We start from the raw sequence: 57671 nt of genomic DNA, 5'->3' as shown, positions 1-57671 counted from the left end.
CTCTCCGCCGCTGAAATTCTCGCGGTGTTACGCACGGCGGACCAACTGAAGACGATGACCGAAGGTTGCCGTCGCAAAGTCCCGCTGTTGACGGGGAAAACGTGTGCCAACCTGTTCTTTGAGAACAGCACACGAACCAGGAACAGTTTCTCGTTGGCCGCCAAACGGCTCGGCGCCGACACGGTGGAATTCAGCAGCAGCGGCAGTAGCGTTGCTAAAGGCGAAACCTTCGTCGACACGGCCAAGACCATCGAAGCGATGGGCGTCGACTGGGTCGTCACTCGGCACTCCACGCCGGGCACGCCTCACTTGCTGGCCCGCGAACTGGATTGCTGTGTGCTCAACGCCGGCGACGGTCCCCACGAGCATCCCACGCAGGGTTTGCTCGACATGCTGACGATCCTTCAACACCGGATTGGCTCGGACTGGAAAAACGAGGCCGCCGATCCTGAGAAAGTATTCGCGGGAATGACGGTGGCTTTGGTTGGTGACATCGCGCACAGTCGCACCGCCCGCAGCAATTTGTGGGGGCTTCGCAAGCTCGGTGCCCACGTCATCATCTGCGGTCCACCAACGCTGGTGAGTCATCGCTGGGAAGAGCTCGGTTTCGAAGTCGCTCACCGTCTCGATGAGATCGTTCATCGTTGCGATGTGTTGAACCTGCTTCGCATTCAATTCGAACGGCAAAAGGCGAGACCATTCCCAAGCGTTTACGAATATGCGGCGTTGTACGCCATGAACGGTGAGCGGCTGCGGCATGCCAAAGATGACATCTTGATCATGGCCCCCGGGCCAATCAATCGCGGCGTTGAGATCACCCCCGAAGTCGCCGACGGGCCGCATTCGGTCATCCTCGAACAAGTGACCAATGGGATCGCAGTCCGCATGGCATCGCTGTGGTTGTTGGCCAACGCGAAAGAAAACGCAGACGCATCCGCGGAGAACCTCTCATGAATGATTCCACTTGGGTTCTCGACGGCGGACGATTGATCGACCCCGCCAACGGCATCGACCGAATCGCACGTTTGGTTCTGCACGAGGGCAAAGTTCATTCGATCGACACGCCCGACGGTGACTTGCCTCCGGACGCTGGTCGGCTGGATGTCAGCGGCAAAATTGTTGCTCCTGGCTTGGTCGATTTGGCAACGGAACTGCGCGAACCGGGTAGTGAAGAAGACGAAACCATTCAAACAGGCAGCAATGCCGCGTTGGCAGGCGGCTACACGACCGTGCTGTGCTGCAGCAGCACAAAACCGTTGATGGATTCCGCCGCTTCGGTGCAATTGGTTCGCCAGATTGCACAACGTGTTGATGGAGTCCGTGTGTTGCCGATCGCTTGTCTAAGCAAAGGTCGACAAGCCGAACAAATGGCCGAGCTCGGGATCTTGGCCGCCGCCGGTGCGGCTGGTTTCAGCGACACGCCGCGACCGATGCCCAACGATGCATTGCTCAAGCGAGCGCTCGACTACTGCCGCATGTTCGACTTGCCAATCTTTGATCGTCCGGAAGTTCCCGAACTTGCTGACGGTGGCGTCATGCATGACGGTCAAATCGGCTTGATCCTCGGACTCAAAGGGCTGCCCACCGAGGCGGAGGATTTAGCCGTCGCACGAGACGTCCGGCTAGCCGAGGCCACCAAGGGTCGATTGCACGTGGGTCCGGTCAGCACCATGGGTTCGATCGACATGATCGGCCGCGTGAAATCTCGAGGCATCCGCATCTCCGCGTCGGTCTGCCCGCACAACCTGTTTGGCAGTGACGAATTGCTGCGGTCCTACGATTCGCGATACAAGGTTCACCCGCCGATGCGAAGCCCATCCCACGTGGAGGCACTTCGCAATGCGGTTGCCGAAGGCGTGATCGATGCGATCGAATCCGGACACATGCCTCGGGCTCAAGAGAAGAAAGCGAACGACCTGGACCTGGCTCCGTTTGGTGCCTCCGCGTTGGAAACCACGCTCGCGGCCATCGCAACGGACTTGGTCGAAACCAAGATTCTAAATTGGTCACGCGCTATCGAGTGCCTCTCAACCGCGCCCGCCAGAATTGCTGGTGTGGAAGGCGGTACTTTGTCGGTCGGTGCCAATGCCGACGTGACCGTCATCGATCCGTCGAATGCTTGGTCGGTCGAGGCGAAAGAGTTCCGTTCGCGATGTCATTCCAGTCCCATGACCGGACGCACGCTCTCGGCACGCGTCACCCACACGCTGGTAGGCGGACGCTTGAAATTCGAGCTTCATCCGACCGCTGCTGGCGCCGCTTCGTAATGTCGCGAACCGGTGGAAAACGACCGTTCGAATTCCCAAAATCATCTCGCGTTGTTCGCAGTGTCGAATTCACCAAAGCACTTCGACGTGGTGGTGTCGCCGCGAACGATTGCTTGGTCGTTTTCGCGTTGCCTCACGACGATCCGTCTGCAGATGCTCCAACGCCTTCAGATGAATCCAAAACGCCCAAATGCCGACTGGGCGTAACGATCCCCAAGAAGACCGGCAACGCGGTTATTCGGAACCGATGGAAGCGTCTGATTCGGGAAGCGTTCCGACTGCATCAATCGGAATTGCCAAGCGGATTTGACTATGTGGTCCGCCCCAAGAAGGACGTCACTGCCGACTGGAAAATGATTGAACGAGGATTCGTCAAACTGGTCGGCCGAGCCGTGCGCCGTATTGAATCCTCCGGTGATCGATCAAGCCTCGGACGCTGAAGACTGCATCCGAAGAGTGAAGCGATCCGCGGTGACGACAACCGCAGCGGCGATGATCGCGAGCACCACGAGCATCAACACGCTGCCGTCATATTCGATTGGCGAAACCCATTCGAATTCTTGGTACTTCAATTCCAAATCGGCGGTCTCCGCAGTCACACGTTGAAGCGGCCAAAGTCGGCCGACGGAGCCAATCATCAAACCGATCAATGCGGCCATCGTCGCGTCTCGAAAATGCTTCAGCAGGTAATTCAGCAATCGACTGAACGCCAGCAAACCGAACAGACAGCCCGCGGCAAACACGGCCAGCCGTCCCAGGATGTCCAAATCGATCTGGCCTTTGACCACACCCTTGATCATGCCGATCACAGGCTCGTAGACCCCCAGCAGCAGCAGAATGAATGCACCGCTGATCCCGGGCAGAATCATCGCGCAAATCGCGATCGATGCGCTGAAAAACAAAAAAACATGATCGGCATCGCCGGTTGTTGCCGGGATTTGTGAAATCCCGAGAGCCACCAACACACCCACACCCAAAAGGATCCATCGCGGGATGGTCCACTGAGTCACGTTGCGTCGAACAACCCAAACACTTGCGAGCACGAGCCCAAAGAACACCGCCATCGTTTCGTTGACTCGGTGCTGCAGTAGCCAGTGCATCAGTCCGGCGAGAGAACCGATCCCAACGACGATTCCAATTCCCAGAGCGATCAAGAACCGCAGGTCCAATCTGCGGATCAAGTCTGCCCATTTGCCCGATCGAAGCATGCCAAGAGATTCGGTATCCACATGACTGATCGCGGCAATCAAGCGGTCGTAGTGACCGAGAATCAACGCCACCGTTCCACCGCTGACTCCAGGGACGGTGTCTGCCGCCCCCATGCAAAATCCACGAAAGACATTTAGCATCATCATTCCGATGCTGTCGGGACGTGTTGAGCCATGAGAAAGCCGTGACTCGTGGCCGTCAGAATCGATACCTTCGGAAGAAGTGTCGGAGCCGGTGGATGCGTTCACAAGAGTCATTCAGGCGGAGGAAACGGATTGGATTTGCGACGACGAATGCCGAATTTTGTCGCGACAAAGTAACCTAGGACATCATCTGTCCTGACGCACACCCCACACACTTTAGTCGAGACCTCGAATCGTGCAGGAACTCATTCGCGTCGTCATTTTGGCAATCGTGCAAGGGATCGCTGAGTTCCTTCCCATCAGCTCGTCGGGCCATTTGGTGATCCTCGGATCGATGCTGGGCGAACTTGGCGAATCAGTCACGCTGGAAATCATCCTTCACGCCGGAACCCTAGGTTCGATCCTCGTCGTTTTTTGGCAACGGATCTGGGCGCTGCTGTTGAAGGACCGTCGCGTCATCGGATTGTTGGTGATTGGGACGCTTCCGGCGGTCGTGATTGGACTGACGATCAAAACCCAGTTTCCCGAAATTTTGCGTAGCCCGCTTCTCGCCGGAGCGATGCTGATTGTTACCGGTGCGATGCTAATCGTCCTCGGGCGACTCAATCCCAAATCGGGAACCTACGATCGTCTGGGTTTCGGCGCGGCGTTCCTCGTCGGCTGTTTCCAAGCGTTCGCCATCTTGCCGGGAATCAGCCGCAGCGGGTCGACGATCCTGGGTGGCCGACTGATGGGACTGGACCGCGACGATTCAGTCACCTTCTCCTTTTTGCTCGCAATTCCCGCGATTCTGGGGGCGACTGTGTTGGCAATCAAAGACTTGATAGAAGACGGCTCCTCGGGGGATACCTCTATCGGCATCCTCTTGATTGGTGCAACTGTCGCCTTCGCAGTCGGAATCGTGGCTCTGAAATGGCTGATACGATGGAGCCGCGAAGACCGACTGCACTGGTTCGCGTATTGGTGCATCCCCGCCGGACTGCTGGTAGTCATTTTGAATCTTCGGTAGTCGCAGAGTGCTACCACCGGACCGGAGATCATCCGAGCAAGAGGATAAAAAAAGCTATCAAACTGCAACATCGCCAGTTCGATATTGGCTATGTTCCAACGCGTCACTTTGACGACGCTTCGCGATCTTCACGTACGTTCAACGCCAACAATGTTCGGATTGAAGCGCTGAACACCGCCCTGTGGGGTGTCTCAGTCAAAATACTGGTCCGAAACATTTGCGTGTTCGCGCAATCTGGTACAGAGTTAGGTTGTCGCAGTCGATGTGAAAATCAGCCGAAAGACGACGTCATCAAAGTGATTCGCATGCTAGGCTTGACTCACAGTGATCGGATCACTTCTTTGCCCCCTCCGCCCACCCCACTTCCCTCCACGAAGCCCATGGCCAAAGCTCAACTGACCGAGAGACAACGAGAAGTCTATGAGCTTGTCCGGTCTTTGATTCGAGAACGAGGCTATGGTCCGACGGTTCGCGAGATTGGCGAACACTTCGGCATACGCAGTCCAAATGGTGTCATGTGCCATCTTCGGGCCCTGGAGCGCAAAGGACTGATCACCCGCAAGGCTAACAAGTCACGTGCGATTGAATTGACGGGCGAGGATGCTCGTTCACCGACCGGGTTGCCTTTGGCAGGAATCGTTCGCAGCCAGCCCACCGACATCGACATGAACGCAACGGACGTCGTTGATCTAGGCAAAATACTTGCCGACGGTGACCGGTTCGTCGTTCAATTATCTGGCGATTCGCTGGCGAGTCGTGGAATTCACGATGGTGACTACATCGTCATCAATAAACAGGACAACGTCCAAGCTGGACAACTCGCTGCGATTGAAACCTCACCAGGCAACATCTCTCTGAGATACTGGTACCCAACCAATGGCCACGTTGAACTGCGAGACGGTGACCGGAATTCGCCACCCGTCACGGTCCTGAATCCCAAAGTGGTCGGCGTCGCGGTCGCTACCGTTCGCACCGCACTCTAGACCACAGCTCGAACGAGATTCAATCGAGTCGTCGCATCACCGGCGCGACCAAACCGTGGTCAACAAAGAACGACGATCTACCGCAAAATCAGTCGCTCAATTTCGTTTTCACGCTGCGATCATTCGGCTGGCATACCCCGACGATCTGATCGGTTTGCACGGGCCCCCATGTTCGGCTGTCCACTGACACCGGAACGTTGTCGCCTGCCGCGAACCACTCATCGGTCTGCAATTCCCAACGTGATTGAGCAGGTGCACGCCAAGCAATCGAACGCCAAAGCTGTAGGCGTTGTGCGTTCATCACTGCTCGTGGGTTCAGTCCAATTGCGATGGGTGATGTTGGAGACAAGGCTGGCATCGCTTCAGTCGCCAAATCGCTCTCCGTGATGGTCTCGCCTTCACGAACATCCTGCGGGGTGAATTCGATGGTGACACCACCTTCATCCGATTGGTCAGGAATTGAACTGGAAACAATCCGGATTCCGGATTCCGTCCAAACCATCACATGAACAAGATTGTCCGCTTGCACGACTTCAGCGTCTGCACCGCCTCGATGTTGAATGACAAAGGTGAGACCGATCTCATCGACCGGATTCATCCTCCGATTCAACCCTAGGTTGGCGGGGCAATCATCCAGCACTCGGCTAACAACGTTGCCTCGATAGACGTTGCGATGTTCATAGACGAGCCAAGCGATTCCTTGGACGGGGTCCGCGTTGTCATCCGCGCCGGACCAAATTCCGCGCTGATCCCGCCACCAAGAATTGTCGACACTGCTCCATCGGCTCGTGATCTTTCCCAACCGGTTGTCATCCAGATCGATTGGCACGTGAGGCGAATCTGAAATCGCGATTGCATTCCCATTGACGAGCATCCGCCCATCGCTATCGGCGGTAACGATTTGCCCGGGACCAGCAAGAAGCCTCTTGATATGCACGCTTCCTTCACGCTTCACCACAACCAGCGGCTTCTCACCTCTGTCCAACCGAGATTGGATCTGGCGAGCCGACGTTGCCACAACGGTGACAACGTCCGGATTGATTCGCGTGAGCGAGCTGGCGGATTCTAGATCGACCAACTTTCCGCAATGCCAGCATCTTGGTGCGGAACGAGTGGGCTTTCCCGAAGTCGCTATTCGCGACTGGACGGACCGCCAATGTTCGGCATCCACTCGAAGGCGAACCTCACATGAGGCGCACGAAAACTGAACCGAGGGGCCCCACAGGGTCGGCGCCATCGACGGACCGGCCACCTGATACGAGGCGTTTGTTTCACGCCGGGTTTCACACCCTGCGACGCTCATCGCCAAACATCCTGCCCCCGTCAGCCACCGACGGCGAGAAATTCGCGAAGCGATGTCAGCCGGATCTTTGGGCTGAAATGAAATGGACATGAAAACCGAGCACCGGAAAAGATTGACCTTGCGATGAACGTCTCCCGAAAGCTAACAGCAAATGGGAACGCACGGACGCGTCCAAAAATGAACGTCATCGGGAACCTATCATGTCACATCATTTCATCGGCCAGGACAACGATCCACCTTTAGCCATTTTGGTGGAAACGCTCGCATCGCCCATGCTGATCGCTCACCCGGCACCCGTTTGCCTGGAAGTGGACATGGACGACGCACTTCGACTGCCCGTCGACCAAGCGTCATTCTGCCAATTGTTGGAAAGCCTGATCCGTCAGGCCCTGATCGAAATGCCCGAAGGCGGCGAGCTGACGATCACCGGATGCCAAACCAACACCGGCATCGAAATCGAAATTGCCGACACCGGTGCAGAGGTGGAGCAACGAGCTTGCAAGCTGCCCATGATCGCCGCCGCCCTGTCGGCTGAATTGAACTGGCAGGACTGCCCCCAAGGCGGCAGCGCTGTGACCGTCAAATTCCCACATTACCAAGCCGCTAAACGCCGGGCCGCTTGAAAATGTTCAATCCAGTCGCTTCGACAACCATCGGTGCACTCGAACAGACGTTGGCGTTCACAGAACGACGCCACGAGCTGTTGGCTGGCAACATTGCCAACCTGAGCACGCCCGATTACCGAAGTCGCGATCTGGACCAAGGACAATTTCAAACCGCGTTGGCAGAGTCGATTCGCGACCGAGGAAAGGGACCATCACCTTCACCCGAGATCGCTCAACCTGATTTGAGCCAAGGCCACATTCCTTCGTGGGTTCACGATCCATTTGGCACCGCCATCCGAGGCGGCACGGTTGGGATGCCCAATCCGTCCAGCGACCAAATGAGCCCAGAACAATTGTCGGCTCTCACACCATCGCACACCGCCGAATCGATCACGCGTGACGATCAGTTCAGTGGACCGCGAGCCGCAATGGAACAAGTCGTCTTCCACGACAACAGCGACGTTTCGCTGGAACAACAAGTCACCGAAATTTCCAAGAACCAACACCTGCACGACCTCGCCGTGACCACGCTCCGCAGCCAGTTTGAACTGTTGCGTGCCGCGATCACCGAGCGTGCCTGATACGCCTTCCGTTTTCGATTCATTTTCCTCTTTGCTTGGAGATCGCCATGATCAGTGCACTCGATATCAGCACCTCCGCTTTGGTCGCTCAACGCACGCGACTCAATGCAATCTCGGGCAACATCGCAAACATTTCCTCGCTCGTCGACGAGAACGGAAACCCAAGTCCCTACCAAGCACGACAAGTCGTCTTTCAAACCGACGAAACCGCCAGCCCCGGTGAGGCAGCTGGCGTGAAAGTTTCGGAAGTCATGCTGGACGAATCCGAACCGCTCTATCGCTATCAACCCGATCACCCGTTGGCCATCAACGAAGGCAAGTGGGAAGGCTATGTCGCTTACCCCAACATCGACCTGACAACCCAAATGGTCGACGCCTTGGAAAGCACGCGTGCCTACGAAGCCAACGTCGGTGTGATTGAGATCAGCAAAGGAATGAGTCGACAACGACTCGCGATCTTGGCCTGATTGTTTCTATTTAAGACGAATCGCTCGCGACACGTTTGCCCGTCCTTTCTGCATCGCCCCCCAACTCCATGCGTCCCGTTGCCTCCTTCCGTCCGCCGCCAACGTTCAGTGCGTTGCAGGGCGGTGCGTCGTCACAGGCGACCAAGACGGCAGGCGTTGATCAACGAGGCACAAATCAAGCGTTCTCGCTACTGGACCCAAAATCAACTCAGTCCACTTCGACCGATTCTTCATTCGGTGAGATGGGCAATCTGTTGATGAACCAGGTCAAGGGCGTCAACTCGATGCAGAACCAAGCCGACTCCATGGTTCACTCCATGTTGACCGGTGGCGATGTCAACGAAGCCGAAGTCCTCACCTCGGTCCAAAAAGCGGACTTGGCATTCCGGATGCTGATGCAAATTCGCAACAAGCTGATGGACGCCTACAGAGAAATCCAACAAGTTCAGATCTAGCTAAACTTCTATGCTTCAAACCGCTCTCGATCAATTTCGAAGCATCTATTCCACGATGCCCGTTCCTTCGCGAATCATCGCGGGGTTGTTGCTGACTGCCATCATCGTGGCAATGGGCTTTTTGGTGCGTGGCAACTCGACGCCATCGTCGGAGTACTTGCTGGGCGGTCGCAGCTTTAGCGAACGAGACCTGGACGCGGCCGAGGTCGCATTTGGAAACGCGGACCTTCGCGGATGGACTCGAGAAGGTCGCCGCATCAAGATTCCGATCGAATCACGCAGCGATTTTCTGAAGGCGTTGGAAAGCTCTGCCTCCCTGCCTCTGTCTTTGCGTACCAGCGTTCAAGCCGCGATCGAAAAGTCCAGTCCGTTTGAATCGAACGAACAACGCATGGCTCGTGAGCGAAATGCCAAATTGCTCGATATCGCTCGCAGCATCATGATGTTCGACGAGGTGCGTACCGCGAGAGTGGAATATGACCAGGGCGAACGCATGGGCCTGTCACGCACCCGACCGCAATCAGCCAGTGTCACCGTCGAACCCGAAGGCATCGCTCCTCTATCACGCGATCGCATCTTTCAAATCAAAGACCTCGTTCGAGCAGCCTTTGCGGGTATGTCGCCGGATGACGTCGTTGTGACGGATACCAATGGCTCATCCGCATTCGCCTTGGCCGAAGATGATGACCCACTTTCTCGAAAGCGTCGCGAAGAAGAAGAGCGGTTCGAGATGAAGATCCGCAATCACTTGATGGGTTACGGAAAAATTCACGTGGCGACCCACGTCGAAATCGATCCGACGATGAGCACCGAGACAGCTAGTTTGAGCTACGCCGACCAACCAACCACGCTGAACGAAACATCTCGCAAACGGGAAACCGAATCATCGCGACCAGCGCCCGGCGGAGTACCCGGCGCCCAAACAAACGCACTCAGCAGCAACCGGCCGGTCAAACTGGACGCGTCCGCCCAAACATCCAAGACCAAAGAAGACGAACGGACCAGCAATCGAGTCGCCGGTCAGGAATACTCCACGACTCGCATGGCTGGGCTGCCGGTCAAAAGAGTGAAGGTCTCAATCGGACTGCCCCGAAGCTATTACAAAAAGGTTTGGACCAAACAGCAGCTTGAGACGAATCCCGATCAAACCGTGGATGACATCAAGCAGATGGAGACAGCAGATCTCGTCACGCTCAAAGAACAAACCGAAACTGAAATCCAACAAGCCGTCACCGCTCTTCTCCCCGATGTGGCGGCTGGCGAAGATCGATTCCCATTGGTTCAAGTCTGGGACTACATCGATTTGCCCGAACCCGAAATGGATTCACCCGCTACCTCCGCAATTGCTCTGTCCTGGTTGTCGGACTCGTGGCAGACCTTGGCGATGCTCGGCTTAGCCGCCGCGGCGCTCTTGATCGCTCGAAGCAGCGTCAAATCTCTTAGCGGTAACGCCGACCCAACCGACTTCAAAGAAGGGTTTGGATTGGAACTCCCCTCACCACCTATCGCGGTAGAAGAACAAACCGAGAAAGTCGAGGCGATGGAGATCACCGGTGGTTCATTGCAGGATGAACTGGTCGCCTTGGTCGAAGGCAACCCAGAAGTTGCCGCCAACGTGATTCGCAGTTGGGTCGGCGAAGCTGCCTAGACTTTGTCTGAGCTCAGAATCAAATCAATGTCCGCACGAAGCACAGCCTGATTGGCATCCGCCTGCCGTTGGGGAAGCGGTCCCGCAGTTGCCCGACTGGCAGCCACCAGTTTGACATCCCAAGCAATCGCAAGTTCCCAAAACGTGTGGGCTCTTATTGCGGCAACGGTTGCGAGTTTCTTCCGCATACCCAGCCCAAATCCCCGAGTAGGACGGTCGGCTGCGGAAGTATTCCAGCATCGAGCTTGGTGGTGGCAACGCTGGTGCGCGGTGAGGACGGCACTCGCTCAACCCAAGATTGCAACCAGCTTGGCAACCTTCGACGATCTCGCCGCAGGTGTTACACCCCTTGGATCCCAAACCCTTGAGCTTGCCTTTCAAGCCGCTTGTCTTGCACGCTTGGCAAGATGGATCGACCAACTCGCCACATGTGCTGCAGCCGCTACCGAGTCGCTTGGCCCAGTTGAACTTTGGACCGCAAGATTTGCAGCCTGGGTTCTGACAAGGACCAGCGGAATCGCAGCCACCGCAATCGATTGTTCCCGGCGTCACCACATAAGGGTTCACTGTCGCAACGGGCTGATGAGGAAACGCGGTCGCCGGTGCGGGCATGTGTTGGACCTGAGCAGGTTGCTCCGACGCATGATTGAGCACCAACGATTCTTCTGCTGCGTGCTCCGCCGACGCAGCTTCCGTCCAGCTCCCCAACAGCGAATCCAAGTCCGCGTGAACATTGGTGGTGACCAAAGACAAGGTCATCACACAAAAGAAAGTGAAGAGCGAACGTGACATGGAAGATCCCTTGGAACTGGAAACCAATCAAATTGGATGGCTTCGGTTTGATCGACGCTTCCCCCCGCTGCACATCGAACGTTTTTTTCGATCACGCGCAGCCCTCACATTCGTTTCAAACCAATTAGGATCGGCACTCCCAAGATCGGGCGTGAAATTTCGCCCGTTTGCTCGTTGACGGTCCGCTTCGGTTTCGCAAAGCTTGGTAAAATCCGTCCATGGTCTCCATCTCATCTTTCTTCATAAAACCGAATGACCGCACTGGATAAACAACGTCGCAAAAAGCTCCAAGCTGTTGTGGACAAGGACTATTCCTACCGTTCGTATTACGACGACGACATCGAAGTCAAAAGCACCGGGCGATGCGGCTTTGGCGTATACGCTGCCCGGCAGTTCCAACCCGGTGAGTTGGTGTTCGAAGTCACCGGCCAACTAATCAACAAAAAACACTACGAAGGTAGTGAATACGTCATGGACCTGGATGAAGACTGGTACCTCGAACCCAGTACTCCAGGCGCTTTCATGAACCATTCGTGCAGCCCCAACTGCGAATTGGTCCAACTGACCGAGTTCTCACTGGGTGTTGTCGCGATCTGCAACATCGAAGCCGAAACCGAAATCTCGTTCGACTATGCGTGGGAAGCTTTTGACTGGAATCCCAAATGCCAGTGCGGTGCTCGCAACTGTCGCGGATGGGTCGTCTCCCAAGACGAGGTCAAGAAGATGAAGCGTTTGGCCAAAGGACGCAAAAAAAAGCCTCGTTGAGCTGAGCCATGGTGGAACAACCGCCCGCAGCGTTTCCCACCCGCGGTGAGAATCGCTGCGTTGGCGGCTAGATTCATAGGGCAAAGGGGTTAATCTGGGGAACCCGCTTCCCTTGCTTTGCCACCTTAGTCTCACTCGCCGTGTCGCTGATTTACCTCGATTTCAATCGCACAACACCGATGGCTCCTTCGGTGATCGAGGCAATGCAGCCGTATTGGTCGACGCACTTCATGCTGCCGACACAATCCCATGTTCACGCATCGGCGGTCAGCGAAGCAATCGAAGGGGCTCGTGAATCAGTCGCCTTTCTCATCGGATGTGAACCCTTCGAACTGGTTTTCACCAGTGGGGGAACAGAGGCCAACAACCTTGGCATCCTCGGAGCGGCTGAATTCGACAACACAATGGATCCGCTGGACGGGCCTCCCCATGTGTTGATCAGCAACATTGAACACGACGCGGTCATGCAGGCCGGTTTGCAGCTTGGGCGTCTCGGTTGGGATGTCGAACTCGTCCCGTGCGATGCCGATGGATTGGTCAGCGCAGACGAGTTTGAAAAACGTTTTCGCGAATCGACACAGATGGTCTGCCTTCAATTGGCCAACCACGTGCTCGGCACCCTTCAACCCGTTCGAGAACTGGCGGATCGATGCCACAACCGAGGCATCCGTCTTCACTGCGACGCGACCACATCAGTTGGAAAAATTCCCGTCGATGTCACTCAGCTTCGCGTTGATTCGCTGGCCTTGAGCGCTCACAAGATGTACGGTCCCAAAGGCAACGGAGCCCTCTTTGTTCGCCGCGGGTTGGAACTCAAACCCATCTTGTTCGGCGAGAGTCGCGAAATGGGCTTGAGAGCAGGCAGCGAGAACGTACCCGGCATTGTTGGATTTGGTTCAGCCGCTTCCATGGCGGGACGATGTGTCGACGAAGCCTACGAGACGCTCGCGGAACTGCGTCAGAGATTGATTGACGGCTTGCGAAGCAACCTCGGCGAACAGGTCATTATCCACGCCGAACATGTCGACGGTTTGCCCAACACGGTCACCGTGCAAATGCCCGCGGAAGCCAAACGCATTCAAAAGGCAGCACGTCACTTGGTCGTCGGCTTGGCCCAATCTGAATCTCCACCCGATGAGATGACTCGAGTGCTTCGAGCGATTGGCTGCAGCGAAAAAGAGATCGGTCGCGCGATTCGCGTTTCAGTCGGCTGGACGACCAGCCGAGAACAAATCGACCGGGCCGTGAATCTGCTGGCGGAAGCCGCGGACTACCCGTCGCCGTAACCAACCGGCCATCCACTCTGGTGCATCGCCGCACGAGGCAGCCCGGCGCAGGTTCTGATTCAACAAAAAAAACGGCCCGCATTCGAAAAGAACGCGAGCCGTTTGTGATTTCAGAATTCACCGGATGGTGAACCACCATCCGGCGAACAATCGTTAGCAATTACTGACCACAGTTGGTGCAACCAGCACCAGTTTGCATGACAGGTGCTGCAGGAGCAGCTTGCATGACAGGTGCAGCTTCGTAGCTGACAGGAGCAGCCGAACCGCAGTCCGTGCAACCAGCACCGGTCGAAACGCCTGCAGCGGACGAGCCGTAGACAGGAACTTGAACGGTGGTTGGAACTTGCTTGCAAACCTGAACTTGAACGGCCTTCATTGTTTGCACAGGAACGCAAACGCTGTAGGTTTCTGGCACTTCTTCGGTGACAGTGTCATAGACAGTCACGTTGTAAGTACGAGTACGAGTTTCAGGAGTGTTCACGGTGTAAGCAACTTCGCGAGTGCGTTGTTGCGTTTCCATGCGGGTCTTGTTGACCGTACGGGTACGTTCTTCGGTCGTCATGGTCGTTTGAGGAACCATGCGAGTGCGAGTTTCCATGCGAGTCTTGGTCACAGGAATCGAACGAGTACGAGTTTCCAAACGAGTCTTCGTCACTGGAATCGACTTGGTGCGAGTTTCAGTGCGATAGTTCGTCACGGTGTACTCACGAGTACGCTCTTCTTGACGGCACTTTTGAACAGTGATCGTACGAGTGCGTTCTTCGGTCGTCATCGTGGTGTAAGGAACCGTACGAGTACGGGTTTCCAGACGAGTCTTGGTGACAGGAACCGTACGAGTACGAGTTTCGGTCTTCATTGTCGTCACAGGAATTTCGCGGGTGCGAGTTTCCAAACGAGTCTTTTGAACAGGCACTTCGCGAGTTTTCGTTTCGGTGCGGTACTTGGTGACGGTGTAGTCACGAGTACGTTGTTCTTGACGGCACTTTTGAACCTGAACGGTACGAGTACGCGTTTCAGTTTGGTACTTGGTCACGTTGACCATACGCTCACGAGTTTCGGTGCGAACCTTGGTAACAGGAACGGTACGAGTTTGCGTTTGCGTGGTGTACGAAGTCGTCGTGTAGGTGTAAGGAACCTGTTGAGTTTGACGCTGGTACGAGGTGGTTGGAACTTGTTCCGTCACCAAGTTAGGAACGTAAACTTGACGATACGAGACGGTTTGTCCGCATGCCGATCCAGCCGAAGCTGCACCGCCACCGCCACCGACAACTCCACCGCATCCGCCGCCACAAGCCGACGAACCACATCCATCGCCACAGCTGCTGGTGCAAGCCGAGCAAGAGCCGCAACTGCTTGCACATCCGCCACCACAAGCCGACGAACCACAACCTGAACCAGCTGCGTAGACGCCTGCGCCGCTACCGTAGGAAGCTGCACCGCCGGAAACGACGGCTTGGCACTGGTAGCTGCCCATGTCTTTCGTGACGGTACGCATGGTGGTCACGGGGACGCACTTGGTAACGGTACGATAAGCAGTCTTGGTTTCTTGAACAGGAACGCGAACGGTGTAGGTTTGCTCGACGTTCTCGGTGTAAGGCACGTTGACCGTGTAGGTCTGAGCAACTTGCTCAGTCACAGGAACGCTAACCGTGTAAGGCTGCTCAACGGTTTCAGTGTAGGGAACGTTGACCGTGTAGGTCTGCGTTTTGGTTTCGGTGTAAGGAACTTGAACCGAGTAAGTTTGAGTCAAAGTTTCGGTGTAAGGAACGCAAACTTGGTAAGTCTGAGTTTGCGTGCTCGTGACAGGAACTTGAACGGTGTAGCTTTGCTCGACTTCTTCTGTGTAAGGAACCGACACTTGGTAGGTTTCTTCGCGTGTTTGCTGAACAGGAACTTGAACCGTGTAGGTTTGCTCTTGTTGCTCGGTGTAAGGAACGTTGACGGTGTAGGTTTGCGTCTTGGTCTCGGTGTAAGGGACCTGAACCGTGTAGCTTTGCTCAAGCTGCTCAGTGTATGGGACGCAAACTTGGTACGACTGTTCTACGTTTTCGGTGTAAGGAACCGACACTTGGTAAGACTGCTCGACTTCGGTCGTGACAGGAACTTGAACCGAGTAGGTTTCTTCTTCGGTGTATGGAACCGCGACTTGAACGTCGTAGGTTTCAGTACGAGTTTGAGTTTGCGGCACGTTGACCGTGTACTCTTGTTCGCGTGTTTCAACACGAGCAACTTGCTTGGTTACGCTACGCATGCGAGTTTGCGTTTGGCGTTGGTAAGTGGTGGTTGGCACCATTTGAGTCTCAGTGACGTACTGAGAACGCATTACCGTTTGCGTTTGATAGGAAACGGTTGGGCCACATGCACCCCCATAGCTCGCGCCGGCAACGCCGCCGCCCATGACCGTGGCACCACCACCATCGGAGACACAACCGTCGCCGCTAGCGCATCCACCACAATCTCCGCATCCTGCGTAGACATTGACAGCGAACAACATCGCCGCTGTCAGTCCAAGAAACATCCGTAATACGTTCGATCTCATCAAAAAACCTCCAAAACGCTCACAGCCAGTGAGGCAACAGAAGAAACACGGGTAAGCTTTAACGGCTGCGTACTCTGGGCGAACAACGCCCGTTCCCCAGAATGTAGGTACAAGGTAGGCAGTGTCAACAATGAGCCGATTGATTCGGCCCGATAAAGCTTAGTTTTTGTTCAGTCGTCCCAGAAAACCTATTCTTCCAGGATCGGTGCAGTGAGATTAAGCGTGAAACTGACATCAAACGCGCACCGCTTCGCAAAATTTCATCAGATTCTTTTTCTGCGAAGCTCGGAGGCCGGACATCACCAGCACGCGTATAAATCGCATTCAACCCGGACGAGTGATTCATGCGTAGAATGAGAAGCCGGAACGAATCTCACAGGAATTCTGCAAAAATTTCTATGATGTGGTTCCCAAACCGGGCGTGAAAGACGACGTTACTAAGACACTGTTCGCACGACCCGGCCAACGGTCAAGATTGAAACGGGGGGGAGGTAAGATCCATGCCAAAGGTCATCTGCGTCGGCGGCCCAAATTCGCCTCCGGATCGATCCTCGCTGCCAGAAGCGTTGCTGCAAGGCGACAGCTCGGCTGAGGGAACACAATCACCCGACATCGAATGGGTGTTTTGCGAGTCAATTGTGGACGCGTTCCCTTTGCTCGAAGAAGAGGACGTGGCCGGCATCTGGATGAGCCGCACCAGCCTTCCACAAACCTCCGAAATTCGCGGAATGATGCAAAGCGGGCTGATGCTCCGCGATATGCCCGAAGGTGTCGCGTTGCTCGACGCGGATCTTCGTGTGATCTGGGCAAACCATCGTCTGCTGCATTGGGCGGGCCGTCCGTCGGGAACACCGCTCGGAATGACGTTCTACGAGTTATTGCACAATCCCGAGATTATGGGACCGGATTTCTGCCCGTTCCATACCGCGCTGGCGACAGGCGACGAAAGCAGTTCCACGCTTCACAGCATGGACAACCAATATTTCCAGGTTCACGCCGCCCCGGTCCGCTCGGCCGAGTCGCCGCGAAACCTGATTGTCACCGTCGGCGAGATCACCGACGAGATCCTCCAACAACAGAAACTGGCGGCAATCCACCAGGCCGGTCGTGAATTGGCGGATTTGCGTCCCAACGAGATCTTCATGATGGAGGTCGACGACCGGATCGATCTTTTGAAGGACAACATCCAGCACTACCTCAGTGACTTGCTCAATTTTGAAGTCATCGAGATTCGTGTGTTGGAGCAAACCACCGGCGATCTCATTCCGCTGCTCAGCGTCGGCATCGACGAAGAAGCCTCGGACCGCCGACTATCTGCTCACCCTCGTGAGAACGGCATCACAGGCTATGTCGCCGCCAGCGGAGTCAGCTACGTTTGTCACGACGTTCAGAACGACCCGCTGTTCATCCCCGGCGTCGCGGACGCTCGCAGTTCCCTGACGGTTCCTCTGGTCCTCCATGACCAGGTGCTCGGGACAATCAACGTCGAAAGCCCCGACGTGGCGGCGTTCAGCGATAGCGATCTGCAATTCCTAGAAATCTTCGCCCGCGACATTGCCTTCGCACTCAACACGCTGGAACTGCTGGTGGCTCAAAAGGCCAACACCGCCCAGCAAAGCTGTGACGCGATTCACAGTGCGGTTGCCCTGCCAGTCGATGCGATTCTGAACGACGCCGTCCATGTGATGGAAGGCTACATCGGACACAGCCCCGAAGTGATGGACCGCCTTCGCCGGATCCTGCAAAATTCTCGAGACATCAAACGAACGATCCAGCAGATCGGTCAGAAAATGACTCCGCTGGAAGCCGTTCCCGCGGACGAAAAGCTGGATCAAAACGCGATCCTTCGTGGCCGTCGAATTCTGGTGGTCGATCACGACGAACAAGTTCGCGAAGACGCTCACCAGTTGCTTGAACGCTACGGATGTGTCGTTGAAACCGCCCATGAAGGTGACGAAGCAGTTTTGATGGTTCGCCGGAGCGCGGGCGACGACAGCTACGACGCGATCATCAGCGACATCAAACTGCCCGATTACAGCGGGTACCAACTGATGCTGCGATTGGAAAAAGTCATGGCTCATGTGCCAATGATTCTGATGACTGGGTTCGGATACGACCCAGGTCACTCCATCGTGAAAGCCAAGCAAAATGGCTTGCATCCTAAAGCGGTGCTCTTCAAACCATTCCGGCTGGACCAGCTGATCGACGTTTTGAAAACGGTGATTGAGGCCAACCCAAATGTGCAGAATCCTCCGGGCTCGTCGCCGGACGACACTCCTCCCAGCGATGAGGATCCCGATGCTGCACGGACCGCATCCGGCGGAACAAAGAACTCCATCTGCTGAGTCATCCGGTGCGACTCGCGATCACCGCATCGCGGCGTGATCGCAATCACCACCATCAATCAAAAAGTAAACGGCTTAGTGAATTCACCAAGCCGTTTGTCGTTTCAAGATTCGTTGGGTCGAGCGTGATCTTTCAAAGCCCGCCCGTCATCGGATCAGGCGGGAAGTGGAGCAGCTTCGGCCAATTCAGCCAACTTTTCAGCCCCCACGCGATCGCAGAACGTTCCCAGCGATTCGCCTTCTTCGCGGTTGGCTTTGAACGCGGCGAAGATTCCCGTCAGCTCCGCGGTCACGTCTTCGTCTTTGACCTGATCTTTGTAGATGTAGGCCAATCGGTTGCCCAACCATCCGCCACCGGCGAACAGTGTGTACTTTCCGACCGCGCGACCGACCAGAGCCAAGTCCGCGTTGTAGGGACGAGCACAGCCATTGGGGCAGCCAGTCATTCGAATGGTGAATCGTTCGTTGCTGAGGCCCAACTTGGCCAAAGGCTCTTCGATCGAATCAATGATGCTTGGCAAACGACGCTCGGATTCGGTGATGGCCAAACCACAAGTCGGCAAAGCGACACACGCGATCGACCAACGACGAACCGTGCTGGTTTCTTCCGTGGTGCGAAGACCGTGTGACTTCAGGATCTCGATCAACTCTTCTTTCTCAGAAGGATCAATGTCACAGAAGATCATGCTCTGATGGCTGGTCAAACGAATTTCGCGATTGAAACGAGCACAAACGGCTCGAATCGCTGCTTTCACTTGAACCTTCTCATTGTCGTACAAGCGGCCGTTTTCGATGTTCAGGCCGTAGGACAACTTGCCGTCGCCCTGTTCCTGCCAACCCATGTGGTCATCGAACTCGTGCACGTCGTCTTCCGTGCAATCGGCGAGGGGTCCGCCGAAGACCTTCTCCACTTCGGCTCGGAATTTCTCGATGCCCCAATCCGCGATCAAGTACTTCAGGCGAGCCACTTTGCGGTCGCTTCGATTGCCGTTGTCGCGTTGGACGATGATGACTGCCTTGGCGACATCGATCGCCTGCTCCGGCGTCACGAATGCCATCCGTTTCGCGAGAGCGGGGAAGGTTTTCTTCGCACTTGGAGTGCGGCCCATGCCACCGCCGACCGAAACGTTGTAACCAATGATTTGCCCATCACGGATCACGGCCAAGAACCCGAGGTCCTGCGTGTAGATGTCGATGCAGTTGTCATCCGGCAGCGCGATGCCAACCTTGAACTTCCGCGGCAAATAGGTCGGTCCGTACAAGGGTTCATCGATGACCGGAGCACTGGATGCTTCTGGTTCACCACCGCCGGCCAACGTCTTCTCACCGGTGTCGGGGTCAGTCAGCCAAAGTTCGTGGTAAGCAGGTGTTTGAGGTGCGAGAGCCTCGGTCAACTCGTCCGTGAATACATTGAGCTGAGCATGAATGCCACCGACTCGTTTCGCGGGGCAGCACATGATGTTTCGGTTCACGTCACCGCAGGCAGCAAGCGTCGACAGTTCAACCTCATTGATGCGGCGAATCGTCTCGCGAAGATCACCTTTCAAAATGCCGTGCAATTGCAAGGTTTGACGGGTGGTGATTTTCAGCGTCGAATCGCCCAATTCGTCGCACATATCCAAATGAGCGACCAATTGATCCGAGCTCAAACGCCCACCGGGGATCCGGCAACGGATCATCATCGAGTAAGCTTTGCCACCGCCTGACTTCTTCAGCTCGGCTCGCTTGTCACGGTCGTCCTGTTGGTACGTGCCGTGGAATTTCAGCAGCTGAATGTTGGCATTGTCGAAATGATCAACTGGATCTGCCAGCTCGACATCGATCGAACCCTTTAGGAAACCACTTTCTTGCTTGATCTTTTCGACCGGGCTGAGCTTGATCGGCTTCGCGGGCGCGTCGGTCGGTGCGGCATTCGTTTCGGAAGCGTCGGTAGACATCGAGTCAAAAATCCTGTGTGATTTGCGTCGGTCAAAGGACCGAAGGTTCGTGTTCGACTCTTTATACCGACAATTCTAATTTTTCACCACGTCGACCTTCCGTCGACTTACGCCAAATCAAGGCTCCGGGATGCCCGCAACGCGACTGGATGGCAAGAAGATTGCCTCGGAAATTCGCAGCGAAGTCGCTGCTGACGTCGAAACGTTTGTTTCAGGCGGGAACCACCCTCCCCAATTGGCGGCGGTTTTGGTCGGAGAAGATCCTGCCAGCCAGGTTTATGTACGAAACAAAGAACGAGCTTGTGCGAAAGCCGGAATCGCCAGCCGATTGGACCGGATGCCGGCGGCCACCACTCAAGCCGAATTGCTGGCGAAAGTGGCGGAACTGAACTCCGATCCAGCTGTCAGCGGCATTCTGGTCCAACTGCCTTTGCCCTCCAAAGCCAACGGCGGCACAGGAATTGACGAACGAGCGGTCCTGGATGCGATTGATCCAATCAAAGACGTCGATGCGTTTTCGCCGGTCAACGTCGGGCTGCTCATGCAGGGCCGTCCGCGATTTCTGCCCTGCACACCACACGGCATCGTCCAGTTGCTGCATCGCACGGGCATCGAAACCAGCGGGAAACACGTCGTCGTGGTTGGTCGAAGCGACATCGTTGGCAAGCCGATGGCAATGATGCTGGCACAAAAGGACAGCACCTGTGGCCCCGCCGTCGCCAACGCGACCGTGACGATCGCTCACAGCCGCACGTCAAACCTGACCGAAATTTGCCGGCAGGCTGACATCCTGATTGCCGCGGTTGGACGTCCTGAAATGATCACCGCCGACATGATCCAGCCCGGAGCCGTTGTCATTGACGTCGGTATCAATCGAGTCGAAGACAAATTGGTAGGGGACGTCGCGTTTGACGAAGCGGAAGCGGTTGCTTCGGCGATCACCCCCGTTCCCGGTGGTGTGGGCCCGCTGACCATCGCGATGTTGCTGCACAACACTCTGATGGCCGCCAAGATGCAAGCTGCGGGCAAGTAGACTGCGGCCGCTGGTTGCCGTCTAAGTCAACGCGTTGACTTGGACAAAAGTTAAGAACTGGGCAATCCAAACCCAAGATCTGGTTCAAGGCTGATCACCAATCCAAGTCAATCAGCGAACGGAAGTGAGCGATTCGCCGGGTTTGGCAATTGCCTCGTGAAACATTTGCAACTCTTTTTCGAGTTGCTGATTGCTTCGATAAAGCTTGACCAGCTCTTGGCGTGTCTCTTTCACGATGCCTTCCAGCTTCGCGTTGTAAACCTCCAACGCTTTGCGTTCGATTTCGGTCTGCTGGAAGTCTTGCTCCAATTGCAGCTTCTCGCCTTGAGCCGCTGCTTTCATGTTCACCGTCGCATCGATTGCCCGCTGAAGCACTTCGTTTTCGTACGTCAATTCCTTGGTTCGCGTTTGAAGTTCTGCCAAACGCAATCGAATGCGTCGCAAAACAAAGCGATAATCGTTGAGCGGCCGGATGTAGTAGGTATCGATCAAACGAGCCACATCCGCGTCAATCAAGGCGTCGGCCGCTTCTTCTTGAACGATCAGGATGTCGTCCTTGGAAAACTTGACTTTGCCGCTGTCACCGTGCTGCAAACGACTGTCCACCGCACGTCCGCTGCCGTCAAAGAAACCTCCGTCGAGAGCACCGCGTTGATCGGGGCTGTCGACCACGATCTCATGGTTCTTCGTGAATTCGATTTTGACCCATTTGCTCAGCGGTTCGTCATCGGGAAGTGATCGAGTTCCATCGCGAAGGTATTCGGCCCGCGATTGCGCTGACATCGGGTTGCTCAGCAAACGATTGACCAGCTCATCATCGATCCGGCCGAACACGTTGTTGTCGTCTTCCACGCTTCCTTCGGCTATGAATGGCTCGTGACCATCCAGCGGAAGCAATTCATAAACCGACCAACTGACCGCTTGTCGACTCTCAATCGCTTGACGCTGCTGCGGCAATAAGGGAGCGGTCGGTTGCAATGTGACTTGATTGGGTGATGTCGCAGTCACGCGGTATTCACCCAGATAGAAAACTGGGACGAGAACGTCCAAGTTCGGTTGCTGCCCTTCGGCAAACCCATAGACGACCAAACCGTCAGGCATCAGCGGCAGTGGATCCGCATTGGCTTCGGCTTCCGCATCCAAATCCTGCGGCAAACCGTCAACAGGCTCCTCTGGCTGGGGGTTCGTTAAAACGATCTGCCCGCCGTTGTTAAAATTCGCATTTGTCAGACGCAGGCCACGCCAGCGTCGACCGGCTTCCGTCCCCAATTTGGCCAACTTCTGGGCCATCGGCAGGACGCCTTCACCGGACAATGGATCATTTGGATTGCCGTAACGAAGCTCCAATTGCTCCGCTTCCACAGACGCCAGCCGGGTCTCCAGATCCTCTTTGACCTTGTGCCATTCAGAGCGACTTTTCAAGGCTCCGGCAACGGGAAACACGAAAATCACGGCCAAAATCGTCGTAATGACAACCGGAGTGATCTGATACCACCGCCAGTGAGGTGCCGCTTTCCAGACCAAAATGGCCTGAGCGATCACGACGGCAATCAGAATGAGAAGAAGTACGTACTGCATCAGAGCGATAGATAGAGAAGCGGCAGAACTACCAGACAGGGATCCTTGACGCGTTAGCTTAATCCAGTCCGACGCCGGCTTGGAGAATTTTCATCAAGTTTTCCGTTCCGGTCGCCCCTAATGATCGCTTTGACCGACCGATCCGCATAATCGGAACATCCGTCACGATGGGGCGCCGATTGAACCGGTTCGCGCGATATGCACCGAGTTGCCGGTCAAGACGATCACCGGCATCGTCCGAAATGATCCTGTGAACACGTCGGTACCGACCCAAAGGCGTGTACCGAACATCCAGGTCTCCGAAGGCGATCGATCGTGACCATGCGAAAAAAACTTCCATTTGGCTACTCACCGCATCCGTGCTTCTGCCCGCCGCGACGGGGTGCAACCGCACACACTATCGCAAACAGGCTGACAACGAGGCTTACGCCTTGATGGACGAGAAAGCCTCGCACGTTTCGCGTCCGGTCAACGCACCGCTTCGGATCGAATTGGACCGACGCAGCCGAATGTTCAACCCATTCGATCTCGATTTCCAACCGATGCCGTTGGATGATCCTGCGTCGAGCCGTTACATGCAGTGCGTCGATGGGCGTCGCGGCTATCCGATGTGGGAAGCCAATGGGCTAACGAACACTGCGGAAAGTCCGGATTGGTGGCAATTTCTGCCACTCAACGAAGACGGCATCCTGGAACTGAACTCCGAGAACGCTGTCAAAATCGCTTTGCTGCATTCGCCTGCCTATCAACGCCAGATGGAACAGCTGTATTTGTCGGCTCTGGATGTTTCGAGCCAGCGATTTCAGTTCGACACGCAGTACTTCGCCGGTGCGGGAGCTTCGTTCACTCAAAACGACCGGCGTTTTGGAGCATTCCGCGATTCCAATTCCGTCACCGCCGTCGGAGGCGATGTGGCACTTCGTCGTCAATTCGCGACCGGAGCCAACTTGCTGGTGAATTTCGCTAACGAGGTTGTCTGGAACTTAAGCGGACCGGATACCCGAACCACGTCGACGGTGCTGGACTTCACTTTGCTGCAACCGCTTCTCAGAGGTGCCGGTCGTGATCGCATCATGGAATTGCTGACTTTGTCCGAGCGTCGACTGCTCGCCAACGTCCGAAACTTCGAACGATTCCGTCGTGGCTTCTACCTCGACATCGTCACCGGACGAAACAACGACAGCAGTGTCAGTCGGTCAGGCGGTACGTTTGCTGCCAACACCGGTGCCTTCACCGGATTCGATTCCGGATTCGCCAACCTGGGTGGCGGCGGAGGGGGTGGTGTGCCTCAAGCCGGCGGCTTCATCGGTCTGCTGCAAGACCAACTGCAAATTCGCAACTTGGAAGAGAACATTGCACGTCTGGGTGAGAACTTAGTCATCCTCGACAACACGTTGATTGAACTTTTGACGACGATTCCCGATGACCCCGAAGCAATCATTCGTCAACGATTGCAAATCGCACAAGCAAGATCGGCGTTGCTGAACTCGCAGAGCTCTTTGGTTTCACGTCGCGTTGGCTATCAAAACTCGGTCGACTCGTTCTTGCGAGATCTTGGTTTGCCGCCCTACATCTGCGTCGAGATCAACGACCCGATGCTGGAACGATTCGAGTTGATCGACCGTACCCTTCGCAATCGTCGGGAACAATTGATCGAAGTCCGATTGGCTGTCGGTCAAATTAACATCGGACTCCTCGAATCAAGTGAAAGCACTCTGAATCAGGAAACGGGTCTGCCCGAGACGAAGCTCGCTTGGAACGACGAGACCATTCGATTGATCGAACAACTTCGCGCCTCGGTTAAGCCTCTTTCCGAATTCACGGAAGAACTGATCGAAGAAGACTTGCCACGCGTCGAAAACGATTTGCAGCGATTGGCAGAACTCATCCCCGAACGAAAGAATCAGACGGATTCGTTGCTGGAACTTTACCGCGAAGAACAAGCAACCGTGTGTTCGCTTTTGGGTATCGAAACGGTTGATGAGTCCATCTTCGACTTGGACCCTGTATTGGAACTTGGCGAGGAATTGGATGCCCAGTTCCGCGAAATTTCAAGCCGACTCGATGCTTACAAGGTTGCAGTGAAGCAACTGAACGACCGCATCGATGTCTTCCTAGCAACCGGCCCACAATCGGAGAACCGAGTTGAGATTGCATCTCAAGTTCGTGGTGAAGTGATTCTCGCTAGCCAAGACTTGCTGGCCAATCTGGGTGAAGACGTTCTCGCATTGCAACTAATCCAAGCCCGTGCTCGGGTGGAATCTTTGCTACTACCCGAAGTCGAAATCAATCCCGCCGAAGCACTTCAAATCGCCCGGGTGAACCGTCGTGACTGGGCGAATGCTCGAGCCGCATTGGTGGACACTTATCGACGGATCGAATTCTTCGCAGACGATCTCGAGAGCGATTTGGACTTGGTGGTTTCTGGTGGTGTCAGTCGTGCAGCGGTGACGGACCTTCCCAACAACGATAACACAAGCCTTCGAGTTGGGCTTCGTTGGGATGCCCCGATCACTCGGCTTCAAGAACGCAACACGTATCGCCAAGCCTTGATCGAATACGAACAAGCCAAACGGTCGTACTACAACTTTGAGGACAGCGTGTGGCAGGGCCTTCGTTCGAGCATTCGCCAGCTTCAAGCCAACCGAATCAATTTCGAACTGGGACGCCAATCGGTTCGCATCGCCGCGAATCAGCTGGAACTCAACGAAGACATTCGATCGTTCCGTGACGCTCGGGGCCTGAACAGTGGTCCCACCGCGGCTCGCGATACGATTTCGGCTTTGGGCGACCTGCTGGACTCACAGAACTCGCTCCTGAACATCTTCGTCAATTTCGAAGTCGTTCGTCGCGGACTGGATCTCGACCTCGGCACGATGGAACTGACTCCCGATGGACTCTGGATCGACCCAGGCCCAATCGAGCCGGAATACTTGCTCGGTTTGGTCGGAACCTCCGAAGGTGGACTGATCGATTGTGGTATCACGACATCGAACGCTCTGTGCCCAACTCCTGATTGTGGCATGCCACTAAAGGAACAACCCAAAGCCCCAATCTTCGGATTCTAAGTAGGTCTCGTTTCCAAATGAGCCGTTTGGGTGTTTGCAACGGTTTAACAACCAAAAGATCAATGCTCGGAAAAGAAAGGTCAGACCCCATCGAGCAATTGCAATAATTACCGTGACGGCAAGCGAAGCTCGCGCTCCGGACGCCGGCTTGTCTTGCCCTTACCGGTTGCAAACCGACTTGATCCTTGACTGCCTCGGTTCGGCTCGCGCCGCTGATACAACAAAAGCCGCAGTCGGCCGTTAAAGACAGACTGCGACCAAAGGCATGTTCCTAGTCGCGACGATGATCCGTGACAAACCATCATCGCGAACGCTATTTGGCGTCTTCGCCGTACAGCTTGGGATAGTCCTCGGAGACTTGCTCACGCAATTTTGGGCGAGCCTTCAACGCTGATTGGACCTTTCGAACCATTTTCGGTTTGTCCATTCCGCCCAGCACATGATCCGTCGGCATGATCTCGCTATCCCAGCCGGCCAGCTCAGAAGGCCGGACATTGTCTCGATACAACGCACCGGTGGTGAACGGTGTCGGAACGAACGATCCAACGATGCTCATGTCCAAATTGGAATTGATCTGGTCTTCCATGCCGAGTGCCCACAAACATGCGTTTGCAAAACAGCGGCGGGTGTCTTCGTCAAGCAAATCCTCCGACGCACCGTAGGAGAAATAAGCCACACGAGCATCCTTCTTTTCGCCCGATGGTGCGACGTAGTGATCTCGAGTCCAACCGGCAGACACCTTGGGCTTGTCCGTGTTGACATCGTCACTTGGTTCAAACGTGTTCAGAACCTGAACCTCAACCAATGGAGTTGATCCGGCTGGCGGACGAGACGAATACGCACCGCTATAGCCGTGCATCGTTCCAACACCAGTCATGATCGGATGGTCGGTGGCCGATTCCACCGCGGTGATTCGACTGCTCGAACTGTGGTTGCCGCCGTAGTGACTTTGTCCACGCTTCGAGTGCCAAGTGTTGCCGAAGATCTGTTCGCCCAAACCACCGAGGTAGTCTTCACCTTCGTAGTTGAAGTTGAGCTTCGCCCACTTTCCTTTTTGTCCGTTGAAACAGTGAGTGGACGTTCGAGCCCCAACAACCGGCCCACCGCGTTCAAAGTAGTCCACCAACAAGTCGACTTGTTCGTCGGGTAGTTTCATGAATCGAGTGAAAAAGAACAGCAAGTCGGCGTCCTTCAAAGCTTCCATTCCGGGCACGGGTGATTCGCCCGCTTTGATCTCGCCGTCCTCATCGATTCCGAACAAGACGGTGCAGCGAAACCCATGGTGCTTTGCCAAAATTTTTGCAAGCAACGGACATGTTTGTTCGGATCGGTATTCGTGATCATTCGCGACGAACACGATGTGCTTGCCCTTACCGATTCCCTCGCCGCCTTCGTAAACCAGCGGAGCGTTTTCCGGCTCGGCGGCGAAGGTGGAAAGCGGGATGGCAACAACGGACAACAAAACCAGAGAAAGCCAAGTCTTCATAGATCAAAGGGAGTATCGAGGTGGGGTGGATGGAAGGTGCGTCGCGATCGTTCACGCGAAAAGCGTGATGGGCAACTGACACGCGAGAAGCTCGCGAGCGTCTTTGAATTTAATCCATCTTCATCTCGATCGCCTGACGATCCACGCCGCTTTCCGCAAAACGACCAAACATCAATTCCCGTGTCGCATTTCGATGGGTCTGTGCCGCACAAGTATCTCCCGCAAATTGTTGATTGCAGGGTTCTGGCGAGCAGTCCGAGTAGCGCATGCAACCAAACCGCGACCCGCCAAAAAGCGGTCCATCGTCAGCCCGCCGACCAGTCGTTTCTATAGACCCATTCGTTCGATAATCGAGTCGAATCCAACTTGGACGACACAGCAACCATCGAACAACAGGTGCCCACATTCGCAGACGCGAGTACAATCGAGCGTCTGATCCCCACCTCTCACCCTCCCCCTACCAACAGCATCATGCCGTTCAATCAAGCGAAACGATCCAATATTTCCCACGGCCGAGCACCGACTTTCCTGCTTCCACTGTTGCTCTTCTTCACGTGCGTTGCACCACCATTGTCGGTGACGTCAGCGGCGGACAACGATCGACCTAACGTCGTCGTCGTAATGGCCGATGACCTCGGGTACGGCGACATCGGTTGCTACGGGGCAAAAGGCCTGAAAACTCCTAATATTGACCGGATGGCTTCTGAAGGTTGCCGTTTCACCAGCGGTTATTGCTCGGCATCGACCTGCACACCGACCCGCTATTCGTTCCTGACTGGCACATACGCATTCCGTTTTCCCAACACCGGCATCGCTCCACCTAACAGCCCCGCGTTGATTCCCGCCGGAACCACGACAACGGCCAGCATTCTCCAAGACGCTGGCTACAAGACCGCGGTCATCGGCAAATGGCACCTTGGCTTGGGTGAAAAGAACGAAGGTCCAGACTGGAACGGCGACCTGAAACCCGGACCGTTGGAAATTGGCTTCGATCACTGCATCTTGCTGCCAACGACAAACGATCGCGTCCCGCAAGTTTACGTCAACGATCACAACGTCGAAAACTTGGACCCTGCGGATCCACTTTGGGTCGGCAACAAAAAGCCATCCGAAGATCATCCCACCGGGATCACCCACCGCGATACGTTAAAGATGGATTGGTCTCACGGTCACAACTCCACCATTCACAACGGCATCAGCCGCATTGGTTTCTACACGGGAGGCCATGCGGCACGGTTCCGCGACGAAGATCTTTCCGATCGCTGGGTTGCTGAATCCAAACGATGGATTGCTGAGAACAAAGACGAACCGTTCTTCCTGTTCTTTGCTTCGCACGACTTGCACGTTCCTCGTGTCGTCCATGAGCGATTCCAAGGCAGCACCGAACTGGGACCTCGCGGCGACGCGATCGCGGAACTGGATTGGTGCGTTGGCGAACTGATGAAGTCGCTTGAAGAAAACGGACTGACCGAGAAAACCATGTTGGTCTTCTGCAGCGACAACGGTCCTGTTTTGGACGACGGTTACAAAGACGACGCCAACGAAAAGCTCGGTGACCACGATCCCAATGGCCCCTACCAAGGCGGCAAGTACACGGTTTACGAAGGCGGAACGCGAACACCATTCATCACTCGGATGCCGGGCACGATTCCAGTCGGTGTCAGCGACGAAATGGTTTGCACCATTGACTTTGCCGCCAGTCTCGCAGCCATGGTCGGACAAGAACTTCCGAATGACGCTTGTCTGGACAGCCAAAACGTGCTCGGGGCGTTGATGAATCAGTCCGGTGCCTCCGGTCGCGAACACTTGGTCCAACAAGACAACGGGAAAGTCGGCAACTACGGTTATCGCGTCGGCGATTGGAAACTCGTTCGTCACGACCAAAAAAAGTCGTACAACTTCGACCTGTCGATGACACGCAAAGCAGTCCCTCGATTCGCTCTCTACAACCTACAATCGGATCCGGCCGAACAGAACGATCTGAGTGACAGCGAACCCGAACGAGCGAAGCAAATGCAACAGGAACTTCAAAAGCTTCTCGACGCTGGCCGCAGCCGATAAGCTAACGCCACCCACGAGGGTCATACTGACAAACAATCAAAAAAGCCGCTCACTGGAATCATCCGGTGAGCGGCACTTTTTGTAATCAAGTTCGACCGCCTTCGCAGATCATGCGGTCGCGAGTTTGGACTCTTCACTCGCAATCATCTGACGCAAAATCGCGTCCAGTGAAACGCGAATGTCCCAATCTGGGTAATCCCGTCGCAACTTGCTCAGGTCGCTGATGTAGCAGATGTGATCGCCTTTTCGATTATCATCGCCCAGCTTCCAATTGACCTTGTGGCCCGAGATGTTTTCAATCTTCTGAATGCATTCCAAGACGCTAGCCGCGTTGTCCCTTCCGCCGCCAATGTTGTAAACCTCGCCTGGACGAGGATTCTTCGAGAATGCTTCGAAGGCTTTGACCACATCACTACATTCAATTTGGTCGCGAACTTGTTTGCCTTTGTATCCAAAGATCGTGTAGGGCTTGCCCGTCACAGCGACGTGAACGAGGTAGCTTAAGAAACCATGCAGCTCGACGCCGCTGTGGCTGGCCCCAGTCAAACATCCGCCACGAAAGATGCCCGTTTTCAGACCGAAGTACTTTCCGTACTCCTGAGCCAACACATCGGCCGCCGTTTTGGATGCACCGAACAGCGAGTGCATGGTTTGGTCGATCCGACATGATTCGCTGATGCCGTCGTAGTCTTCTTCGCGAGCGTATTCCCAGCGGGTTTTCAATTCGTCCAGTGGCAACTCGTTGGGTGCGTCACCGTAAACCTTGTTCGTGCTCATGTGACAGAACACGGCTTTGGGTGCGTGCTGGCGTGTTCCTTCGAGCAGGTTCAATGTGCCATTGGCGTTGACTTCGAAATCCAGAAACGGAATCGCGGCGGCTTTGTCGTGCGACGGCTGGGCCGCACAGTGGATTACCAAATCCGGTGGTTCGTTCTTGAACAGGTCCAGCACGCCTTCGCGATCGCGGATGTCTAGCGACACGGTTCGGAAGTTATTCGTTTCCTTTTCCAGCCTTGATTGGTTCCACTTGGTGCTGCCGTCGGGACCGAAAAAGGTGGCTCGCATGTCGTTGTCGATGCCGATGACTTCGTCACCAAGAGCGTCCCAATGCCGCACCGCGGCCGAGCCGATTAGCCCACTGGAACCTGTCACAATCACACGCATAGCACGTCAAACCTACCTAAAAACCAACATCAAAAGAAAACGGCCGTCCGATTGTAATTCGCAATCGAAACACCAAAACCGCCGCGAGTTTTTTTCACAAAAACGACAAAAAGACGAAGGGATCTGCCCCGATCAAGATGGGCAGCGGTCGATGGACGCTCTTTCCCCGGGCTCAAGCGGCCTGTTTCACGCTGGCCGGAGCTGCCGACGGCGCGTTAGGACGAATCATCCGAGTCATCTCAAGAATTTCCGCAATCGCGAGGGCCTGCTCGGCTGCCGTTTGGGTCAAATCCAGAAAGAGCACGCGTTTGCCGCGAATTTCGCACCAAGTGCAGCCAGCCCCCTCCAATGGTTCGCCGCGAATTTCAAATCCATTCTGGCGTGCGATGCGGGTCATCCGCTTCAGGCGTTCCAGCACGTTCTCGTCGTCAAACCGATTCATTTCGAGATCTCTGCACTCGCTGGAGACAGGCTTTTCGCTTACGTGATTCAGGGCGAACAAGTCACCGGGGCAAACGAGCCGTGAAGGGTAAGGTTTGCGGGCCGGATAGCAGGGATTTATCAACCGTGTGGGTTGTTCCGATAGATCAAACAGCCACTCACTTCCTGCTTGGATTCCAATTCAGCTATGTCGCAACAAGCTTCCACCGCCGCTTCGACTCACAACGCCCCTGAATCGCAAGCCAACGAGCTGACGGTGCTTCGGGAGCAAGTGAAGCGTCTGCAGGGGATGGCGACGCTGGGCGAATTGACCGGCACCGCGACGCACGAATTCAACAACGTGCTGATGACGGTCATCAACTACGCCAAGTTGGGACTTCGCAACGAAGACAAAGCCAGCCGCGACAAAGCACTGACGAAGATTTTGGAAGCGTCCGAGCGAGCCGCACAAATCACCAACACGATTTTGGCCCAAGCTCGCAATCGCAGCGACACGATGGGACCGGTTGATCTGAGCGGCCTGGTTCGCGAAACGTTGGTGCTGATGCAACGCGAAATGCAGAAGTACCGAATCAGCATCGAAACCGACTTGGCGGAAACGGCCACCGTTCACGCCAGCGGCAATCAAATCCAACGCTTGCTGCTCAACCTGCTGACCAATTCGCGACAAGCGATCGGGGAATGTGGCACGTTGTGGATTCGAGTCGCAACGTGCGAAACCGGAACCGACGGACCGGGCTACGTTGAACTGACCGTTCGCGATTCAGGCAAAGGCATCCCGGAAGACGTCTTGCCAAAGATCTTTGATCCGTACTTCTCCACCAAAGCCGGTCCCGACGAAACCGGCAAGGGCGGCACCGGATTGGGCTTGGCCGCCTGCAAAGACATCATCGACGAACACAAAGGACGCGTGCGAGTCGAAAGCTCGGTCGGTCGCGGCACCGCGTTCATCATCCGCTTGCCAATCAGCGCGTCCCAACGAGCCGCCGCCTGAAGAGCATAGGTCAGGTTCCGAATAGCTTTGAACGCGGACGGGCCGTCTCGCACCATGCGGCCATCTCGCACCGTGAATGAACCTTGTGATGGGGTGCCTCATTGCCGGGCACTTGGTCTGCGTGGGCAACGTCGCTGAAAGAGGGACCGGCGACATCCTCTGCGAGAGTACGGAACCGAGCTCTCACCGCATCGCTCGCGATCAGAGCAAAAGCGTGTCTTCATCGGTGCTCGTTAAATCTCAACGGACCTGCTGTCCCCCTGGATCGGGGATAAAACGAGGTCATAATTGCGCATTTTACATGGTGCAATTTAAGCACCCTAGTAAGATGAAATCGCACCAGCATGAACATTTTGCAACCGGCCTAACATCGCTTTCGAGCCTTTGGCCATGGCAAATCTCAACATGCCCGAAAACTTTGCTGGTTGCGGTAGCTCTTGCCACACACGGGTCGGTGTTTCGCGACGTCCCGATCAATCATTTGATTCTTACGCCTTTCTCAGAATGTTGTCCATGAATTCCAGAAGAAAACTCGGCTTCACTCTTGTTGAGCTGCTCGTCGTGATTGCCATCATTGGTGTTCTCGTCGGTTTGCTCCTTCCTGCTGTTCAGGCTGCTCGTGAAGCTGCCAGAAGAATGAGTTGCAGCAACAATTTCAAGCAAATTGGGCTCGCCATCCACAACTATCACTCTGGCTTCAACCAGTTGCCCATCCACGGGACCGGCACGCCAAACAGAGCAGGAGCGGCTCCCGATGCGAACAACGCTGGAGAGGTTCCGCGATCAAACAATCGTCTCGAACTCAGCATGTTGGTTGGGTTGTTGCCTTACATCGAGCAACAGGGATTGTGGGAACAAATCAGCAATCCACTCGCTGATCCCGTCACCGGAGCGATCTTTCCACCGATGGGACCAAGCCCCCGACGATGGATTGGCCAACAAGCCGCAGCTTACTACAGCCCATGGGCGACTGAAGTCAGCGGTTTTCGTTGCCCAAGCGATCCCGGCAGCGGGCTGCCAGCTGCCGCTCGTGGGAACTACGTCGCCTGCGTTGGCGACTCGGTCTTCCGACCAACGGGACCGCTTGACGATTCAGGCAACACCAATGCAGGAGCCGCGATCGAGAGCCAAGCTGCCAACCGTGGTGTATTTGTCGCACGTCGCACCGTGAAATTTCGAGACATCCTCGATGGGCTTTCCAATACGATTGCTGCAGGCGAAGTGAACAGCGATCTTGGCGACAATGATGTGACAACGCGAGCGGCTCGAGCAACCATCAACCCTGGATTCGAAGGCGGCACCGAAAGCTGCAACGTTAACATCGATCCAGAGCGTCCACAGTTCTGGGCATCGACGGCTACCTTTGCACTTCACCAAGGTGGCGGAACCGAAGCGGAGCAACGTCGAGGCTACAAGTGGTTCATGATGCGAACTTTGTGGGGAAGCGTTCATACCGTTAGCCCTCCCAACAGTCCTCTTTGTGCGAACGGCAACAACTTCGACACAGGGACGATGCCACCAAGCAGTCGTCACCAAGGTGGATGCCACGTGTTGTTGGCAGACGGGAGCGTGAAGTTCGTCACAGAATCGATCGAAGCTGGAAATCAAACGAGTGCCCACGTTGGGACCGCAGGTGGTTCTCTCGCCCCTGGAACGAAAAGCCCGTTCGGCGTCTGGGGTGCCCTCGGTACTCGCTCGGCAAAAGAAACGGAAACAAGTCTCGAGTAGACAACACGGCTCAAACTCTTTTGGGGCTGGCGCATCGCAAGATGTACCAGCCCCTCTTCTTAGAAACCAAAATGACTAACCCCATGCAAAAAACACTCTATCTCGTTCTCGTTTCGTCGGCACTGAGCTTCACGATCGGCTGCTCCGGTGCATCTGAAACCACCTCAACTCCCACGGATGCCATCCAAGAATACGCGGATGCCAACCCGGCTCCTCCCGAAGTCCCACTTGATGGAGAATGAATCCCAGCCCAAGCGATCTACCAAACCGCTTGGGACAGGGTAACGCGGCGACATCGACTGCAGACCCAATAGCTGCAACTGACGACATGCTTTCGCCATTCGTTAGTGAAAACGAACCAGCTCCTGAACCGGCAGGAGCTCAAACAGTTTGTGGCGTTGAGGATCGCATACAATGACGCGTTGTCATTCGTTCCCGCGAACCTGCCTCAGCGAAAATGCCCGGTCCACTCAACGAAGCTCAGATTGCCGACTACGACAGCCAAGGTTTCTTGGTGGCTGCCTCGTTGTTCGATGCCGATGAGATCGAACTGCTACGCCGCTCGGCCAAAGAAGACAAACGTTTGGATGACCATGCCTTTGGTCGCGACGACGGCGAAGGGGGCACGGTTCGGTTGTCGGTTTGGAATCATCCCGGCGATGGCATCTACGGAGCGTTCGCACGCTGCGACCGATTGGCCCAAAGGGCCGAGCAACTGTTGCGTGACGAACCGTATCATTACCACTCCAAGATGATCATGAAGGACGCCCGGATCGGTGGCGCGTGGGCGTGGCATCAAGACTACGGCTACTGGTACGGCAACGGTGTTCTAACGCCGAACTTGGTCAGTTGTTTCATTGCCGTCGATCCGGCGACGCGAGAAAACGGATGCCTGCAAGTCATTCGCGGTTCCCATACATGCGGACGGGTTCATCATCAGCTGACCGGCCAACAAGCCGGTGCGGATCCGGAACGTGTGGCTGAAATATTGAAACGGTTTGAGCTCGTGCATGTTGAAATGAGCCCGGGCGACGTGCTCTTTTTCCATTCCAACTTGTTGCATCGCAGCGATCAAAATCACAGCGAGAACCCTCGCTGGTCCATGATTTGTTGCTACAACGCCAAGTCTAATGATCCTTACAAGGATTCACATCACCCTCGCTACACACCACTGGATCGATTGCCAGACTCCGCGGTGCGTCAAATTGGAGAACGACGGTTCGAAGACACGGACTCTCGCCAAAACGACTCGCCTGGCCAATCCATGGCGTGGCTGGATCCCAATCGAGATGCCAGCGCGACCTCATTGAAAGCCCGATCAAAGGACGCGGAGAATTGACGCCGCGTGAAAGCGACTCGGTCGACTTGGGTATCGATCCCGTCATGCCGAAAGATCGCGAGGTGCCCATTGGATGCATCGGCGCCGGGTTCATCATGGATGATTGCCAGTTGGTGGCGTACCGAGCCGCGGGCTTTCATCCCGCTGCGATCGCTTCACGCCGAAGAGAACAAGCCGCCTCCGTGGCAGAGCGGCATGGAATCAGCAAGGTCTTTGACAATCCAAGCGAGCTGTTGGCCGACAGTTCAATTGAAGCCATCGACATCGCAGTCCCGCCGGACGTTCAACTCGAGATCATTCGGGAAGCGGTGCGGCACCCGCACATCCGTGGCATCTTGGTTCAAAAACCCATCGCGGGTTGTTTTGCCGAGGCCAAGCAAATCGTTGATCTCTGCCGCGACGCTGGCATCACGCTTTGTGTCAATCAAAATATGCGCTACGACCAGTCGGTTCGGGCGTGCAAGACGCTGCTGAATCAAGGCCAACTCGGCGAGCCTGTCTTAGCAACCATTGACATGCGAGCGATCCCGCACTGGATGCCTTGGCAACAACGGCAGGGATGGATGACATGCCGGATCATGTCGATCCACCACTTGGATGCGATGCGATACTGGTTCGGTGATCCTGTTCGTGTCTTCGCCAGTTTCCGGACCGATCCGCGAACGACGTTCTCGCACGTGGACGGCATCGGGCTGTACATCCTGGAATACGCCAACGGTTTGCGTTGCCAAATTTGCGATGACGTGTGGGCAGGACCGGCTCGCGAAGGCGCAGCCGAAGACTTGGGGATCACTTGGCGAGTCGAGGGCACCAAGGGGATGGCTCGCGGAACCATCGGTTGGCCCAAGTACCCTCTTCGCTGCCCCAGCACAATTGACTGGACCACGACCGACATCGGCCGATGGGAACAACCACGTTGGGACAAAGTCTGGTTCCCCGATGCGTTTGCGGGCCCGATGGCAGAACTGTTGGTCGCGTTGGAAACGGGCATCGAACCCAACCTAAGCGGTCGAGACAACCTGCGTACGATGGCTTTGGTCGACGCATGTTACGAATCAGCAAAAACCCACCGCGCAATCGAGCTACCAACAACGTTGTAGAATTCATCCACCACGAACTCGCATCAATCCGATGACGGCAATTTCGCGAGACCCTCTGTTGGGAGGATCCAGAGCCAACGCTGCAGGTAAGCTTCCGCCTGCATTGGCCCGTACTCCGCGTCTTCATCGATGAATTCTTGTTCGGTGGGAGGTTCAACAGGAGTCGCCGCTGTTGCTGAGTCGGGCTCAAATCCCGAGAGCACCAATTCATCCGAATCGACCTTCAGCCCGAATGGCCGATCTCCCATGGGTGCGAGGCTTCCCATTTTAAAATGACCGCTCTCGTCGCGATCGTTCAGCAAGCTTGGGGCAGTGTCGTGAATCTCTGGGAGGTTATCAGCGGTACATCAGGTACTTCGCTCGGCGAGCTTGAAAATCTTCCAACTCTTCTTGGTAGGCCGCCTGCAACTGCTCCACCGAGTGACCGCCCAGGATTCCTTCCGCTATTTTCTGGCTGACCAACAAACGGTTCAGTGACTTTGTATTCCAGTCGTCGGGGGCAAGTTTCCTCAACGTCACGGCAATGGTTAGCGCCGTTCGCAATGGATCGAACTCAGCCCGCTGAGTCAGGATCAAATTCACTCCGCCACACTTTTCATTGGCAAATTTGCTGGCGTCCGGCGTGAACTCAATTGGAACGAATCTCACCCCGCTCAATCCCTGTTCGTTCAGTTCACGAGCCAATTCCAACGCGTCGATCCAGGGAGCACCAAAGTGTTCGAAAGGTGTGTCCGTGCCACGGCCCACGGACAAGTTGGTCGTCTCCCACAATCCAATCGCAGGATAGAGGTAGGCCGCATTGAGGCTTCGCATGTTGGGTGACGGATTGATCCACATGCGTCCGGTTTGATCAAACCCGGGGCGACCTGCCCAACTCTCCATTGGAATGACTTGCAAATCCAGATCGAGTTCCCATTCCGCTTGGAACATTTTGGCCAGCTCACCAATCGTCATTCCGTGCCGGACGGGAATGCGATGGTAAGCGATGAACGATTCGCTGCCCGCATCGGTGACTGGACCTTGCACCTCCGTCCCATTGATCGGATTGGGCCGATCCAAAACGACAAACCGAACATCGTTTTCGGCCGCCGCCTTCATCGCGCCACCCATCGTCGAGATGTAGGTGTAGAAGCGAACGCCAATGTCCTGAATATCAAAGACCAGCGTGTCGATGCCTTCCAACATCTCCGCCGTCGGAACACGAGTCTTGCCGTACAGACTGTGGACCTTCAATCCGGTCAATGAGTCCCGTTGGTCGTCGATATTGGCTTGATCCAACTGGCCGACAAACCCATGTTCGGGACTGAACAAAGCGACCAAGTCCACGTCCGTTGAATCGTGCAGCAACTGAACCGTCGATGCTCCGGTCAGATTCGTGCCCGTGTGGTTCGTGATCAGTCCTACCTTTTGTCCAGCAAGGCTCGCGAAATCATCTCGTTGCAACACATCGACTCCGGCCAGAACTTCCGCGGTGGCGACATTGGGTTGGGAGGCAGAAAGCGTGATCGCAAGCAGACAAACCGCGACGAATGGAGAGGGCATGATTGTTTTGAAAGAAGACATGAGTGGTTGGTGTTTCAGATTCATTCGTCGAGGAAGGGATATCAATTGTCCGCTCGCTGCCCAGCCGGAATCAAGCGACTAGCGAGGTAGCCTGCCGTGAAGGTGGTGACCGAGCCGATGATCGCCAACCATGGCCAAGCGACGGACGTTCCAAACTTGATCGCCGTGAGCACAATCATGCCCGAGACCATTCCAATCAGTGCACCACGTTGGTGAGCGGAATTGGTCAGAATCCCAAGCAGGAAAACGCCCAACAAAATCCCGGCCGTGAAGCCGGCGATAGCGAGTGCATCGCTGATGACACTGCTGGAAAGATAACTCGCACCGATCCCAATCGCGATCTGAATCAAACCAAAGGCGATGGTCAGCTTGCGACTGACACCGAGCAGGTTGCCAGACATTTCGTCGTCGGAACTCTTCTCTTCAGCTCCCTTGTCCGCCGATCCGTTGCGGCGAGCGAGCAGCCAAGGTTGGTAGAAATCCGAGACGGCTGCCGAAGCGGATGAATTCAACGAACTAGACAACGTCGACATAGCGGCCGCGAACACGGCGGCCAGCGTGAGGCCGACCAAACCAACTGGCAGGTAATCGACAATGAATGCCGCGAAAACTTCGTCATTGTGTTCAAACGCTCGCGGATGGATTTGCGAATAGAAACATGCCAACGCAACACCCAGCAACAGGAACAATGCGAACTGGATCAAGACCACCACGCCGCTGGCAACCACGGCTCGCCGCGCATCCACTGTGCTGCGTGCCGCCAAGTAACGTTGGACAATCATTTGATCGGTCCCGTGAGTCCCCAGCGTCAACACCGCTCCGCCGATGACTCCCGACCAGAATGTGAAAGGCTCCGTCAGCACACTGAATGTCTCGGTTGATCGAACGCGAAAATCAAAGACATGGAAACGCCCGGTCTCCTGACCAAACTCAACGAGTTGTTGCCAACCACCCGGGAAGTATCTGACGAGAATCATCAACGACAGCACGCCGCCGACCATGTAAACGACCAACTGAATGCAGTCGCTCCAGATCACGGCTTTGATCCCGCCAAAGAACGTGTAAATGATCGTGAAGACACCCAGGATCACGATGCAGCTAACCAGATCAACGCTGAGGACTTTTTCCAACGCGATGCCGGCCAAGAACAGACGCAATCCATCGCCCAAGTTTCGAGTGACCAAGAAGAGCAACGATGCGAAACGTTTGCTGGCACCACCAAATCGCGTGTTCAGAATTTCATAGGCCGAAAAGATTTCGCCACGGCGAAACAGAGGCACCAACACCACCGCGACGATCAAACGGCCGATGACCAGCCCCATTCCCAATTGCAAAAAACGCATGTCGCCATCGACCGCGAATGCAATTCCGGGCACGCTCAAGAATGTCGCGGTGCTGGTTTCTGTCGCGACGATCGATCCCAGGATCGACCACCACGGCATGTCACGTCCCCCCAACAAGTAGCCCGCCAAATCCTTTTGGTCTCGGCCAACCCAGAGACCAAAGGCAACCATCGCAAGCATGTAGATGACCAGGACGGCGAGGTCAAAGGAGCTGATAGCCAAGTGTCGAATCTCGTTTGCTGAAGTCCATCGGTCAAAGTGAATCCGCCCCGCCTCACCCGTGCGGCTACCTTACTGTATTTTGTTGTGACGAGGTATTTCGTTGTGACAAGGTTTGTTGCGGTCAGGGAAACACTCATGCGAAACCATTCACCATGCTGAACCAGTTGAATCAATTGACCACGGAAGCCAGCAACCCGGCCTCTGCCCAGATCGATTCTTTGTCCGCGTTGCAGATCGTTCAGCTCATCAATTCACAAGATGCCTTGGTCGCGGAAGCAGTGAACACGCAAGCCGAGCAGATCGCGAAGGCGGTGGATGCGATCGCGGACAAATTCCGATCCAACGGGAGATTGATTTATCTGGGTGCCGGCACGTCTGGTCGCTTGGGAGTGCTCGACGCCAGCGAGTGCCCACCAACATTTCGGACCCCACCCGAAATGGTCGTCGGTGTGATCGCGGGAGGACCCGAGGCTCTGACCCGTGCGATCGAAGGTGCCGAAGACCATCCGGAATATGCCGAACGTGATTTGGCCGAGATCAACTTATCCAGCAACGACGTGTTGGTGGGGATCGCCACCAGCGGACGAACGCCCTACGTCATCGGCGGTTTGAAATACGCCCGGTCCGTTGACGCTGTCACGGTGGGGCTGAGTTGCAATCCGAATTGCCAATTGCGACCGCTATCGCAGATCATGATCGCACCGGTTGTCGGTCCGGAAGTGGTCAGCGGATCGACTCGTTTGAAAGCAGGCACAGCGACCAAAATGGTGCTGAACATGCTGACGACCGGTGCCATGATTCGGATCGGCAAGACGTTCGGCAATCGCATGGTCGACGTCCGTGCCACCAACGAAAAACTGGTTGCCAGGTCGCGGCAGATGTTGTCTGAGATCGTTGGGATTCCAACGGACCAAGCCGAACAATTGTTGCAACAATGCGATGGCGAAGTGAAGACCGCGATCGTCGTTCACATGAAAGAGGTTTCGCCGCAAACCGCACGTCAAATGTTGATCGACGTCGACGGACACCTCAGTCGCTTGCTCGCAACACCTTCCAAATGAATGCGTCACACGGACTGATTTTGGGAATCGACGGGGGCGGCACCAAGACGGTCGCTTGGTTGGCGAGATGCGACTTCACCAACGAGAGTGATGTCACCAACACGATGGAAATCATCGGTCGAGGACGCTCGGGATCGTCCAATGTTCGCGGCGTTGGCTTCGAGACGGCGTTTGACCATTTGAATCAGGCGGTCGAGCGAGCCTTCACAGATGCGAAGCTTTCCCAAGTCACCGTCGAGAGTGCCTGCTTGGCACTCGCGGGTGCCGGTCGAGATGTCGAGCGAAAACGCATTCGAACATGGGCCGAGCAATGTCAATTGGCAAGCAAATTAACGGTCGTCGATGATGCCTTGCCAGTGCTGTATGCCGCCTCGCCAGACGGGATCGGAATCGCGCTGATCGCGGGCACCGGTTCGCTGGCTCTGGGTCAGAATACAAATGGCGACAGGGCTCGATGCGGCGGCTGGGGAAGCCTGCTTGGCGATGAGGGCAGTGGCTACCAGATTTCACTCGCGGCTCTACGAGCGGCAGTTCGCGCCGACGATGGACGCGGACCAAGCACACAACTGCACGAACGCTTGCTAGATCATCATGCAATCACATCGGCCAGCGAATTGATTCCAATCCTTCATGCAGAGCCCAACAACCGAATCATGATCGCCTCGCTCGCGCCACTCGTCTTTGATGTGGCTGGTTCGGGCGATCCGGTTGCGACGCAGATCATTGATCAAGCATCGACGGATCTGGCGGAGATGGCCAAGACATTGGCCGATCGACTGGACATGTCCACTCAACCGTGCTCGTTGGCAGGCACCGGCAGCGTGCTGATTCATCAACCAGCATTCACGCAAAGCGTCTGTGACAAGCTGGCCGAATCAGGAATCAAAACGACATACCATGCAATACCGGAGTCAGTCGCCGGCACGCTGATGATCGCAGCGGGATCGATGACAACTCACTGAATTAAGATCGTTGAGTCCGCTTGATCACCAAGCACCGCATTCGGGCTCGTGATCGTCTTCGACACCCAATCGGGTTTTGAACTGTTGGAACTTGTCATACAAGCGTTCGCTGCTGCTATGCACGTGCTCGGCTTCGGTGACAAACTTGATTGAGTCGTCGGGGTAGACGTCGGAATTGATCAACGTTTGACGAAATCCATCCAGTGGTGTTCCGTAGGCGATCAACAGTTTGTGTTCGTCCAGTTGGACTTCCTGTTGCTTGGCCGTGTTGATGATGGCGATTCCGGTGCAGCCATCGTTCAGTAGCACGTCTTCGAATTCCATCAGGATGCTTTTGAGAACCGGTACATCGATGTGTTCCCGATACAGATCTTCGTGTTGCGAAGAACTGTGATGACTGGTTTCCAAGACAACATCGACCACGTTGCCCAATTGATCGATCAAGTCCAGGAACACATCCATCAATATCGGCTTGGATGCGGCCGCCATGATCACCGGGGTGGTGGATCCATTGGATTCGTCGACGTATTTGTCGTATCGGAATCCTTGACGTGGCGAAATCTGCACATCGTAGGATGGTCGGATGGCGTCAGTCAATTCAAACATCCCATAGGTTTTGATCCCCATGTGAACTTGCAACTCTTCGTCGGAGAGACGTTCAAAGCTGCCCGGCGCGGATGTCGGAATCGCGTCGTCCTGTGTCGTCGGACGAAGAATGCGTTTTAGAAAGCCCATTGTTGGTAATTTTCGACGCGTGCGTATTGTCGACATCAGGGTGAAAAGATTGCCTGAGCCGGTTCACCGCTGCGACTGGTGAACACACAAAGCTAGGTCACACCACGACGAAGACTCCGCAACTCATCCAGAACCGCTCAAAACTCGCTGATTGGGTTTTGTGCTGGCCTCCCAAAAATCCTCACCGTTACAACTGACACAAACGTTCCGCTCAACCTGCCACCAATTGGCCAACACGCGAACAGAACCCACCGAAAGCGGTTGACACAAAAGCCAGGGAGTCGACATTGGGGTGTCAGCGGTTCTCAATCGCCGCAAATTTCAGAAAAACGCTTCTTTGAAACGCATTCAAGCGGCTGGTCATGATGGATCGAACAGCATTCCGACGGACTTTGCCCCGTCTACGACGCATTTTCTCGGGCACAGGCCAATCATCGGCCTTCCGGTGTGTGTCCAATGCCGTGAAATCGGATGTTAAGAAACATCGGGTTCGAAAGTCGCTGAGAACGCTCTGCCTAGTCGCGCTAGCAATCCCGCTGGGTTGCGATTTGCCAGACAGATACGACATCGAATCGTTTGAAAAACCAGCCCCTTGGCACTCCGACGCGTCGTCCTCTTACGCTTCGCAAGCCAGCAACACGGCGCGACCGAGCTCAGCCGCCGATGCGATGCGGCAATCCGGAATGCCGGAGATCCTCACACCAGGCCAATCACCATCGGCCGCGATGGGAACGGTGTCCGGCAAACCTGCCTCGCAAGCTTCCGCCGGCGGGATCGCGAATCGACTCGCCGATGAGTGGGAGACGTGGCAAATTCACAGTCTTCGTTCAACCATCCTGGGCGGCATCCATGCCAAATCCACTCGAACAGTGGACAACCAGATCAAAGTTGAACTGGAAGAACAAGGTTTGACTTACCGAGGCATGCTGCAAATCCTCGAATCCAACCAGCAGACGTTTTGGCATGATGCCAACGGCGATCTGAAGAAAGTCGACTGCACGTTCCGCCGAGGCCCGATTGAATCGCACCGGACCATCGAAATCACCGCGAGCGAAGTGCAGTTTGTTGACGATCGATTGGTAACGACGCAGAAAAAGACGTTGCGTATCAACTCGCCACTCGGTGGCCCCCTGCACGTCTACCAAACACTGCGCCGAAAACCGCTGAAGGAAGGCGAGACCCGCGAAGCCAAAGTCTTGCTCCCGATCATGGGCGAAGTTGCAACGCTTCGACTGCAACACAACTCACTCGCTTCGCCGTCGGTGTTGACTCCACAAGGCTTCCAAGAAGTCGTGCTCCAAGAAGCCTCTTGCTTGCTGTCGCTCGACCCCAAACGTCAACGAGAAAGTGTTTATTGGTTTGATGATCAGGGCCAGGTCCAGCTCTATCACGTATCGAACGAACAACGATTTTCGTACGGCTGCAAAGAGTCCCAGTACAAACTGCTTGGAAAAGAGTTCCTCAACCAGGACTACCCGATCGCACTCCAGGTGCAGGGTAAACCGCTGGAAACAGAATCCAGCTTGCTAGCGGGTGATCTCCGACAAGTCGGATACAAAATCTTGTGGGCCAAACCGCCCGCCCCCGAATCGGTCACATCAGACGAAGAAGAAGCAACCGAACCGGAGTCGGACACCCCCGATGACGACGACAACAGCCGAATCGCGTTGGCACCACGCCAATACCTTCAACGCGGCGGTGACGGTGTCGAACAAAAGCTGATCGTGTCTCGCGTTCCCGTTCCTCAATCCAAGCTTCGCGATCGCTTTGATCAATTTGGTGGAGAAGACACACCGGCCGATGTGGCAGCGACATCCTTGGTCGACTATCGATCCGCCACGGTCCGTCGGATTGCTAAAGCGACGGCCAACAGCCCCGACTTCACCACCGCCGAGCGAGCGATGGAAATGAACCGAACGGTTCACTCGCTGCTGTCCTTTCGACCGCTTTCGCAGGGCATGCGGCCCGCCAGCCAAATCGCGGACTCGTCGACCGCCGACAGCACCGAGCAGTCCATTCTGTTGATGGCTTTGTTGCGTTCCGCTGGCATCCCGTCTCGGATGGTATTGGGCATTCGGCATCAAGCTGCCGACCACATATCGCCCACAAAAGACCTGGCGTTGCCTTTTCAAACGCGAGCACGATTGCCCGATGGGAACCGCTTTGTTTACCACGCCTGGGTCGTGGCCAAAGTGGACGATCAATGGATCTGCTTGGACCCGGTGGAAGGGACCGAAACCAAACCCGATTGCTTGGCAATTGAGTCGACTGACATGAAGGACATCGATCCAATTGATCTGGTCGAGAAATTCATCGACAAACTTTCGCGGATGCAGATCAGCATCTACGCGGTTGTTCGGGGGGCGTGATCGCAACCATCGCAAGAGTTGCGTTTGGCTGAGTGCCGAAGCGTTTGGCGACACGATGTTCCGCGAACTAATTGATCAGATCGCTAGCGAGCCGGTATCCGCCTCACCGCGGGGGCATAAAAAACGCCCCGGAGAAGGTTACCCTTCGCCGAGGCGTTTTGGAGTCACGTCTGTTTGACGCAGTGGTCTACTTTCATCAAGTGAACAAGTTCACTCAGCGAACGTAGCTGGCACTGGCCTGAATGACGCGACGATTACGGGAAATGCTTGCACTTGGATCGACGATCGGTGCTGGTGGCATTGGAGCTGCTTGAGGAGCAACAACTGGTGCTGCGGTAGGAGCGGCGTAGGTCGATCCACATCCGCATCCGGTGTCACAAGGAGCTGCGTCGCAGCCCATGTCACAGCAGCTGCTCTTCTTGCAACCGAGGTTGCCGAAGAGTTTCTTCAGCAAGCCGCCTTTGCCGATGCTGCAGCAACCGCTGTCACATCCGCTGTCGCAGCAGGTAGGTTCGCAGGAAGCGATTTCGCAACCGCAAGCTGGTTCGCAAGCCGATCCACAGCCACAGTCAGCAACTTCGCAACCACAAGCTGGTTCGCAAGCGACTTCACATGGAGCTTCGCAGCAGCTGTTGCAGCCTTTGGCACCGAACAACTTGCTGAGCAAGCCGCCCTTGCCGATGCTGCATCCGCTGTCGCAGCACGAAGGTTCGCAAGAAGCGATTTCGCAGCCACAAGCTGGTTCGCAAGCGGTTTCGCATGCAGGTGCACAGCCACAATCAGCGATTTCGCAACCGCAAGTTGGTTCTGCACAGCTGTTGCATCCGCCGAGCAGGTTGCCCTTCAGCAAGCCACAACCGGAGTCGCAACCGCCACAAGGAGCTTCGCAACCGCAATCGGGTTCGCAAGCAGGAGCACATCCGCAGTCGCTGTCGCAACCGCCGCAAGGTGCTTCCAAACCACAAGTAGGTTCACAAACAGGAGCTTCGCAGCAAGCTGTCGAGCTGCCGCAGCCTTTCATGCCGAGCATGCGATCAAGCAAGTCAAAGCCAAAGCCTTGAGTACAGACCGAACTCGCCACGACCATCGTCAATGTTAAAATTGTCCGCTTCATCGGAGATTATTCTCCCTCTCGAGATTGTTGCGGGAAGTTGTCGGCAGTGATCCGTCACTTGCGATTTTGCAACCTCACCGTTGTATCGTTGCCCTTGGGGACGCGGTCGTCGGACGAAGTCGCCGACGATCAAGTCCCGAGGTCAAGACTTCAGAACACAAACCGAACCAGGTGCGAGCACCCAGCCCGCTGACTTCGTTCAGTTCTGAAATCCATTTCGATTCGTGCCAGGGTCTCTGGCGACGGTGTAGCTGGTCCAATCGTTTGATGAAGAAACATCTGCCAGATGCAGACATCCGCTGTCTGCACCTCTGGGTCATCCGAGTCGTCTGAGTGACTTCAGGTCTTCGACGCCGGGAGCGTTTCAAACCCGACTCATGCGGTCGGACAACAAACGTATCGGCGACACCTAGGCTTCAATGCAGTGGTTTGGGTGTTTTTCGGCAGCTTGTTAACGTTTGCGGCTTACGGAATTTCAGCCCGGTTATCCGGCGGGTATGGATCGTCCCGAACGATCCTCTGGTACGATGCGTGCAATCGATCCAGACTGACAAAAACACCCTCTGGTGGCCGGGAGGCAGGCTCAAACCGAGCGGTCGATGCTGTGGAACTCGACGACGTGAAACCCGGCGGTCCTTTGCAATATTCGTAGAAAAGAGGTCAAAACCAATGGCCGCCAAACCTGAAATCGTGGATTTGACACGGATCGAACCGGTTGAATGCCCCTGCGGGCAGGCTCGCCGAGCATTCGCAGAGTCATCCGAGTTCCCCGGCACGCTGCACCTGACGCAGATCAGTCTGGATGCCAAACCGCATCACCACCGCGATCACACCGAGGTCTACGTGATTCTGAGCTGTGATGCTGATGCCGCGATCGAACTGGATGGCGAACTACATCCGGTTCGGCCGCTGATGTCCGTCCTCATTCCTCCCGGGGTCCAACATCGAGCGGTCGGAAAAATGGAGGTACTGATCGTGTGCACACCTGAATTCGATCCCGCGGACGAGCACTTCGGTGATCCGGCCGCCTATCGAGCCTGAAACACGCGTTTTCCGGCGCACGACCGCGCTGCGTTTCGGATTCTCCCTTCCGGGCATTTCGCTTCGCAGCTCCGGTTTCAAAAGCGTCCTCCTACCGCGGAACGGCAAAAAAACGCTGAAACGGCAGACTTATCAGCTTTTACCGTTTTGAGCATTCGAGGGGATTGCACGCGACGGGTCCCGGCACGCTAAAATCATTTCAACCAATACGATTCGAATTATCCTGTCGTGCCCCACCTTCCCACCCTATCTCTCCCACCGGAATCCTTGATGTTCGCGACGTTGCGCCGCTCTGTCACTTCGCCACACTCCCAAAGGACCTCACAACAACAGGCCAGCTCCGCTCGTGCGGTGACCATGTTGCTGTGTTTGATGGGTTTTGTTGGCGTGACCCTCGGATCCAACACCGCCCGGGCCCAAGAAAACGGCCAAACGGCGGACTGGACTTACTGGCGAGGCCCTAATTTCAACGGGACCGCCGAAGCTGAGAACCTGGTCGAAGACTGGGATTCAGAAGGCGGCGAGGGCAGCAACCTCCTGTGGAAACGGGAAGACATCGGCACTCGCAGCACGCCGGTTGCGATGAACGGCCGGCTCTACACATTGATGCGTTCGAACCCGGGAACGGACACCGAAGGCGAAAAAGTCGTCTGCCTCGACGCGGAAACTGGCGAAACCCTCTGGGAAAACGCTTTCAACGTCTATCTGTCTGACGTTCCTGACACCCGGGTTGGCTGGAGTAGCGTCGTCGCGGATCCCGAGAGCGGCAATGTCTACGCCCTGGGCGTGTGCGACTTGTTCCTCTGTATCAATGGAGAAACCGGGCAAACCGTCTGGAGCAAACCCCTTCACGAACAATTCGGAATGTTGTCGACCTACGGCGGTCGGACCAACTTCCCGGTGATCCACGAAGACCTCGTGATCATCAGCGGCATCATCATCAACTGGGGCGAAGCCGCCAAACCCAACCACCGCTTGATCGCGATGGACAAACTGACTGGCGAAGTCGTCTGGTTCAGTGGCACCAAGGATTTGCCCAACGACACAACCTACTCGGCACCGACGCTGACCACGATCGAAGGCCAACGGCAATTGATTTTGGGAACGGGCGACGGAGCCGTTTGGGGCATCCAACCTCGTACCGGCAAACCGCTCTGGCATCACGACCTATCCCGTCGCGGAATGTTCGCCACCCCACTGGTCGATGGAAACCGGGTTTACGCTAGCCACAGCGAAGAAAACATGTCCGGCAGCTCGATGGGTGCGGTCGCTTCCGTGGAAGTCGGCGGAACCGGCGACGAAACCTACGGCAAAGAAGTATGGAAGATGGAAGGCTTGGTCGTCGGCCGCAGCGCTCCTGTCGTCGTCGACAACCGTTTGTACGTGGTCGATGACCGCTGCAAGCTTTGGATCATCGACACCGAAACCGGTGATCTAATCGCCGAGCGAATTGCAATCGGAGATCGCAAACAATGGCCTTCGCTTCTGGTCGCAGATGAAAAGCTGTACGTCCTGACCGAAAACGGTCGTTGGGCGATTTTGGAAATGACTGAAGACGGCGTTGAATTTCTCAGCAAAGGCCGTATTCGCAACGAGGCATTTCATTCCTCGCCAATTCTGGCCAACGGCAAGCTTTACTTCCAAGGTGCGTCGGCTCTGTACTGCGTCGGCTCCCCTGAATCAACGCAGAAGCCACTCGTCCTGGCAGAACAATTGCTCGGCGAGACGCCCATCGAAGAAAACCCAGAACCAGCTCAGTTGTTGGTCACGCCAGCAGAAGGTTTGCTGCACCCAGGTCAAACCATGGAGCTGTCAGTTCGATTGTTCAATCGCCTGGGACAACGTTTGGCTGATCCAGCCGACTCGGACATCACCTTCAGTGTTGAAGGGCCTGGCTCGGTCGACGGCAACGTCTTCACCGCCAATTCCGACGTTGCCCACACCGCGGCCACCATCATTGCCAAAGTCGGGAGCGTCACCGGAAGCACTCGGGTTCGTATCGTTCCTGAACTGCCATGGGCATTCGACTTCGATGACTTGAACGATCCACCATTGTCTTGGGTGGGTGCTCGTTATCGTCACGTGATCCGGCCCGTCGATGGCTCACCGGCACTCGTGAAGATCAGCACGATTCCCAAGGGTGCACGAAGCCGTGCTTGGATGGGATCCAGCGAACTGAAGAACTACACCATCGCCGCTGACGTTCGTGGCAGCCGAGCCAATGACCAACTCCCGGACATTGGCTTGACCGCTCACGGTTACGTCTTGGATTTGATGGGCAACAGCCAACAGTTGCAAATCCGATCGTGGTCACCGCAATTGCGAATGGCACAGACCGTTGATTTCCCTTGGAAAGAAGACCAGTGGTATCGGATGAAATTCCGAGCCCAAATCGAAGGCAGTGGCGACGACGCAATTGCCGTGTTGAAGGGCAAAGTATGGCCTCGCGGTGAAGAAGAGCCCGCTGACTGGACCGTGACCGCGGAAGACAAGATCCCTGTTCTGTCGGCCAGCCCTGGTTTGTACGGCAACGCGAAAGTCGCGGAGCTTTACATCGACAACTTGGAAGTCACACCCAATGAGTGATCGTGATGACGCGGCGCATTCCCACGCCGCGTTCAACGTCACCAAATGATTGAACTCCCTCCCAACCTGCAGCGAATTCGCGACCCTCCAACTGTCGCGACTCGCTTCGAACATCCAACGAATCCCTCCCTCCCAAAAACAATCATGGCTCGCTCTGAATTTTCTGCTTGGTGCTTGATGCTTGGCTCAGCGATACTGGGCACACTGACAACGGTTTTGTTGAGCGGTTGCCAACCGCCTGTTCCGTTGAGCACCGTCACATTGGCTGCCGCTGCCGCGAACGAAACGGTCGTGGCCGACGTGGACAAATCGAAGTCCGATTCCGGATCCGCTGCCGACGTGAGCGAATTCGTTCCTCCCGCCGAGGTGATTGACTCCGGCGAGGAATGGCCACAATGGGGCGGCACCCGCGTCCGCAACAACGTGCCCAATGCAAAGAACCTGCCCGAATCCTGGAACATCGGCAAATTCGATCGCCGCACCGGCGAGTGGGATGGATCCAAAGCTGAAAACGTCCGTTGGTTCTCCGCCCTGGGAAGCCAAACCTACGGAAACCCCGTCGTTTCCGGAGGCCAAGTCTACGTTGGCTCCAACAACGGCAACGGTTACCTCAAACGCTACCCCAGCAACGTCGACCTCGGCTGCTTGCTCGCTTTCGACCAAAATGACGGTAGCTTCCTGTGGCAACACAGCAGCGAAAAACTGATCACTGGTCGTGTTCACGATTGGCCTCTGCAGGGCATTTGCTGTGCACCTTTGGTCGAAGGCGAACGATTGTGGTTCGTGACCAGTCGCGGTGAAGTTCGTTGCCTGGACACCAAAGGTTTCCACGATGGCGAAGACGACGGCCCAGTCCAAAACGAAGTGGCTCGCGTCGGCGACTTGATGAACAGCGGCGAAGGCAGCGACTACGAAGATTCGCTCACGTCACTGAACCAAGGCGAATTGACCGAGGCACTGACAACGGTTTTGACCGACGCCGGAAGTGAACCCGAAGGCGACATCGAAATCAAAACGATCGCGGAAAACAAATCATGGACCGCCAAAGGCAAATTTGGTGGCGTCGAACGCTCGCTGGCGATCAAGCAACTGGGACCACGCATCTCGATCTTCAAGACACTATCGGTGGACGACAAACGCGATGCTGACGTGATTTGGGTCTTCAACATGATGGATGAACTCGGCGTTAGCCAACACAACATGTGCTCGTGCAGCGTCACCAGCTATGGCGACTTGTTGTTCGTCAACACCAGCAACGGCCTCGACGAATCCCACATCAACTTGCCAGCTCCTGAAGCCCCCAGCTTCATCTGCATGAACAAAAACACCGGCGAAGTCCTGTGGACCGACCAATCTCCCGGCACCAATATCTTGCACGGACAATGGTCGTCACCTTCGGTCGAAGTCCTCGGCGGCGTACCGCAAGTCTTGTTCTGCGGTGGCGACGGATGGTTGTACAGCTTCAAAGCTGACGGCGGAAAAGATGGTGCCGGCGAATTGCTTTGGAAGTTCGACTGCAATCCAAAGGAATCCAAATGGATCCTGGGCGGCGAAGGCACTCGCAACAACCTGATCGCGACTCCAGTCGCCTACGACGGTTGGGTTTATATCGCTGTTGGCCAAGACCCTGAACACGGCGAAGGCGAAGGTCACCTGTGGTGCATCGATCCGACCAAACGTGGCGACGTCTCGCCTCAGTTGGCCGTGAAGATGGAAGGCGATAGCCGCGAACCAATCGAACACAAACGCATCCAAGCGGTTGAGCCCGAGAAGGGTGAGACTGCCGTCGACAATCCAAACTCGGCTGTTGTTTGGCACTACTCACTGGCCGACCAAAACGACGACGGTGAAATTGACTTCGAAGAAGAAATGCACCGCAGCTGTGGCACCGTTGCGATCAAAGACGACGTGCTTTACATCGCCGATTTCTCCGGATTGGTCCACTGCTTGGACGCAAAAGGGAACGACGATGGCACGCCGATCGTGCACTTCACCTACGACATGTTCGCCCAAAGCTGGGGCAGTCCTCTGATCGCCGACGACAAGGTCTACATCGGTGATGAAGACGGTGATGTTTGCGTGTTCGAGTTTGGTGCTGAGAACAACGAACCGATCGAAGAGATCAACATGGGAACCAGCGTTTACAGCACGCCCGTCGCAGCCGATGAAACGATCTTCATCAGCACAAAGGACAAGCTGTTCGCGATCGGTAAACCTCGCTGAGCATCTTCAGCGGCCGAGACCATCATCCCTAGTCGCTAAGGTCAAACCGAAAGCGACGCGTTGTTCAACCAACGAAATGATGGGAGAGCCAAGGACCATCGCTTGAATCAACATTTCGCCACCGTGTTCAGTTTGGACCGGTGGCGAAACTCGTTTTGAAACGAGCGAAACTGGCTGCAAAGTTGGTCTCAGAATCAATCGCGAAATTACGCGTCTTGATCAAGGGACTGTTCTTTCGATTCGCGGCGTTTGGTCGGTGGCCGATCCACCACATGCTCTTCACGACGTCGTGAAGTTTGTGGATCTTCGTTCTCACTACGCTGCGAGACTGGCCCGACCCGATAAGTCAAACCGTGAAGCGTGTGAATGAATGGCATCGAAATGGGAGCGAACATGGGTGTCGTCTCGTTCAAAAGGTCGGTGGACACGAAAGCCTAGCTCTCTAAACCAACTTTTCGACGTGCGCTTAGCTCGCGATTGACCAAAAGCGACATTTCGTCACGACCCAAAGTCCATCTGGTTCGATTACGCGGGCAACACGAAGCACAACGCGCACCAGCAAGGCGCAATTCGCCAACAAAGCGACTTTCCGCAACATTAAAAAAGGTCGCTGCCCCGCCGACGCTTAGCAACTTGTCAGCGACAACCCATCGAGCAAGTCAGCGGCAGCTTCGCTCTTGTTGAGAACGTAATAGTGGATGCCGGGCACACCATTGTTGACCAAATCGATCGTTTGCTGACGAGCGTGCTCGACGCCGACACGGAACTGGTCCTGATCGTCACCCGCTTCGGTCATTGCGGATTCGAGTGATTGCGGGATCGCCGCCTTGCACATCGAAGCGATCCGTTTCGCTTGTTTGAAATTGGTCACCGGCAAAATCCCCGGAACGATTGGCACTTCAATGCCAATCTTCTGACAGGCGTCGCGGAAACGATAGAAGTCATCGTTGTCGTAGAACAACTGCGTGATGACGATGTCTGCCCCCGCGTCGACCTTTCGCTTCAAATTGGTCAAATCGGTTTGGAAATCCACCGCTTCCTGATGCGTCTCGGGATACCCAGCGACGGCGATGCCCAGATCGCTGAATTGTCCGCGAATCAGTTCCACCAACTCGTTCGCGTATTTCAGCCCACCCTCGGTGACCTCAAATTGCGTCGTTCCCTTCGGTGGGTCCCCACGCAGTGCGACGATGTAATCAACTCCGATCCGGCTGGCTTCCGTGAGATAGGTCTCCAGTTCCTTCACTGTCGACCCGACACAGGTCAGGTGAGATGCGACTGGCAGACTAGTGATCTCCTTCACCTTCTGCAGAACTTCGAGCGTTGTCCCCTGGCTCGAACCACCGGCCCCGTAAGTGCATGTGAAATACTTCGGGCCAAACTGCATCAACCGCTCGACGTTTTTGCAGAGCAGATCCACACCTTCGGAGGTTTTGGGCGGAAACAGCTCAAATGAAATCGCACAATCGGTGGACTGATAGACAGAAGCCAGAGTCATCAAACAAATCACAAATGAGAAAAAGCTGCGAAACGAGAGCGTTTCAATTATTAGTGAGCGAACTGCGCCGAGAGAATTGTCTTCGGTCCACTCACCTCCGTCGCAGAAACGCTCTCAACGCTGCGAAAGAAAAGCCTGGCGACGTCACCCGATCAACGGATACCGACGAAACCTAGCACCACGCCAGTATAAACGCCCGCTCGTTTTACGGAACCGAGAGTCCCACCACGATTGAACCGAAGCCGCCGAACTTTACCGTTTTTTCTTTCGCTCCCAAACCGAAATCGCCTTGAAACCGGCACGGATCTCGAAACGATTAACACGATTCTCCGGCCAAAACGGCGACCGGCCCCGCAGCTGCCTATCGCCTGGACTGCTTATGAGCCAAACGAGTCGGGACGCTCAGCTCCGGGCCATTTGTCTGCCGATGCGGTCCCCGCAACGACCACGCCTTTCTTCTCCCAACCCAAGTACGCGGTCACGTCGGCGGGACAATACCGAAGCGTCAAACCGCAGCGTCTGCGATCACTCTGGTTGGGCGCCGAACCGTGAACCAACAGATCACTATGGATAGACACCTGTCCCGCACGAACGGGAGTGAATCGGTGTGTTCCGTACTTCTCAGGTTCCGTGACAACTTGATCCAAGACGTTCCCGGAATCTGAATCCGTCATGTCGAAGTCAATCAATCCGTGCTGATGTGAACCGGTGAAGACTTCCATTCCACCATTGTCGAGATCGGCATCGTCGATCGCCAGCCAAACGGTCACAGCTTTGGTCGGTGTCAGGGGCCAGTAGCTGGCATCTTGATGCCAATCCACACGTTTGCCATCGCCAGGCATCTTGCAAAAGAAATGTGATCCCCAACCAATGACATCCTCACCCAACAAGTCAGAAACGTAGCTCACCAACTTTGGATGCTGCAACAAATCCCAAACGCGAGCGTGTTTTAGGTGCGCGCTGCTGATCGAGTAGCTGTCTTTTCCAGCCGCCACGGTTTCGGCCAACAAGGCATCAAAGTATTCACGCAACGAAGTGGTTTCATTCGCATCGAGAACATCCAGCGGTCCCAAGTAACCATCCTGATTCCAAGCTTCGATCTGCTGTTGGCTCAGCAGTGTCGGAGAAGCATTCTCGGTTGGAAAGAAGCGGATGTCACGCTGGACCGTCGCGATGGATTCCCGATCAGGAATGATCGCAAACTGCGTGTCCGATGAGGAACTGTTGTCATTCATGGCGTTGGACTTCGTGAAAGGGAGTGGGGATCTGTTCATTGTCAGGTAGTCCCGCGGTCGATTCAACCCAACCAGCTTGCCGGGACATGCCTTCACGATCGTCAAAACCGGATTCGTCAAACGACTTTCTTGGTTGCTCGAACGCCGCCCGTCAGGTTGGAGGCGCCGATCAATCCAAGCGAACTAGGGTTGGATGCAACCGTTGCCATCATGCCGGTTGCGACACACTCACCTCTTTGTCAGCACCCAATTCGTTCGAACGGTTTGCATCATGTCCATCGCAGCCACCTCTCACTCAACACAGAAGGACCGATCCACAACGGTCGTCGATCGCACGGTCCAATACGGCGTGGTCAAGAAGATCGCTCTTCACTGGATTGTCTTGTTTGTGTGCAACTCGGTTGCGTTGCTGCTCTGGTTGCGATTGTTTGAACAACCCGACCTGAGCTGGCAGCACTCGTTCGAAGACTGTGTACGTCGCTTTTTGCCGTTCTTCTTGATCTCGATCGCGCTCATCCCCGCCTTTGTGCTCGACACGCTGAAGCTGACCAATCGGTTCGCCGGACCAATCATGCGACTACGAACCGAGATCCTGAACGCCGCCGAAGGCCGGCCAGTCAAGCGTTTGTCATTCCGAACAAACGACTTCTGGAAAGAAGTCGCTGATTCGTTCAACAGCATGGCTCAGCGAACCGGGTTACTCACTGACCCCGAAGCGGAACCATCTGGTGACGAAGCCGGCCCATCATCCACCAATGCCTGATCTCATTCCGATGCTAGCATCCACCTCTGAACGACAGAACCAAGCAGTTCCCGGGCGACGTTCTCGCTGCCACCGATCCGGTGTGGCAACGGTTGAATTCGCCGTTTGCTTGCCAATTCTGATCCTGTTGGTTTTCGGTTCGATCGAAGCCTCCAGCATGATTTTCTTGAAGCAGTCTCTCAATGTCGCGGCTTACGAATCCACTCGCGAAGCCATTCGTGACGGCCGCAGCAACGCCGACGCCGCAGCGAGAGCCCAAGCGATCCTCGATTCACGCGGCATCGTTGGCTATCGAATCACATTCCCCAATGGCGAATCATTGGATGCGGATCGTGCAGCAGAAGTAATCACCTCCGTGACCGCTTCGAGTGCACAGAACAGCCCGTTGCTGGGACGATTCCTCACCGACCGTCAACTCACCGTCAACACGGTGATGCTGAAGCAGTAAGGCTTCAACATATTCATCGATTCACCAACGCACGTCCGACTCGCCCCATCTTTCTACGACTCGTTCAGAACGGCACCATGCGAAATCTCTCCACTAGCAAAGCGAAACGGCCTCGCAAATTCCGCGTTCGCTGCGTCGCATTGGATCGCAAGCAAGCTCGAAACGCATCGCAACGCCACGGCGCGATGCTGGTCCTGATCGCGATCATGATGTTCTTGTTTCTGATCGTGGTTGCGTTCTCGATTGACATCGCACAAATGCATTTAGCTCGAACCGAGTTGCGATCATCCACCGACGCCGCTGCGAATGCCGCCGCAACGACCTTGGCTGATACACTCGATCGAAATCTCGCAATTCGACGCGGACAGCAAATCGCACAAGCCAACCTGGTCAACGGCCAACCATTGCTTCTAGCCGATGGCGACTTTCAATTCGGCAGATCAGATCGCCAAGTCGATGGCAAGTACGCGTTCAATGCCGGCGAAGCTCCCTTCAACGGCGTTCGCGTCAACGGACAACGCACGTCCGGTTCGCTCTCAGGTCCCGTTCCACTGTTCTTCGGCAATGTCACCGGAACATCGATCTTTGAACCCGAAGCTTTCGCGACGGCAACTTACGTCGAACGAGACATCACCTTGGTCGTCGACCGAAGTGGATCGATGGCGGGCAGCCGATTCAATGACCTGCAAGCCGCCATTCGCATCTTCACCGACCTGCTCGCAACAACACCCGTTGATGAACAAATCGGGTTGGCATCGTACAACGACCGAGCCAGCGAAGACGTTCAACTGACCGAAAACTTCGCCGAAGTCAACAATGCAATGGACCGCCTACGAACGGGCGGCTTCACCAGCATCTCTCGTGGTATGCGAGCAGGTCAAGAAATCGCACTGCGTGGGCGACCACCTGAATTCGTCGAACGAACCATGATCGTGATGACCGACGGTCGCCACAACCGTGGCCCCGAACCGCGGGTCGTGGCAACCGACCTAGCGGCCGATGGCGTCACCATCCACACGATCACCTTTGGAGCTGGAGCCGATTTCGGACGCATGCAGGACGTCGCACGCATCGGCGGAGGTCGTCACTTCCATGCCACCAATGGCGATCAATTGCGTGACATCTACCGTGAGATCGCACTGACACTCGGAACGGTCCTGACGGAATAACGACGCTTGACCGGCCGCACTTCCACTTCATTTTCTCACGATCCAACCCCCATGCAATCTCTGTCTCACGCTCGCCGACGCTTCGCCAAACCGGATTCCCGAAACGGAGCCGTCGCGGTTGAATTTGCCATCGTCGTCCCGTTGTTGTTCCTGTTCTTCTTCGCAGGCTTCGAATTCATGCGAGTGGCGATGGTTCGGCACACCGTCGACAATGCCGTTTACGAAGGCGCCCGCGTCGGAATCATTCCCGGTGGAACCAACGCCGAAATCCGAGCCGAAGCGACACGCATCCTTGGCACCATCGGAATCGATGAATTCACGCTCGATGTCGAACCAGCGAACATCACCGATGCAACGGAAGACATCACCGTTCGCGTGACTGTGCCGTTGGATCGAAACACCTACGTCCCCGCCCAATACTTCTTGGGTGAGGAGATGCAACGAGAATTGACGATGCGTCGCGAAGGCCGCTAGTTCACTTTCCCAACCGAGTCTTCAAGAACGATTGATACTCCGGTCGCTCACGCCACTCGTCCAGAAACACTTCGTAACGCGAATCGTCGGCCCAAAACTTCGGTTCAGCGTGGTCTGGATTCACGCTGCCTTCGGGATAATCCAAACCCGACACGCTGTCATCGACGGAGTCATTCCATTCGGCCAACCACCCGCTTAAACGCGATGCAACTTCCGGGTAGTCCCCGGTCACGTCTTTGCTTTCGCTGACATCTTCGTCCAGTTGATACAACTGTTCGCTCGTCACCGATTTCCCCTTCTGCTTTCGCGTTTCGCGAATCAGCTTCCACTGGTTGTCGACCACGGCTGACTTGCCGCGAAATCGAAACCCGATCGGTTTTTCGCGATGCGACACCGCAGCCTCGCCCACGCCTTGAATCAGAGGCAGCAAGCTGATTCCGTCGACCGGCTTGATTAAAGAGTCATCCGGCAAGTCCAGCAAATCCACCAGCGTCGGCGCGATGTCGGTCGCACAAGCTGGAACACGACTGATGCGACCT

48 protein-coding genes and 1 pseudogene (1 of these 49 running past the window's edge) are annotated in these 57671 nt (G+C 55.5%); 31 read left to right on the top strand and 18 right to left on the bottom strand.

The window, feature by feature from the left end; translation table 11 throughout:
• The 3 genes in view from RE6C_RS22545 to rnpA are tightly spaced (each overlapping or abutting the next) and all read left to right on the top strand, a layout consistent with a single transcriptional unit that may run on beyond the window.
• On the top strand, positions 1-954 hold the 3' portion of the coding sequence (locus tag RE6C_RS22545; protein ID WP_008660376.1) for an aspartate carbamoyltransferase catalytic subunit. The gene continues 78 nt to the left of window position 1, outside the view; only the last 954 of its 1032 coding nucleotides appear in the window; its start codon lies off the left edge, out of view; its stop codon occupies positions 952-954.
• Positions 951-2267, top strand: a complete 1317-nt coding sequence (locus RE6C_RS22540; RefSeq protein WP_008660374.1) for a dihydroorotase — start codon at positions 951-953, stop codon at positions 2265-2267. The genes RE6C_RS22545 and RE6C_RS22540 overlap by 4 nt, the downstream gene beginning before the upstream one ends.
• Complete coding sequence (rnpA, locus tag RE6C_RS22535) at positions 2267-2707, top strand: ribonuclease P protein component (RefSeq protein ID WP_008660372.1); 441 nt, start codon at positions 2267-2269, stop codon at positions 2705-2707. The genes RE6C_RS22540 and rnpA overlap by 1 nt, the downstream gene beginning before the upstream one ends.
• Here the strand turns inward: rnpA and RE6C_RS22530 are convergent.
• A complete protein-coding gene (locus RE6C_RS22530) occupies positions 2690-3733 on the bottom strand; it encodes a DUF368 domain-containing protein (RefSeq protein WP_039963079.1) in 1044 nt (347 codons plus the stop codon). The genes rnpA and RE6C_RS22530 overlap by 18 nt on opposite strands.
• Before the next feature lie 121 nt (positions 3734-3854).
• Here RE6C_RS22530 and RE6C_RS22525 point away from each other — a divergent pair, with 121 nt between their 5' ends.
• Together RE6C_RS22525 and lexA are read left to right on the top strand one after the other, a co-directional pair.
• Complete coding sequence (locus RE6C_RS22525) at positions 3855-4628, top strand: undecaprenyl-diphosphate phosphatase (RefSeq protein ID WP_008660369.1); 774 nt, start codon at positions 3855-3857, stop codon at positions 4626-4628.
• A 380-nt stretch (positions 4629-5008) separates the two neighbouring features.
• Entirely contained in the window at positions 5009-5611 is a 603-nt protein-coding gene (gene lexA / locus RE6C_RS22520) for a transcriptional repressor LexA (protein ID WP_008660367.1), read from the top strand.
• Between the two features lie 88 nt (positions 5612-5699).
• On the opposite strand, the gene RE6C_RS22515 is transcribed toward lexA, so the two are convergent.
• The gene (locus RE6C_RS22515; protein WP_236618438.1) at positions 5700-6689 is read right to left on the bottom strand and encodes a S26 family signal peptidase; all 990 of its coding nucleotides are present in this window, start codon (positions 6687-6689) and stop codon (positions 5700-5702) included.
• A gap of 425 nt (positions 6690-7114) precedes the next feature.
• Here RE6C_RS22515 and RE6C_RS22510 point away from each other — a divergent pair, with 425 nt between their 5' ends.
• From RE6C_RS22510 to RE6C_RS22490, 5 genes are all read left to right on the top strand, one after another.
• On the top strand, positions 7115-7537 hold the full coding sequence (locus RE6C_RS22510) for an ATP-binding protein (RefSeq protein ID WP_008660364.1): 423 nt from the start codon (positions 7115-7117) through the stop codon (positions 7535-7537).
• Positions 7538-7539: 2 nt separating this feature from the next.
• Positions 7540-8100 carry a flagellar basal body rod protein FlgB gene (locus tag RE6C_RS22505; protein WP_008660363.1) on the top strand — a complete coding sequence of 187 codons (561 nt, stop codon included), beginning with the start codon at positions 7540-7542 and terminating at the stop codon, positions 8098-8100.
• Between the two features lie 47 nt (positions 8101-8147).
• Entirely contained in the window at positions 8148-8567 is a 420-nt protein-coding gene (gene flgC, locus RE6C_RS22500) for a flagellar basal body rod protein FlgC (RefSeq protein WP_037198901.1), read from the top strand.
• Positions 8568-8635: 68 nt separating this feature from the next.
• A complete protein-coding gene (fliE, locus tag RE6C_RS22495) occupies positions 8636-9022 on the top strand; it encodes a flagellar hook-basal body complex protein FliE (protein WP_008660358.1) in 387 nt (128 codons plus the stop codon).
• 10 nt (positions 9023-9032) lie between these two features.
• Positions 9033-10670: a flagellar M-ring protein FliF C-terminal domain-containing protein gene (locus tag RE6C_RS22490; protein WP_008660357.1), complete on the top strand. Its 1638-nt coding sequence runs from the start codon at positions 9033-9035 to the stop codon at positions 10668-10670.
• Positions 10671-10694: 24 nt separating this feature from the next.
• Here the strand turns inward: RE6C_RS22490 and RE6C_RS22485 are convergent, their stop codons facing one another.
• Positions 10695-11462: a hypothetical protein gene (locus tag RE6C_RS22485; protein ID WP_039963074.1), complete on the bottom strand. Its 768-nt coding sequence runs from the start codon at positions 11460-11462 to the stop codon at positions 10695-10697.
• Between the two features lie 252 nt (positions 11463-11714).
• Here RE6C_RS22485 and RE6C_RS22475 point away from each other — a divergent pair, with 252 nt between their 5' ends.
• Both RE6C_RS22475 and RE6C_RS22470 read left to right on the top strand, forming a co-directional pair.
• Positions 11715-12227 (top strand): SET domain-containing protein, encoded by a 513-nt coding sequence (locus tag RE6C_RS22475; protein ID WP_008660353.1) that lies wholly within the window; start codon positions 11715-11717, stop codon positions 12225-12227.
• A 140-nt stretch (positions 12228-12367) separates the two neighbouring features.
• Positions 12368-13513 carry a cysteine desulfurase family protein gene (locus RE6C_RS22470; protein ID WP_008660352.1) on the top strand — a complete coding sequence of 382 codons (1146 nt, stop codon included), beginning with the start codon at positions 12368-12370 and terminating at the stop codon, positions 13511-13513.
• A 160-nt stretch (positions 13514-13673) separates the two neighbouring features.
• Here the strand turns inward: RE6C_RS22470 and RE6C_RS22465 are convergent, their stop codons facing one another.
• Positions 13674-16031 (bottom strand): hypothetical protein, encoded by a 2358-nt coding sequence (locus RE6C_RS22465; protein ID WP_008660350.1) that lies wholly within the window; start codon positions 16029-16031, stop codon positions 13674-13676.
• A 521-nt stretch (positions 16032-16552) separates the two neighbouring features.
• On the opposite strand from RE6C_RS22465, the gene RE6C_RS22460 reads away from it, so the two are divergent.
• Positions 16553-18397 (top strand): response regulator, encoded by a 1845-nt coding sequence (locus tag RE6C_RS22460; RefSeq protein ID WP_008660349.1) that lies wholly within the window; start codon positions 16553-16555, stop codon positions 18395-18397.
• A 155-nt stretch (positions 18398-18552) separates the two neighbouring features.
• Here RE6C_RS22460 and RE6C_RS22450 read toward each other — a convergent pair whose 3' ends face one another.
• The gene (locus RE6C_RS22450; RefSeq protein WP_008660347.1) at positions 18553-20334 is read right to left on the bottom strand and encodes an NADPH-dependent assimilatory sulfite reductase hemoprotein subunit; all 1782 of its coding nucleotides are present in this window, start codon (positions 20332-20334) and stop codon (positions 18553-18555) included.
• Between the two features lie 130 nt (positions 20335-20464).
• Here RE6C_RS22450 and folD point away from each other — a divergent pair, with 130 nt between their 5' ends.
• Positions 20465-21367, top strand: a complete 903-nt coding sequence (gene folD / locus RE6C_RS22445; protein WP_008660346.1) for a bifunctional methylenetetrahydrofolate dehydrogenase/methenyltetrahydrofolate cyclohydrolase FolD — start codon at positions 20465-20467, stop codon at positions 21365-21367.
• A 111-nt stretch (positions 21368-21478) separates the two neighbouring features.
• On the opposite strand, the gene RE6C_RS22440 is transcribed toward folD, so the two are convergent.
• Entirely contained in the window at positions 21479-22945 is a 1467-nt protein-coding gene (locus RE6C_RS22440) for a coiled-coil domain-containing protein (protein WP_008660344.1), read from the bottom strand.
• Between the two features lie 359 nt (positions 22946-23304).
• Between RE6C_RS22440 and RE6C_RS22430 the strand changes: the two genes are divergently transcribed.
• On the top strand, positions 23305-26013 hold the full coding sequence (locus RE6C_RS22430) for a hypothetical protein (protein ID WP_008660342.1): 2709 nt from the start codon (positions 23305-23307) through the stop codon (positions 26011-26013).
• Between the two features lie 313 nt (positions 26014-26326).
• Here RE6C_RS22430 and RE6C_RS22425 read toward each other — a convergent pair whose 3' ends face one another.
• On the bottom strand, positions 26327-27499 hold the full coding sequence (locus RE6C_RS22425) for a ThuA domain-containing protein (RefSeq protein ID WP_008660341.1): 1173 nt from the start codon (positions 27497-27499) through the stop codon (positions 26327-26329).
• Positions 27500-27970: 471 nt separating this feature from the next.
• On the opposite strand from RE6C_RS22425, the gene RE6C_RS22420 reads away from it, so the two are divergent.
• On the top strand, positions 27971-29560 hold the full coding sequence (locus tag RE6C_RS22420) for a sulfatase family protein (RefSeq protein ID WP_008660337.1): 1590 nt from the start codon (positions 27971-27973) through the stop codon (positions 29558-29560).
• Positions 29561-29668: 108 nt separating this feature from the next.
• Here RE6C_RS22420 and RE6C_RS22415 read toward each other — a convergent pair whose 3' ends face one another.
• Both RE6C_RS22415 and RE6C_RS22405 read right to left on the bottom strand, forming a co-directional pair.
• Positions 29669-30724: an NAD-dependent epimerase/dehydratase family protein gene (locus RE6C_RS22415; RefSeq protein WP_008660335.1), complete on the bottom strand. Its 1056-nt coding sequence runs from the start codon at positions 30722-30724 to the stop codon at positions 29669-29671.
• A gap of 172 nt (positions 30725-30896) precedes the next feature.
• Positions 30897-31166 carry a hypothetical protein gene (locus tag RE6C_RS22405; protein ID WP_008660334.1) on the bottom strand — a complete coding sequence of 90 codons (270 nt, stop codon included), beginning with the start codon at positions 31164-31166 and terminating at the stop codon, positions 30897-30899.
• Positions 31167-31352: 186 nt separating this feature from the next.
• On the opposite strand from RE6C_RS22405, the gene RE6C_RS22400 reads away from it, so the two are divergent.
• The 5 genes from RE6C_RS22400 to RE6C_RS22385 all read left to right on the top strand — a co-directional run bounded on the left by RE6C_RS22400 (position 31353) and on the right by RE6C_RS22385 (position 36326).
• On the top strand, positions 31353-32159 hold the full coding sequence (locus RE6C_RS22400; RefSeq protein WP_008660333.1) for a sensor histidine kinase: 807 nt from the start codon (positions 31353-31355) through the stop codon (positions 32157-32159).
• 513 nt (positions 32160-32672) lie between these two features.
• Positions 32673-33887: a DUF1559 domain-containing protein gene (locus tag RE6C_RS22395; protein ID WP_039963170.1), complete on the top strand. Its 1215-nt coding sequence runs from the start codon at positions 32673-32675 to the stop codon at positions 33885-33887.
• Positions 33888-33958: 71 nt separating this feature from the next.
• Entirely contained in the window at positions 33959-34129 is a 171-nt protein-coding gene (locus RE6C_RS31845; protein ID WP_160167239.1) for a hypothetical protein, read from the top strand.
• A 215-nt stretch (positions 34130-34344) separates the two neighbouring features.
• On the top strand, positions 34345-35226 hold the full coding sequence (locus RE6C_RS22390) for a phytanoyl-CoA dioxygenase family protein (protein WP_008660330.1): 882 nt from the start codon (positions 34345-34347) through the stop codon (positions 35224-35226).
• Complete coding sequence (locus tag RE6C_RS22385; RefSeq protein WP_008660328.1) at positions 35223-36326, top strand: Gfo/Idh/MocA family protein; 1104 nt, start codon at positions 35223-35225, stop codon at positions 36324-36326. The genes RE6C_RS22390 and RE6C_RS22385 overlap by 4 nt, the downstream gene beginning before the upstream one ends.
• Before the next feature lie 23 nt (positions 36327-36349).
• Here RE6C_RS22385 and RE6C_RS22380 read toward each other — a convergent pair whose 3' ends face one another.
• The 3 genes from RE6C_RS22380 to RE6C_RS22370 form a co-directional block, all read right to left on the bottom strand.
• Entirely contained in the window at positions 36350-36574 is a 225-nt protein-coding gene (locus RE6C_RS22380) for a hypothetical protein (RefSeq protein WP_236618436.1), read from the bottom strand.
• Positions 36575-36662: 88 nt separating this feature from the next.
• Entirely contained in the window at positions 36663-37889 is a 1227-nt protein-coding gene (locus RE6C_RS22375) for an exo-beta-N-acetylmuramidase NamZ family protein (protein ID WP_039963168.1), read from the bottom strand.
• Positions 37890-37930: 41 nt separating this feature from the next.
• Complete coding sequence (locus RE6C_RS22370; RefSeq protein WP_039963069.1) at positions 37931-39454, bottom strand: sodium:solute symporter; 1524 nt, start codon at positions 39452-39454, stop codon at positions 37931-37933.
• Between the two features lie 152 nt (positions 39455-39606).
• Between RE6C_RS22370 and murQ the strand changes: the two genes are divergently transcribed.
• Together murQ and RE6C_RS22360 are read left to right on the top strand one after the other, a co-directional pair.
• Positions 39607-40515, top strand: a complete 909-nt coding sequence (gene murQ, locus RE6C_RS22365; protein WP_008660323.1) for an N-acetylmuramic acid 6-phosphate etherase — start codon at positions 39607-39609, stop codon at positions 40513-40515.
• The gene (locus tag RE6C_RS22360; protein ID WP_008660322.1) at positions 40512-41477 is read left to right on the top strand and encodes an N-acetylglucosamine kinase; all 966 of its coding nucleotides are present in this window, start codon (positions 40512-40514) and stop codon (positions 41475-41477) included. The genes murQ and RE6C_RS22360 overlap by 4 nt, the downstream gene beginning before the upstream one ends.
• Positions 41478-41501: 24 nt before the next feature.
• Here RE6C_RS22360 and RE6C_RS22355 read toward each other — a convergent pair whose 3' ends face one another.
• Positions 41502-42212, bottom strand: a complete 711-nt coding sequence (locus RE6C_RS22355) for a hypothetical protein (protein WP_008660321.1) — start codon at positions 42210-42212, stop codon at positions 41502-41504.
• Between the two features lie 362 nt (positions 42213-42574).
• On the opposite strand from RE6C_RS22355, the gene RE6C_RS22350 reads away from it, so the two are divergent.
• Positions 42575-44581, top strand: coding sequence for a transglutaminase-like domain-containing protein (locus RE6C_RS22350; RefSeq protein WP_039963066.1), 2007 nt, complete (start codon positions 42575-42577; stop codon positions 44579-44581).
• Between the two features lie 214 nt (positions 44582-44795).
• Here RE6C_RS22350 and RE6C_RS32540 read toward each other — a convergent pair whose 3' ends face one another.
• Entirely contained in the window at positions 44796-45695 is a 900-nt protein-coding gene (locus tag RE6C_RS32540) for a hypothetical protein (RefSeq protein WP_008660316.1), read from the bottom strand.
• A 669-nt stretch (positions 45696-46364) separates the two neighbouring features.
• On the opposite strand from RE6C_RS32540, the gene RE6C_RS22335 reads away from it, so the two are divergent.
• The 3 genes from RE6C_RS22335 to RE6C_RS22325 all read left to right on the top strand — a co-directional run bounded on the left by RE6C_RS22335 (position 46365) and on the right by RE6C_RS22325 (position 51545).
• Complete coding sequence (locus RE6C_RS22335; protein ID WP_008660314.1) at positions 46365-46736, top strand: cupin domain-containing protein; 372 nt, start codon at positions 46365-46367, stop codon at positions 46734-46736.
• 357 nt (positions 46737-47093) lie between these two features.
• Complete coding sequence (locus RE6C_RS22330) at positions 47094-49322, top strand: outer membrane protein assembly factor BamB family protein (protein ID WP_008660313.1); 2229 nt, start codon at positions 47094-47096, stop codon at positions 49320-49322.
• Between the two features lie 144 nt (positions 49323-49466).
• On the top strand, positions 49467-51545 hold the full coding sequence (locus RE6C_RS22325; protein ID WP_008660310.1) for an outer membrane protein assembly factor BamB family protein: 2079 nt from the start codon (positions 49467-49469) through the stop codon (positions 51543-51545).
• Positions 51546-51751: 206 nt separating this feature from the next.
• Here RE6C_RS22325 and RE6C_RS22320 read toward each other — a convergent pair whose 3' ends face one another.
• The 3 genes from RE6C_RS22320 to RE6C_RS22310 all read right to left on the bottom strand — a co-directional run bounded on the left by RE6C_RS22320 (position 51752) and on the right by RE6C_RS22310 (position 54278).
• Entirely contained in the window at positions 51752-51940 is a 189-nt protein-coding gene (locus RE6C_RS22320) for a hypothetical protein (RefSeq protein ID WP_236615858.1), read from the bottom strand.
• 230 nt (positions 51941-52170) lie between these two features.
• A complete protein-coding gene (gene metF / locus RE6C_RS22315) occupies positions 52171-53055 on the bottom strand; it encodes a methylenetetrahydrofolate reductase [NAD(P)H] (protein WP_008660304.1) in 885 nt (294 codons plus the stop codon).
• Between the two features lie 365 nt (positions 53056-53420).
• Positions 53421-54278: a phytanoyl-CoA dioxygenase family protein gene (locus RE6C_RS22310; protein ID WP_008660302.1), complete on the bottom strand. Its 858-nt coding sequence runs from the start codon at positions 54276-54278 to the stop codon at positions 53421-53423.
• A 271-nt stretch (positions 54279-54549) separates the two neighbouring features.
• On the opposite strand from RE6C_RS22310, the gene RE6C_RS22305 reads away from it, so the two are divergent.
• The 4 genes from RE6C_RS22305 to RE6C_RS22290 all read left to right on the top strand — a co-directional run bounded on the left by RE6C_RS22305 (position 54550) and on the right by RE6C_RS22290 (position 57132).
• On the top strand, positions 54550-55041 hold the full coding sequence (locus tag RE6C_RS22305) for a hypothetical protein (RefSeq protein ID WP_236618432.1): 492 nt from the start codon (positions 54550-54552) through the stop codon (positions 55039-55041).
• Positions 55034-55489, top strand: a complete 456-nt coding sequence (locus RE6C_RS22300; RefSeq protein WP_236618431.1) for a TadE/TadG family type IV pilus assembly protein — start codon at positions 55034-55036, stop codon at positions 55487-55489. Before RE6C_RS22305 ends, RE6C_RS22300 begins: the two co-directional genes overlap by 8 nt.
• 77 nt (positions 55490-55566) lie before the next feature.
• Positions 55567-56658 carry a vWA domain-containing protein gene (locus RE6C_RS22295; RefSeq protein WP_008660296.1) on the top strand — a complete coding sequence of 364 codons (1092 nt, stop codon included), beginning with the start codon at positions 55567-55569 and terminating at the stop codon, positions 56656-56658.
• A 51-nt stretch (positions 56659-56709) separates the two neighbouring features.
• Positions 56710-57132 carry a TadE/TadG family type IV pilus assembly protein gene (locus RE6C_RS22290; protein WP_008660294.1) on the top strand — a complete coding sequence of 141 codons (423 nt, stop codon included), beginning with the start codon at positions 56710-56712 and terminating at the stop codon, positions 57130-57132.
• Position 57133: 1 nt separating this feature from the next.
• Here RE6C_RS22290 and RE6C_RS22285 read toward each other — a convergent pair.
• Positions 57134-57671 (bottom strand): annotated as a pseudogene (locus RE6C_RS22285) (N-acetylgalactosamine 6-sulfate sulfatase); the annotation flags it as partial.

Origin of the sequence: Rhodopirellula europaea 6C (genome assembly GCF_000338295.1) — a bacterium.
Taxonomy (GTDB): domain Bacteria; phylum Planctomycetota; class Planctomycetia; order Pirellulales; family Pirellulaceae; genus Rhodopirellula; species Rhodopirellula europaea.
Note: the sequence above shows the minus strand (reverse complement) of the source record. Positions and strands in the feature narration are given on the sequence as shown.

Coding starts and splice junctions, on each gene's coding strand:
- RE6C_RS22540 (WP_008660374.1), top strand. CDS start 951: ATGAATGATTCCACTTGGGTTCTCGACGGCGGACGATTGATCGACCCC.
- rnpA (WP_008660372.1), top strand. CDS start 2,267: ATGTCGCGAACCGGTGGAAAACGACCGTTCGAATTCCCAAAATCATCT.
- RE6C_RS22530 (WP_039963079.1), bottom strand. CDS start 3,733: ATGACTCTTGTGAACGCATCCACCGGCTCCGACACTTCTTCCGAAGGT.
- lexA (WP_008660367.1), top strand. CDS start 5,009: ATGGCCAAAGCTCAACTGACCGAGAGACAACGAGAAGTCTATGAGCTT.
- RE6C_RS22510 (WP_008660364.1), top strand. CDS start 7,115: ATGTCACATCATTTCATCGGCCAGGACAACGATCCACCTTTAGCCATT.
- RE6C_RS22505 (WP_008660363.1), top strand. CDS start 7,540: ATGTTCAATCCAGTCGCTTCGACAACCATCGGTGCACTCGAACAGACG.
- flgC (WP_037198901.1), top strand. CDS start 8,148: ATGATCAGTGCACTCGATATCAGCACCTCCGCTTTGGTCGCTCAACGC.
- fliE (WP_008660358.1), top strand. CDS start 8,636: ATGCGTCCCGTTGCCTCCTTCCGTCCGCCGCCAACGTTCAGTGCGTTG.
- RE6C_RS22490 (WP_008660357.1), top strand. CDS start 9,033: ATGCTTCAAACCGCTCTCGATCAATTTCGAAGCATCTATTCCACGATG.
- RE6C_RS22485 (WP_039963074.1), bottom strand. CDS start 11,462: ATGTCACGTTCGCTCTTCACTTTCTTTTGTGTGATGACCTTGTCTTTG.
- RE6C_RS22475 (WP_008660353.1), top strand. CDS start 11,715: ATGACCGCACTGGATAAACAACGTCGCAAAAAGCTCCAAGCTGTTGTG.
- RE6C_RS22465 (WP_008660350.1), bottom strand. CDS start 16,031: ATGTTTCTTGGACTGACAGCGGCGATGTTGTTCGCTGTCAATGTCTAC.
- RE6C_RS22460 (WP_008660349.1), top strand. CDS start 16,553: ATGCCAAAGGTCATCTGCGTCGGCGGCCCAAATTCGCCTCCGGATCGA.
- RE6C_RS22450 (WP_008660347.1), bottom strand. CDS start 20,334: ATGTCTACCGACGCTTCCGAAACGAATGCCGCACCGACCGACGCGCCC.
- folD (WP_008660346.1), top strand. CDS start 20,465: ATGCCCGCAACGCGACTGGATGGCAAGAAGATTGCCTCGGAAATTCGC.
- RE6C_RS22440 (WP_008660344.1), bottom strand. CDS start 22,945: ATGCAGTACGTACTTCTTCTCATTCTGATTGCCGTCGTGATCGCTCAG.
- RE6C_RS22425 (WP_008660341.1), bottom strand. CDS start 27,499: ATGAAGACTTGGCTTTCTCTGGTTTTGTTGTCCGTTGTTGCCATCCCG.
- RE6C_RS22420 (WP_008660337.1), top strand. CDS start 27,971: ATGCCGTTCAATCAAGCGAAACGATCCAATATTTCCCACGGCCGAGCA.
- RE6C_RS22415 (WP_008660335.1), bottom strand. CDS start 30,724: ATGCGTGTGATTGTGACAGGTTCCAGTGGGCTAATCGGCTCGGCCGCG.
- RE6C_RS22405 (WP_008660334.1), bottom strand. CDS start 31,166: ATGAATCGGTTTGACGACGAGAACGTGCTGGAACGCCTGAAGCGGATG.
- RE6C_RS22400 (WP_008660333.1), top strand. CDS start 31,353: ATGTCGCAACAAGCTTCCACCGCCGCTTCGACTCACAACGCCCCTGAA.
- RE6C_RS22395 (WP_039963170.1), top strand. CDS start 32,673: ATGAATTCCAGAAGAAAACTCGGCTTCACTCTTGTTGAGCTGCTCGTC.
- RE6C_RS31845 (WP_160167239.1), top strand. CDS start 33,959: ATGACTAACCCCATGCAAAAAACACTCTATCTCGTTCTCGTTTCGTCG.
- RE6C_RS22390 (WP_008660330.1), top strand. CDS start 34,345: ATGCCCGGTCCACTCAACGAAGCTCAGATTGCCGACTACGACAGCCAA.
- RE6C_RS22380 (WP_236618436.1), bottom strand. CDS start 36,574: ATGGGAGATCGGCCATTCGGGCTGAAGGTCGATTCGGATGAATTGGTG.
- RE6C_RS22375 (WP_039963168.1), bottom strand. CDS start 37,889: ATGTCTTCTTTCAAAACAATCATGCCCTCTCCATTCGTCGCGGTTTGT.
- murQ (WP_008660323.1), top strand. CDS start 39,607: ATGCTGAACCAGTTGAATCAATTGACCACGGAAGCCAGCAACCCGGCC.
- RE6C_RS22360 (WP_008660322.1), top strand. CDS start 40,512: ATGAATGCGTCACACGGACTGATTTTGGGAATCGACGGGGGCGGCACC.
- RE6C_RS22355 (WP_008660321.1), bottom strand. CDS start 42,212: ATGGGCTTTCTAAAACGCATTCTTCGTCCGACGACACAGGACGACGCG.
- RE6C_RS22350 (WP_039963066.1), top strand. CDS start 42,575: ATGATGGATCGAACAGCATTCCGACGGACTTTGCCCCGTCTACGACGC.
- RE6C_RS32540 (WP_008660316.1), bottom strand. CDS start 45,695: ATGAAGCGGACAATTTTAACATTGACGATGGTCGTGGCGAGTTCGGTC.
- RE6C_RS22335 (WP_008660314.1), top strand. CDS start 46,365: ATGGCCGCCAAACCTGAAATCGTGGATTTGACACGGATCGAACCGGTT.
- RE6C_RS22330 (WP_008660313.1), top strand. CDS start 47,094: ATGTTGCTGTGTTTGATGGGTTTTGTTGGCGTGACCCTCGGATCCAAC.
- RE6C_RS22325 (WP_008660310.1), top strand. CDS start 49,467: ATGGCTCGCTCTGAATTTTCTGCTTGGTGCTTGATGCTTGGCTCAGCG.
- RE6C_RS22320 (WP_236615858.1), bottom strand. CDS start 51,940: ATGTTCGCTCCCATTTCGATGCCATTCATTCACACGCTTCACGGTTTG.
- RE6C_RS22310 (WP_008660302.1), bottom strand. CDS start 54,278: ATGAATGACAACAGTTCCTCATCGGACACGCAGTTTGCGATCATTCCT.
- RE6C_RS22305 (WP_236618432.1), top strand. CDS start 54,550: ATGTCCATCGCAGCCACCTCTCACTCAACACAGAAGGACCGATCCACA.
- RE6C_RS22300 (WP_236618431.1), top strand. CDS start 55,034: ATGCCTGATCTCATTCCGATGCTAGCATCCACCTCTGAACGACAGAAC.
- RE6C_RS22295 (WP_008660296.1), top strand. CDS start 55,567: ATGCGAAATCTCTCCACTAGCAAAGCGAAACGGCCTCGCAAATTCCGC.
- RE6C_RS22290 (WP_008660294.1), top strand. CDS start 56,710: ATGCAATCTCTGTCTCACGCTCGCCGACGCTTCGCCAAACCGGATTCC.